51 protein-coding genes and 1 pseudogene are annotated in these 57671 nt (G+C 59.2%); 19 read left to right on the forward strand and 33 right to left on the reverse strand.

What is annotated here, in order from left to right; translation table 11 throughout:
• The 3 genes from F8N21_RS17965 to F8N21_RS17975 form a co-directional block, all read left to right on the forward strand.
• Window positions 1–1136 (forward strand): efflux transporter outer membrane subunit (locus F8N21_RS17965; protein WP_150643394.1); only part of this gene is annotated, 1136 nt, incomplete at its 5' end.
• A gap of 15 nt (window positions 1137–1151) precedes the next feature.
• The gene (locus F8N21_RS17970; protein ID WP_150643395.1) at window positions 1152–2354 is read left to right on the forward strand and encodes an efflux RND transporter periplasmic adaptor subunit; all 1203 of its coding nucleotides are present in this window, start codon (window positions 1152–1154) and stop codon (window positions 2352–2354) included.
• Window positions 2355–2416: 62 nt separating this feature from the next.
• A complete protein-coding gene (locus F8N21_RS17975; RefSeq protein ID WP_150643396.1) occupies window positions 2417–3946 on the forward strand; it encodes a DHA2 family efflux MFS transporter permease subunit in 1530 nt (509 codons plus the stop codon).
• 325 nt (window positions 3947–4271) lie between these two features.
• Here the strand turns inward: F8N21_RS17975 and lpxH are convergent, their stop codons facing one another.
• Window positions 4272–5015 (reverse strand): UDP-2,3-diacylglucosamine diphosphatase, encoded by a 744-nt coding sequence (gene lpxH, locus F8N21_RS17985; protein WP_150643397.1) that lies wholly within the window; start codon window positions 5013–5015, stop codon window positions 4272–4274.
• Window positions 5012–5515 carry a peptidylprolyl isomerase gene (locus F8N21_RS17990; protein ID WP_150643398.1) on the reverse strand — a complete coding sequence of 168 codons (504 nt, stop codon included), beginning with the start codon at window positions 5513–5515 and terminating at the stop codon, window positions 5012–5014. Before F8N21_RS17990 ends, lpxH begins: the two co-directional genes overlap by 4 nt.
• A 264-nt stretch (window positions 5516–5779) precedes the next feature.
• On the opposite strand from F8N21_RS17990, the gene F8N21_RS17995 reads away from it, so the two are divergent.
• Together F8N21_RS17995 and cysS are read left to right on the forward strand one after the other, a co-directional pair.
• Window positions 5780–7477 (forward strand): glutamine--tRNA ligase/YqeY domain fusion protein, encoded by a 1698-nt coding sequence (locus tag F8N21_RS17995; protein WP_150643399.1) that lies wholly within the window; start codon window positions 5780–5782, stop codon window positions 7475–7477.
• A gap of 21 nt (window positions 7478–7498) precedes the next feature.
• The gene (cysS, locus tag F8N21_RS18000) at window positions 7499–8881 is read left to right on the forward strand and encodes a cysteine--tRNA ligase (protein WP_150643400.1); all 1383 of its coding nucleotides are present in this window, start codon (window positions 7499–7501) and stop codon (window positions 8879–8881) included.
• Window positions 8882–9227: 346 nt separating this feature from the next.
• On the opposite strand, the gene F8N21_RS18005 is transcribed toward cysS, so the two are convergent.
• Window positions 9228–11063: a sigma-54-dependent Fis family transcriptional regulator gene (locus F8N21_RS18005; RefSeq protein ID WP_150643401.1), complete on the reverse strand. Its 1836-nt coding sequence runs from the start codon at window positions 11061–11063 to the stop codon at window positions 9228–9230.
• Between the two features lie 467 nt (window positions 11064–11530).
• Here F8N21_RS18005 and F8N21_RS18010 point away from each other — a divergent pair, with 467 nt between their 5' ends.
• The 6 genes from F8N21_RS18010 to F8N21_RS18035 are packed head-to-tail and all read left to right on the forward strand — an operon-like array spanning window position 11531 to window position 17494.
• Window positions 11531–12625: an ABC transporter ATP-binding protein gene (locus F8N21_RS18010; RefSeq protein ID WP_150643402.1), complete on the forward strand. Its 1095-nt coding sequence runs from the start codon at window positions 11531–11533 to the stop codon at window positions 12623–12625.
• Window positions 12625–13740: an ABC transporter ATP-binding protein gene (locus tag F8N21_RS18015; protein ID WP_150643403.1), complete on the forward strand. Its 1116-nt coding sequence runs from the start codon at window positions 12625–12627 to the stop codon at window positions 13738–13740. The genes F8N21_RS18010 and F8N21_RS18015 overlap by 1 nt, the downstream gene beginning before the upstream one ends.
• A complete protein-coding gene (locus tag F8N21_RS18020; RefSeq protein WP_150643404.1) occupies window positions 13737–14603 on the forward strand; it encodes a carbohydrate ABC transporter permease in 867 nt (288 codons plus the stop codon). Before F8N21_RS18015 ends, F8N21_RS18020 begins: the two co-directional genes overlap by 4 nt.
• Before the next feature lie 8 nt (window positions 14604–14611).
• Window positions 14612–15424 carry a carbohydrate ABC transporter permease gene (locus F8N21_RS18025; protein ID WP_150643405.1) on the forward strand — a complete coding sequence of 271 codons (813 nt, stop codon included), beginning with the start codon at window positions 14612–14614 and terminating at the stop codon, window positions 15422–15424.
• Window positions 15425–15434: 10 nt separating this feature from the next.
• Window positions 15435–15707 carry a DUF2160 domain-containing protein gene (locus tag F8N21_RS18030; RefSeq protein ID WP_150643406.1) on the forward strand — a complete coding sequence of 91 codons (273 nt, stop codon included), beginning with the start codon at window positions 15435–15437 and terminating at the stop codon, window positions 15705–15707.
• Window positions 15708–15751: 44 nt separating this feature from the next.
• A complete protein-coding gene (locus tag F8N21_RS18035; protein WP_150643407.1) occupies window positions 15752–17494 on the forward strand; it encodes an ABC transporter substrate-binding protein in 1743 nt (580 codons plus the stop codon).
• Between the two features lie 253 nt (window positions 17495–17747).
• Here the strand turns inward: F8N21_RS18035 and F8N21_RS18040 are convergent, their stop codons facing one another.
• Window positions 17748–17960: a hypothetical protein gene (locus F8N21_RS18040; RefSeq protein ID WP_150643408.1), complete on the reverse strand. Its 213-nt coding sequence runs from the start codon at window positions 17958–17960 to the stop codon at window positions 17748–17750.
• Window positions 17961–18116: 156 nt separating this feature from the next.
• On the opposite strand from F8N21_RS18040, the gene F8N21_RS18045 reads away from it, so the two are divergent.
• The 4 genes from F8N21_RS18045 to F8N21_RS18065 all read left to right on the forward strand — a co-directional run bounded on the left by F8N21_RS18045 (window position 18117) and on the right by F8N21_RS18065 (window position 20823).
• On the forward strand, window positions 18117–18602 hold the full coding sequence (locus F8N21_RS18045; RefSeq protein WP_150643409.1) for a PAAR domain-containing protein: 486 nt from the start codon (window positions 18117–18119) through the stop codon (window positions 18600–18602).
• A gap of 129 nt (window positions 18603–18731) precedes the next feature.
• Window positions 18732–19826 (forward strand): polymorphic toxin type 44 domain-containing protein, encoded by a 1095-nt coding sequence (locus tag F8N21_RS30995; RefSeq protein ID WP_224788250.1) that lies wholly within the window; start codon window positions 18732–18734, stop codon window positions 19824–19826.
• Window positions 19827–19866: 40 nt separating this feature from the next.
• A complete protein-coding gene (locus F8N21_RS18060) occupies window positions 19867–20223 on the forward strand; it encodes a hypothetical protein (protein ID WP_150643410.1) in 357 nt (118 codons plus the stop codon).
• Between the two features lie 192 nt (window positions 20224–20415).
• Window positions 20416–20823 carry a hypothetical protein gene (locus F8N21_RS18065; RefSeq protein ID WP_224788251.1) on the forward strand — a complete coding sequence of 136 codons (408 nt, stop codon included), beginning with the start codon at window positions 20416–20418 and terminating at the stop codon, window positions 20821–20823.
• A gap of 496 nt (window positions 20824–21319) precedes the next feature.
• On the opposite strand, the gene F8N21_RS31000 is transcribed toward F8N21_RS18065, so the two are convergent.
• Both F8N21_RS31000 and F8N21_RS30490 read right to left on the reverse strand, forming a co-directional pair.
• The gene (locus F8N21_RS31000) at window positions 21320–21832 is read right to left on the reverse strand and encodes a hypothetical protein (RefSeq protein ID WP_224788252.1); all 513 of its coding nucleotides are present in this window, start codon (window positions 21830–21832) and stop codon (window positions 21320–21322) included.
• A 427-nt stretch (window positions 21833–22259) separates the two neighbouring features.
• Window positions 22260–22403: a hypothetical protein gene (locus F8N21_RS30490; RefSeq protein WP_191624349.1), complete on the reverse strand. Its 144-nt coding sequence runs from the start codon at window positions 22401–22403 to the stop codon at window positions 22260–22262.
• Here F8N21_RS30490 and F8N21_RS18075 point away from each other — a divergent pair.
• Window positions 22361–22560 (forward strand): annotated as a pseudogene (locus F8N21_RS18075) (carbohydrate ABC transporter substrate-binding protein); the annotation flags it as partial. The gene F8N21_RS30490 and the pseudogene F8N21_RS18075 overlap by 43 nt on opposite strands.
• A gap of 135 nt (window positions 22561–22695) precedes the next feature.
• Here F8N21_RS18075 and nuoN read toward each other — a convergent pair.
• The 22 genes from nuoN to F8N21_RS18185 form a co-directional block, all read right to left on the reverse strand.
• Complete coding sequence (gene nuoN / locus F8N21_RS18080; protein WP_150643411.1) at window positions 22696–24159, reverse strand: NADH-quinone oxidoreductase subunit NuoN; 1464 nt, start codon at window positions 24157–24159, stop codon at window positions 22696–22698.
• Between the two features lie 7 nt (window positions 24160–24166).
• Window positions 24167–25699 (reverse strand): NADH-quinone oxidoreductase subunit M, encoded by a 1533-nt coding sequence (gene nuoM, locus F8N21_RS18085; RefSeq protein WP_150643412.1) that lies wholly within the window; start codon window positions 25697–25699, stop codon window positions 24167–24169.
• A 39-nt stretch (window positions 25700–25738) separates the two neighbouring features.
• Window positions 25739–27592: an NADH-quinone oxidoreductase subunit L gene (gene nuoL, locus F8N21_RS18090; RefSeq protein ID WP_150643413.1), complete on the reverse strand. Its 1854-nt coding sequence runs from the start codon at window positions 27590–27592 to the stop codon at window positions 25739–25741.
• Complete coding sequence (gene nuoK / locus F8N21_RS18095) at window positions 27589–27912, reverse strand: NADH-quinone oxidoreductase subunit NuoK (protein ID WP_150643414.1); 324 nt, start codon at window positions 27910–27912, stop codon at window positions 27589–27591. The genes nuoL and nuoK overlap by 4 nt, the downstream gene beginning before the upstream one ends.
• A gap of 4 nt (window positions 27913–27916) precedes the next feature.
• Window positions 27917–28417 carry an NADH-quinone oxidoreductase subunit J gene (nuoJ, locus tag F8N21_RS18100; protein ID WP_150643415.1) on the reverse strand — a complete coding sequence of 167 codons (501 nt, stop codon included), beginning with the start codon at window positions 28415–28417 and terminating at the stop codon, window positions 27917–27919.
• 9 nt (window positions 28418–28426) lie between these two features.
• Window positions 28427–28975 carry an NADH-quinone oxidoreductase subunit NuoI gene (nuoI, locus tag F8N21_RS18105; protein WP_150643416.1) on the reverse strand — a complete coding sequence of 183 codons (549 nt, stop codon included), beginning with the start codon at window positions 28973–28975 and terminating at the stop codon, window positions 28427–28429.
• Between the two features lie 12 nt (window positions 28976–28987).
• On the reverse strand, window positions 28988–29995 hold the full coding sequence (nuoH, locus tag F8N21_RS18110) for an NADH-quinone oxidoreductase subunit NuoH (protein ID WP_150643417.1): 1008 nt from the start codon (window positions 29993–29995) through the stop codon (window positions 28988–28990).
• On the reverse strand, window positions 29992–32706 hold the full coding sequence (gene nuoG, locus F8N21_RS18115; protein ID WP_150643418.1) for an NADH-quinone oxidoreductase subunit NuoG: 2715 nt from the start codon (window positions 32704–32706) through the stop codon (window positions 29992–29994). The genes nuoH and nuoG overlap by 4 nt, the downstream gene beginning before the upstream one ends.
• 136 nt (window positions 32707–32842) lie before the next feature.
• A complete protein-coding gene (nuoF, locus tag F8N21_RS18120; protein ID WP_150643419.1) occupies window positions 32843–34198 on the reverse strand; it encodes an NADH-quinone oxidoreductase subunit NuoF in 1356 nt (451 codons plus the stop codon).
• Window positions 34195–34692, reverse strand: a complete 498-nt coding sequence (gene nuoE, locus F8N21_RS18125) for an NADH-quinone oxidoreductase subunit NuoE (RefSeq protein WP_150643420.1) — start codon at window positions 34690–34692, stop codon at window positions 34195–34197. The genes nuoF and nuoE overlap by 4 nt, the downstream gene beginning before the upstream one ends.
• 2 nt (window positions 34693–34694) lie before the next feature.
• Window positions 34695–36479, reverse strand: coding sequence for an NADH-quinone oxidoreductase subunit C/D (nuoC, locus tag F8N21_RS18130; protein ID WP_150643421.1), 1785 nt, complete (start codon window positions 36477–36479; stop codon window positions 34695–34697).
• A gap of 73 nt (window positions 36480–36552) precedes the next feature.
• The gene (locus F8N21_RS18135) at window positions 36553–37227 is read right to left on the reverse strand and encodes a NuoB/complex I 20 kDa subunit family protein (RefSeq protein WP_150643422.1); all 675 of its coding nucleotides are present in this window, start codon (window positions 37225–37227) and stop codon (window positions 36553–36555) included.
• Window positions 37228–37237: 10 nt separating this feature from the next.
• A complete protein-coding gene (locus F8N21_RS18140) occupies window positions 37238–37651 on the reverse strand; it encodes an NADH-quinone oxidoreductase subunit A (protein WP_007929187.1) in 414 nt (137 codons plus the stop codon).
• 991 nt (window positions 37652–38642) lie between these two features.
• Complete coding sequence (gene aceA / locus F8N21_RS18145; protein ID WP_150643423.1) at window positions 38643–39968, reverse strand: isocitrate lyase; 1326 nt, start codon at window positions 39966–39968, stop codon at window positions 38643–38645.
• Between the two features lie 496 nt (window positions 39969–40464).
• On the reverse strand, window positions 40465–41235 hold the full coding sequence (locus tag F8N21_RS18150) for a secretin N-terminal domain-containing protein (protein ID WP_150643424.1): 771 nt from the start codon (window positions 41233–41235) through the stop codon (window positions 40465–40467).
• Window positions 41236–41538: 303 nt separating this feature from the next.
• Window positions 41539–41964: a GNAT family N-acetyltransferase gene (locus F8N21_RS18155; protein ID WP_150643425.1), complete on the reverse strand. Its 426-nt coding sequence runs from the start codon at window positions 41962–41964 to the stop codon at window positions 41539–41541.
• Window positions 41957–43123 (reverse strand): cupin domain-containing protein, encoded by a 1167-nt coding sequence (locus F8N21_RS18160; protein ID WP_150643426.1) that lies wholly within the window; start codon window positions 43121–43123, stop codon window positions 41957–41959. Before F8N21_RS18160 ends, F8N21_RS18155 begins: the two co-directional genes overlap by 8 nt.
• Before the next feature lie 83 nt (window positions 43124–43206).
• Entirely contained in the window at window positions 43207–44577 is a 1371-nt protein-coding gene (purB, locus tag F8N21_RS18165; RefSeq protein WP_150643427.1) for an adenylosuccinate lyase, read from the reverse strand.
• A 127-nt stretch (window positions 44578–44704) separates the two neighbouring features.
• Window positions 44705–45328, reverse strand: coding sequence for a high frequency lysogenization protein HflD (hflD, locus tag F8N21_RS18170; protein ID WP_150643428.1), 624 nt, complete (start codon window positions 45326–45328; stop codon window positions 44705–44707).
• Window positions 45325–46458: a tRNA 2-thiouridine(34) synthase MnmA gene (mnmA, locus tag F8N21_RS18175; protein ID WP_150643429.1), complete on the reverse strand. Its 1134-nt coding sequence runs from the start codon at window positions 46456–46458 to the stop codon at window positions 45325–45327. Before mnmA ends, hflD begins: the two co-directional genes overlap by 4 nt.
• A 59-nt stretch (window positions 46459–46517) precedes the next feature.
• Window positions 46518–46964 (reverse strand): NUDIX hydrolase, encoded by a 447-nt coding sequence (locus tag F8N21_RS18180; RefSeq protein ID WP_150643430.1) that lies wholly within the window; start codon window positions 46962–46964, stop codon window positions 46518–46520.
• A gap of 238 nt (window positions 46965–47202) precedes the next feature.
• On the reverse strand, window positions 47203–49446 hold the full coding sequence (locus F8N21_RS18185; RefSeq protein WP_150643431.1) for an NADP-dependent isocitrate dehydrogenase: 2244 nt from the start codon (window positions 49444–49446) through the stop codon (window positions 47203–47205).
• 493 nt (window positions 49447–49939) lie between these two features.
• Between F8N21_RS18185 and icd the strand changes: the two genes are divergently transcribed.
• Window positions 49940–51196: an NADP-dependent isocitrate dehydrogenase gene (icd, locus tag F8N21_RS18190; RefSeq protein WP_150643432.1), complete on the forward strand. Its 1257-nt coding sequence runs from the start codon at window positions 49940–49942 to the stop codon at window positions 51194–51196.
• A gap of 75 nt (window positions 51197–51271) precedes the next feature.
• Here the strand turns inward: icd and cspD are convergent, their stop codons facing one another.
• Complete coding sequence (cspD, locus tag F8N21_RS18195) at window positions 51272–51529, reverse strand: cold shock domain-containing protein CspD (RefSeq protein ID WP_150643433.1); 258 nt, start codon at window positions 51527–51529, stop codon at window positions 51272–51274.
• A gap of 225 nt (window positions 51530–51754) precedes the next feature.
• On the opposite strand from cspD, the gene clpS reads away from it, so the two are divergent.
• Window positions 51755–52117, forward strand: coding sequence for an ATP-dependent Clp protease adapter ClpS (gene clpS, locus F8N21_RS18200; RefSeq protein ID WP_150643434.1), 363 nt, complete (start codon window positions 51755–51757; stop codon window positions 52115–52117).
• 29 nt (window positions 52118–52146) lie between these two features.
• Window positions 52147–54417 carry an ATP-dependent Clp protease ATP-binding subunit ClpA gene (gene clpA, locus F8N21_RS18205; RefSeq protein WP_150643435.1) on the forward strand — a complete coding sequence of 757 codons (2271 nt, stop codon included), beginning with the start codon at window positions 52147–52149 and terminating at the stop codon, window positions 54415–54417.
• A gap of 246 nt (window positions 54418–54663) precedes the next feature.
• Here clpA and infA read toward each other — a convergent pair whose 3' ends face one another.
• The 4 genes from infA to trxB all read right to left on the reverse strand — a co-directional run bounded on the left by infA (window position 54664) and on the right by trxB (window position 57451).
• Window positions 54664–54882, reverse strand: a complete 219-nt coding sequence (gene infA, locus F8N21_RS18210) for a translation initiation factor IF-1 (RefSeq protein WP_002553999.1) — start codon at window positions 54880–54882, stop codon at window positions 54664–54666.
• A gap of 100 nt (window positions 54883–54982) precedes the next feature.
• Window positions 54983–55690 (reverse strand): arginyltransferase, encoded by a 708-nt coding sequence (locus F8N21_RS18215; protein WP_150643436.1) that lies wholly within the window; start codon window positions 55688–55690, stop codon window positions 54983–54985.
• Window positions 55691–55746: 56 nt separating this feature from the next.
• Window positions 55747–56427, reverse strand: a complete 681-nt coding sequence (gene aat, locus F8N21_RS18220; RefSeq protein ID WP_150643437.1) for a leucyl/phenylalanyl-tRNA--protein transferase — start codon at window positions 56425–56427, stop codon at window positions 55747–55749.
• Between the two features lie 64 nt (window positions 56428–56491).
• Window positions 56492–57451: a thioredoxin-disulfide reductase gene (trxB, locus tag F8N21_RS18225; protein WP_150643438.1), complete on the reverse strand. Its 960-nt coding sequence runs from the start codon at window positions 57449–57451 to the stop codon at window positions 56492–56494.
• Window positions 57452–57671: the final 220 nt, after the last annotated feature.

The following is a 57671-nucleotide window of genomic DNA, read 5'->3' on the forward strand; positions in this document are numbered from 1 at the left end:
GTGCCAGCGTCAGTCGCTCGCGACTGGCCCGCGACCAGGACCCGAGCGGGCAGGGCGGCAACTACAGCACCCTGCGCAGCCTCGGCGTGGATTTCAATTACACCTTCGACCTCTGGGGCGGCCAGCGCGCCACCTGGGAAGCCGCGCTGGGCCAGGCCCGTGCAGCCGAGATCGACCGCCAGGCAGCACAGCTGACCCTGGCCGCCGATGTCGCCCGGGCCTACAGCAATCTGGGCCAGGCGCATATCGTCCATGACCTGGCCAGTGACGACCTCAAACGCACCCGGCAAATGCTCGACCTGGGCCAACGCCGGCTCAGCTCCGGGATCGACAGCCAATACCAATACCAGCAAACCGAAAGCCTTGAGGCCAGCTCCCAGGCCGAGCTGATCGACGCCGAGAAGAACCTGCAAAGCGCCCGGATTGCCCTGGCGGTGCTGCTTGGCAAAGGCCCGGATCGCGGCAACGAAATTGCTCGACCGAATGTCTTGCAAGCCAGCGCCGTGGCCTTGCCATCGGTGCTCCCGGCCGAGTTGCTGGGTCGCCGTCCGGACCTGGTCGCCGCCCGCTGGCGGGTCGAGGCGGCGAGCAAGGATATCGTCGCCGGCAAGACCAACTTCTATCCAAACCTCAACCTGAGCGCGGCGGCCGGGACCCAGTCGCTGCTCGGTGATGCGTTGTTTGGTTCGGCCAGTCGCTTCTTCAGCGTCGCGCCAACCGTATCGCTGCCGATTTTCGATGGCGGTCGCCTGCGTGCCGATCTCGATGCTCGTGACGCCGACTACGACCTCGCCGTGGCGCAGTACAACAAGAGTCTGGTGACAGCCCTGGGGGATGTCAGCGACACCCTTTCGCAACTGAGCGACATCGGCCGGCAGATCAAAGCCCAGCAACACGCCACCGATATTGCCCAGGACTCTTACAACACCGTGGTCCAGCGCTTCGGTTCCGGCATCGGCAACTACCTGGACGTACTCAGCATCGAGCAGCAACTGCTGCAGACCCAGCGTCAGCTGGCGAACCTGAATGCCGAGCAGATCGACCTCTCGATTCAATTGATGCAGGCACTGGGCGGCGGGTTTCAAGCCGACACCCTCGCCTCGGCCAACCCCACCCCAGCCACGCGGACTGAATAATTCAAGGTACTTGTCATGGCGACTGAAGACACCCTCAACACTGCCGAAAACTCCCAGGACACGGGCAACCCGCGCAAGCGCAAGCTCATGCTGCTGGTGCTGGCTGTCATCGTCGTCCTCGGGGGCTTGAGCGTCTGGGGCTGGCACGCGTTGTACGGGCGCTGGAATGAAAGCACCGACGATGCCTATGTGAACGGTAACGTCGTGGAAATCACCCCCTTGGTCACCGGCACCGTGGTGAGCATTGGCGCCGATGACGGTGACCGGGTGCATGAGGGCCAGGTGCTGATCAACTTCGACCCCAATGACGCGCAAGTCGGCTTGCAGAGTGCGCAGGCCAATCTGGCCCGTACCGTGCGTCAGGTCCGCGGCCTGTACAGCAACGTCGACGGCATGAAGGCTCAGGTCAATGCGCAGAAAGCCGAAGTGCAAAAAGCCCTGGAAAACTTCAACCGACGCAAGAACCTGGCGGCCGGTGGGGCGATTTCCCAGGAAGAACTGTCCCACGCCCGGGATGACCTGACCTCGGCGCAAAACGCCCTGGCCAACGCCCGGCAGCAACTCAATACCAGCAGTGCCTTGGTCGACGACACCGTGGTCTCGTCCCATCCGGACGTGCAGGCCGCCGCCGCGCAACTGCGTCAGGCCTACCTGACCAATGCCCGCAGCACCTTGATCGCGCCGGTCACCGGGTATGTCGCCAAACGCACCGTGCAACTCGGTCAGCGGGTTCAGCCGGGCACCGCGCTGATGGCGGTGATCCCGCTGGATCAGCTGTGGATCGATGCCAACTTCAAGGAAACCCAGCTGCGGGACATGCGCATCGGCCAGCCGGTGGACATCGAAGCCGACCTCTACGGCAGCGACGTGAAATACAGCGGCACCATCGACAGCCTCGGTGCCGGCACCGGCAGCGCGTTTGCCTTGCTGCCGGCGCAGAACGCGACCGGCAACTGGATCAAGATCGTCCAGCGCGTCCCGGTGCGGATTCATATCAACGCCGAAGAACTTGCCAGGCATCCATTGCGGGTCGGTCTGTCGACTCAGGTTCAGGTCAATCTGCACGACCAGAGCGGCCCGGTGCTGGCGCAACAGCCGGCGCAAAAGGCCTCGTTCAGCACCAGTGTCTACGACCGTCAGTTGGTTGAGGCCGATGCAATGATCACTCGCCTGATCCACGACAACAGCTCTGCGGCGAGCAAAACCGTGCAGCGCTGATTCGCCAATCCCTCAGCTGCGGCCCTGGCGCTCGCAGCCAGCCACGTTTCAAAGGATTCGCGATGAGCAATAACGCCTCCTTCACGCCGCCCAGCCTGGTGTTCGCCACCATCGGCTTGTCCCTGGCGACCTTCATGCAGGTGCTCGATACCACCATCGCCAACGTGGCCTTGCCGACGATTTCCGGCAACCTGGGGGTGAGTTCGGAGCAGGGCACCTGGGTCATCACTTCGTTTGCCGTGAGCAATGCGATTGCGCTGCCGTTGACCGGCTGGCTCAGTCGGCGCTTCGGTGAGGTGAAGCTGTTTCTCTGGTCGACCATCCTGTTTGTGCTGGCGTCGTTCCTGTGCGGTATCTCCACCTCCATGCCAGAGTTGGTTGGTTTTCGGGTGCTGCAAGGCCTGGTGGCAGGGCCGCTGTATCCGATGACCCAGACCCTGCTGATCGCAGTCTATCCGCCCGCCAAACGGGGGATGGCATTGGCATTGCTGGCAATGGTCACGGTGGTTGCACCGATTGCCGGGCCGATACTGGGTGGCTGGATTACCGATAGCTACAGCTGGCCGTGGATCTTCTTTATCAACGTGCCCATTGGTGTGTTCGCGGTCATGGTGGTCAAGCAACAACTCAAGGCCCGGCCGGTGGTGATCAGTCGCCAGCCGATGGATTATGTGGGCTTGCTGACCCTGATCATTGGCGTCGGTGCGCTGCAGGTCATCCTCGACAAGGGCAACGACCTGGACTGGTTCGAGTCGAATTTCATCATCATCGGCGCGGCCATTTCGGCGATAGCCCTGGCGGTGTTCGTGATCTGGGAAATGACCGATAAGCACCCGGTGGTCAATCTGCGGTTGTTCGCCCATCGCAACTTCCGCATTGGCACCATTGTGTTGGTATGCGGTTATGCCGGGTTCTTCGGCATCAACCTGATTCTGCCGCAATGGCTGCAGACACAGATGGGCTATACGGCGACCTGGGCCGGGCTGGCGGTAGCGCCGATCGGGATTCTGCCGGTACTGATGTCGCCGTTTGTCGGCAAGTACGCGCACAAGTTCGACTTGCGGCTGCTGGCCGGGCTGGCGTTTCTGGCGATTGGCCTGAGCTGTTTCATGCGCGCCGGGTTTACCCATGAAGTGGACTTCCAGCACATCGCCCTGGTGCAACTGTTCATGGGCATCGGCGTGGCGCTGTTCTTCATGCCGACCCTGAGCATTCTGATGTCGGATCTGCCGCCGCATCAGATCGCCGACGGTGCCGGCCTGGCCACTTTCCTGCGGACTTTGGGCGGCAGTTTTGCGGCATCCCTGACCACCTGGATCTGGATCCGTCGCGCCGATCAGCATCATGCCTATCTGAGCGAAAGCATCAGCACCTATGAGCCTGCGACCCGGGATGCCTTGAACAGTCTGGGCGGGGCGGGCAATCCGGCCTATGCACAGCTGGATCATGTGCTGACCAGCCAGGCCTATATGCTCTCGACCGTGGATTATTTCACGTTGCTGGGGTGGGCTTTTATGGGCTTGATCCTGCTGGTATGGCTGGCCAGACCGCCGTTTGCGGCGAAGGCCGGGCCGGCGACTGCGGGGCATTGATGTAGGGTCCCGCCGTAGCAGCTGCCGAGCTCTGCGAGGCTGCGTTCGGCTGCGAAGCAGTCGTAAAACCTGTGATCGCGATTTAACAGAACAACCGCATGCACTGGACTACGACCGCTTCGCGGCCGAACGCAGCCTCGCGGGCTCGGCAGCTGCTACGGCCGGCCAGACCGCCGTTTGCGGCGAAGGCGGGGCCGGCGATGAGCGGCCATTAAGCGGAATACAGTCAATGTGGGAGCGAGCTTGCTCGCGATGACGGATTCACATTCAGCATCTCTGTTGACTGTCACGCCTCTATCGCGAGCAAGCTCGTTCCAAAAGGATCTCATTCAACTGTCAGGCGCGGATTCCCAAAATCAAAATGCGCAAGCGCAAACCCGTGCTCATCCACCTGCAACGCCCAGCCCTGGCGATCCCAGTCCCCCAGCACAATGCGCCTGGCCGCTTGCTCGCCAATCTGCAACTTATGGATGGCAGGGCGGTGGGTGTGGCCGTGGACCAGGGTGCGGACCCCGTATTCCTGCATGATTCGCGGAATTTCCTCGGGGGTCACGTCGACGATGTCGTTGGCTTTCATGCGGGTCTGGGTGCGGCTTTCGCTGCGCAGTTTGCGCGCCAGCTTGTGCCGGGTGCGCAACGGTAGATGTCGCAGGACCCACAAAGTCACTGGATTACGCAGGTAACGACGCATGCGCATATAGGCTTCGTCGCGGGTGCAGAGACTGTCGCCATGCATCAGCAGCACCGGCTCGCCGTTCAACTCAACGACGCTCGGGTCTTTGAGCAGGGTGCACCCGGCGGCCTTGCAGAAGGCCTTGCCAAGCATGAAATCGCGATTGCCATGCATCAGGAACACCTGCGTACCGCTGTCGCTGAGTTCCCGTACTGCCTGGCAAATGGAAAGCTGGTAGGGGGTCATGGCATCGTCGCCGATCCATGCCTCGAAAAAATCTCCCAAAATGTACAACGCTTGCGCCGAGCGGGCACGCCCGCTCAGTAAATCCAGAAACGCCCGGGTTATGTCCGGGCGCTCCTCTTCCAGATGCAAGTCTGAAATCAGCAGTATCACTCAATGATCTCGGCTTTCTCGATGATCACGTCTTCTGCTGGCACGTCTTGATGACCGGACTTCATGGTGGTGGCGACACCTTTGATCTTGTCGACGACCTCGGTGCCTTCGACCACTTTACCGAACACTGCATAACCCCAGCCTTGCGCGGTTTTGGCGCTGTGGTTGAGGAAGCTGTTGTCGGCAACGTTGATGAAGAACTGCGCGGAAGCCGAATGCGGCTCCATGGTGCGGGCCATGGCAACGGTGTACTTGTCGTTGGAAAGGCCGTTGTCGGCTTCGTTCTGGATGCTTGGGCGTTTGTCTTTCTTTTCCTTCATGCCTGGTTCGAAACCGCCGCCCTGGACCATGAAGTTACCGATTACACGGTGGAATACGGTGTTTTCGTAGTGACCGGCCTTAACGTACTCGACGAAGTTGGCCACGGTGATCGGGGCTTTTTCGGCGTTCAGTTCCAGGACGATGTCGCCCTTGTTGGTCGTCAGTTTGACTTTAGTCATGATCGTTATCGCTCTTTCAAGAAATTCGTGGGTTTCGGGGCGCTCACGCTGCCTGCGGGCCCGAACCGGTCTGGCAAAAAAAACGCCAGGTTGCGCAGTTTAGCGTGCCGGGCGCGAATTTCGAGGCTGTTTTTCAAAACAGGTGCATTAAACGCAGCTGTTTTCGGGCCTCCTCTGTCAGCTGCTTGACAGCATCGGCTATGATAGCGGCTTTGTTTTGTCAGGCCCGTATTTCGGCCGCGCACTTGTAAGTCCAAGGATCCTATGAGCAAGCCCACTGTCGACCCTACCTCGAATTCCAAGACCGGACCTGCCGTTCCAGTCAATTTCCTGCGCCCGATCATCCAGGCGGACCTGGACTCGGGTAAGCACACGCAGATCGTCACCCGTTTCCCGCCAGAGCCCAACGGCTACCTGCACATCGGCCACGCCAAGTCGATCTGTGTGAACTTCGGCCTGGCCGAGGAATTCGGTGGCGTCACGCACCTGCGTTTTGACGATACCAACCCGGCCAAGGAAGACCAGGAATACATCGACGCCATTGAAAGCGACATCAAATGGCTGGGTTTCCAATGGTCCGGCGAAGTGCGCTATGCCTCGCAGTATTTCGACCAGCTGCACGACTGGGCGGTGGAACTGATCAAGGCTGGCAAGGCCTACGTTTGCGACCTGACCCCCGAGCAAGCCAGGGAATACCGTGGCAACCTGACCGAGCCGGGCAAGAACAGCCCGTTCCGTGAGCGCAGCGTCGAAGAGAACCTCGACTGGTTCGCCCGCATGAAGGCCGGCGAATTCAAGGATGGCGAGCGCGTCCTGCGAGCCAAAATCGACATGGCTTCGCCGAACATGAACCTGCGCGACCCGATCATGTATCGCATCCGCCACGAGCACCACCACCAGACCGGTGACAAATGGTGCATCTACCCGAACTACGACTTCACCCACGGTCAGTCGGACGCCATCGAAGGCATCACCCACTCGATCTGCACCCTGGAGTTCGAAGGCCACCGTCCGCTGTACGACTGGTTCCTCGACAACCTGCCAGTCCCGGCGCACCCGCGTCAGTACGAGTTCTCGCGGCTGAACCTGAACTACACCATCACCAGCAAGCGCAAGCTCAAGCAGTTGGTCGACGAGAAACACGTTCACGGCTGGGATGACCCGCGCATGTCCACGCTGTCGGGTTTCCGCCGCCGTGGTTATACCCCGAAATCGATTCGCAACTTCTGCGACATGGTCGGCACCAACCGTTCCGAAGGCGTGGTCGATTTTGGCATGCTGGAGTTCAGCATCCGCGACGACCTCGACCACAGCGCCCCGCGTGCCATGTGCGTGCTGCGTCCGCTGAAAGTCGTGATCACCAATTACCCGGAAGGCCAGGTCGAGAACCTCGAACTGGCGTGCCACCCGAAAGAAGACATGGGCGTGCGCCAACTGCCGTTCGCCCGTGAGATCTACATCGACCGTGAAGACTTCATGGAAGAGCCGCCAAAAGGCTACAAACGCCTGGAGCCGAATGGCGAAGTGCGTCTGCGCGGCAGCTACGTGATCCGTGCCGACGAAGCGATCAAGGACGCCGATGGCAACATCATCGAACTGCGTTGCTCCTACGATCCTGAAACTCTCGGCAAGAACCCTGAAGGCCGCAAGGTCAAAGGCGTGGTGCATTGGGTCCCGGCCGCGGCCAGCGTCGAGTGCGAAGTGCGTCTGTACGATCGCCTGTTCCGTTCGCCGAACCCGGAGAAGGCTGAAGACAGCGAAGGTTTCCTGGACAACATCAACCCTGATTCACTGAAGGTGCTCACCGGTTGTCGTGCTGAACCCTCGTTGGGCAATGCACAGCCGGAAGACCGTTTCCAGTTCGAGCGCGAAGGTTACTTCTGCGCGGATATCAAGGACTCGAAACCAGGTCATCCGGTGTTCAACCGTACCGTGACCCTGCGCGATTCGTGGGGCCAGTGATCAAGCGTTAAGGATACCGTCGTGCTTACCATCTACAACACGCTCACCAAGAGCAAAGAAGTCTTCAAGCCGCTGGATGGCAACAAGGTGCGCATGTACGTCTGCGGGATGACCGTATACGACTACTGCCACCTGGGCCATGGCCGCAGCATGGTCGCCTTTGACCTGGTGACCCGCTGGCTGCGCTTCAGCGGTTATGACCTGACCTATGTGCGCAATATCACCGACATCGACGACAAGATCATCAACCGCGCCCGGGAAAACGGCGAGGCGTTCGAAGCGCTGACCGAGCGCATGATCGCGGCGATGCACGAGGACGAAGCGCGGCTGAACATCAAGAAGCCAGACATGGAACCGCGGGCCACCGATCATATCGCCGGCATGCACGCGATGATCCAGACCCTGATTGACAAGGGCTACGCCTACGCGCCAGGTAATGGCGACGTGTACTACCGCGTTGGCAAGTTCATGGGTTACGGCAAGCTGTCGCGCAAGAAGATCGAAGACCTGCGCATCGGCGCGCGGATCGAGGTCGACGAGTCGAAACAGGACCCGCTGGACTTTGTCCTGTGGAAAGCCGCCAAGCCGGGCGAGCCGAGCTGGGAATCGCCGTGGGGCACCGGGCGTCCGGGCTGGCACATCGAATGCTCGGTGATGTCGACCTGCTGCCTGGGCGAGACCTTCGACATTCATGGCGGCGGCAGTGACCTGGAGTTTCCGCACCACGAAAACGAAATCGCCCAGAGCGAAGCCGCGACCGGCAAGCCCTACGCCAATGCGTGGATGCACTGCGGGATGATTCGCATCAATGGCGAGAAGATGTCCAAGTCCTTGAACAACTTCTTCACCATTCGCGACGTGCTCGACAAGTACCACCCGGAAGTCGTGCGTTACTTGCTGGTGTCGAGCCATTACCGCAGCGCGATCAACTACTCGGAAGACAACCTCAAGGACGCCAAGGGTGCTCTGGAGCGGTTCTACCATGCGTTGAAAGGCCTGCCGAATGTTCCGCCAGCCGGTGGCGAAGCCTTCGTCGAGCGTTTCACCCAGGTGATGAACGACGACTTCGGTACGCCGGAAGCCTGCGCGGTGCTGTTCGAGATGGTCCGCGAGATCAACCGCCTGCGCGACAGCGATGTGCAAGCGGCGGCCGGTCTGGCGGCACGCTTGAAAGAGCTGGCCAGCGTACTGGGTGTGCTGCAACTGGAAGCCGAAGACTTCCTGCAGGCCGGCGCTGAAGGCCGGGTCGATGGGGCCGAGGTCGATGCGCTGATCCAGGCGCGTCTGGCCGCTCGTGCCAACAAGGACTGGGCCGAATCCGACCGCATCCGCGACCAGCTCACCGCCATGGGCGTGGTGCTGGAAGACGGCAAGGGCGGGACCACCTGGCGTTTGGCTGACTGAAGCCTGCGTTTTGCTGCAAAACAAAACCCGCCTTTGTGCGGGTTTTTGTTTATTAAAGATCAAAAGATCGCAGCCTGCGGCAGCTCCTACAGGATTGTGGTTATCTGCGATGGCAAGGTTGTACGCTACCTGTGTAGGAGCTGCCGCAGGCTGCGATCTTTTGATCTTGGGGCAGTTTGCCGGTTATCTAAATCAATTCTGCTGTGTCGGCAAGGGCGCTATCGTCGGATCGCCGCCCGGAGCAAGCTCGCTCCCACATTGGTCCATGGTGAATTTCAATTTTTGTGAGCGACACAAGTCCCTTGCTCGCGATGGTCTCAAGCCGAACACCACAGGTTCAGCCGCCTTAGTTCTCCTGTTGCCGCAATCGCTTGTAAAGGGTATTCCGGCTAACTCCCAACCTACGGGCCAAGTGCGAAATATTCCCTCCAGCTGCCTGCAACTGCCGATTCAAATCCTCGGCATCATTCAAATCAACCGCCAACGGCTCAGCCACCTCAACCGGCTCCATCTCCAGATCCACAAAAAAATCATCCGGCAAATGCTCCGGCCGCACCGGTTGTTCCTCGGCCATGGCCAGCGCTACCTGCATTACACTACTGACCTGCCGCAGGTTCCCCGGCCATGGATGGCGGGAGAACAGCTCCATGACTTCACGACTCAACCCAGCCCATTGCGTCGGCTCCCGATGCTGCTCCCACAAGCGCTTGAACAGCGCCTGCTTGTCACTGCGCTCACGTAAGGGCGGCAACTCCAAAGTCAAACCGCCGATCCGGTAGTAAAGGTCTTCCCGAAAACGTCCGGCTTTAACCTGGTCACGCAGGGCGCGGTTGGTGGCCGAGATGATGCGGATGTCGACAGGGAACAGTTCGCTGCTGCCCACCGGCTGCACGCAACGCTCCTGCAGTACCCGCAGCAAGCGGGCCTGGGTCGGCAGTGGCATATCACCGATTTCGTCGAGGAATAGCGTGCCTTTGTCGGCCTTGCGGATCAGCCCGATGCTGCCTTTCTGGCTGGCACCGGTAAAGGCGCCTTTTTCATAACCGAACAGCTCGGACTCCACCAATTCGGCCGGGATCGCCGCACAGTTGACGGCAATGAATGGTTGTTTACTCCTGGAGCTGGCCTGATGCAGGGCTTTGACGAACACTTCCTTACCCACACCCGTTTCGCCATGGATCAGCAGGGGAATGTCTTTCTCCAGCAAACGCTCGGCCTGGCGCACGGCTTTCTCGACGCGACTGTCACCAAAGTGCAAGGTGCTGAGACTGATCGCCGTCGGGACAGGGCTGACTGGCTCGGCCAACACCCGGGCCTGAATGGGCGCCTGCTTGGGGTGCTTCAACAAGCACTGAAATCGGTTGCGCCCCGAAGCCTGCAGCGCGAAGGGTAAACCTTCCGGCTGGTTGAGCAGGTCCCGCAACGAGACCTTGAACAGGCTTTCGACGCTGACCCGCGACAGGCTGACGCCCAGCAGAGTGTCGGCGCGGCGGTTGGCCGACAGCACCTGGCCATTTTCATCGAAGATCAGCAGACCGGCCCATTGGCTGTCGAGGTTGTTCAGGCCGGTGTTGAAGGTCAGCTGGAAATGCCGGCCCTGGAACAGGTTGAGGATCAGCCGGTTCTCCACCGTCTGACTCATCATTTTCACCATGCCCAAGGTGTGGGACGGCGGCAGGTAGCTGTCGCTGGAGACGTCGAGTACCGCGATCACCTGGCGCTCGGCGTCGAAGATCGGTGCCGCGGAGCCGGTCATGAAGCGGTTGGCCTTGAGGAAGTGTTCATCGTGCTCGATATGCACGCACTGCGAGCAGGCCAGGGCGGTGCCAATGGCGTTGGTTCCGCTGCAGCGTTCCATCCAGCTGGCGCCGGCCTTGAACCCCCGGGCCAGGCTCGGCTCGATAAAGCGCTGGGTGCCCCAGGACGTCAGCACCTGGCCTTGATTGTCGGCGAGCATGATCAGGCAGTTGGAGTTGCTGAGGATGTTTTCGTAATACGGCAGGACTTCCTGGTGGGTGGTTTGCACCAGGGAGCGCTGGCTCTCGAGCAATTGCGCAATGCCCTCGGCGGGCAGCTGGTCGAACGCCGGGGCGCTCTGATGGCTGAGCCCGAAGGCCCGGCAGCGGCGCCAGGAGTCCTGGATGATGGCGTCATGGGACAACAGCGGGGCAGGTGCGGCCATGGCAGTCGATCTCTGAGAATGCTTTGTTATTTTTGTTATGGGCCTTGAGCGCAACACACTCCGTAGCAGCTGGCGAAGCCTGCGTCCGGCTGCGCAGCAGTCGTAAATCCTGCTTGCACAATTAACCTGGAAAAATGCGTTGTCTGGTTTACGACCGCTACGCGGCCGGACGCAGCCTTCGGCAGCTGCTACGGGGGCCGGCTTACGCGCAAAAGCAGCCTTCGGCAGCTGCTACGGGGGTACGGCTTACGCGCAAAAGCATCCGTTGAGTGTTGTCCACTATTGTTCATTGTCAAACCCAGGACTGTTCAATTGTTCAGTCGCAGCTGTTCATTTCTGTTCAGCAACGAATGCCGCTCTCCCTTCATTTTCAACAAAACACAACCGGATCAATCGCTTGGAGTTTTTGGCACGATTGTCGCTCTGGTGCTCAGGTCGCTTGACTCCAATAATAAAAAGGCCGGGCCATGTCATTAACGCTGGAGCACGTCAGTCGCACCGTCGAGGGCCAGATCTGGATCGACAATGCGAATCTGCGCTTCGAACCCGGATCCTTCAACGTCTTGCTCGGCCGTACGCTCTCCGGCAAGACCAGTCTGATGCGGCTGATGGCGGGCTTGGACAAGCCCGACAGCGGACGCATCCTGATGAACGGCGTCGACGTCACCCAGCGCCCGGTGCGGCTGCGCAATGTGTCGATGGTCTATCAGCAGTTCATCAACTACCCGACCATGACCGTCTTCGAAAATATCGCCTCGCCGCTGCGTCAGGCCGGAGTCTCGGCCCAGCTGATCCAGAGCAAAGTGCTGGAAACCGCGCAAATGCTGCGCATCGAAAAGTTTCTCCAGCGTTATCCCCTCGAACTCTCCGGCGGTCAGCAGCAGCGCACCGCCATGGCCCGGGCGCTGGTCAAGGACGCCGAGCTGATCCTGTTCGACGAGCCGCTGGTCAACCTCGACTACAAGCTGCGCGAAGAGCTGCGCCAGGAAATGCGCGAGCTGTTCCAGACCCACCACACCATCGCCATCTACGCCACCACCGAGCCCAACGAAGCGTTGGCCCTGGGCGGCACCACGACTATTGTGCATGAAGGCCGGGTGGTTCAGAGCGGCAAGACAGCCGAGGTCTATCACCAGCCGCAGACCGTGCTGGCTGCCGAGCTGTTCTCCGAGCCGCCAATCAACCTCATGCCGGGGCGCATCGCCGGCAATGAAGTGAGCTTCGCCAATTTCGTGCATTTTCCGCTGAACGTGGATTTGCGCCCGGTCGGCGAGGGCGAGTTTCGCTTCGGCGTGCGGCCGAGCCATATCTCCCTGGTGCCGAGCAACGACGACGACCTCGAGCTGGCGGTGACCGTCGAGGTGGCGGAGATCAGCGGTTCGGAAACCTTCCTGCATGTGCGCAACGAGCATTTCCTGCTGGTCCTGCACTTGCCCGGGGTGCATGAGTACGACGTCGACGCGCCAATCCGCATCTATATCCCGACGCATAAACTCTTTGTCTTCGATGCGCAGGGGCGTCTGGTCCAGGCGCCCGGTCGGCGTGTCGCGAGGGTTGCCTGATGGCCGAAATCCGTTTGCAGAACCTCGCCCACAGCTACAGCCGCACGCCTGCCGGGCCTGAGGACTATGCGATTCGCGAGATGAACCATGTCTGGGAGCAGGGCGGTGCTTATGCCTTGCTCGGGCCATCCGGCTGCGGCAAGTCAACCTTGCTCAATATCATTTCCGGGCTGCTCAGCCCGTCCGAAGGCCAGGTGCTGTTCGACAGCAGAGTGGTCAATGAGCTGACGCCCGAGCGGCGCAATATCGCCCAGGTTTTCCAGTTCCCGGTGGTCTACGACACCATGACGGTGTTCGACAACCTGGCCTTCCCGCTACGCAATCAGGGCATGGCCGAGGCGAAGATTCACAGCAAGGTGCTGGAAATCGCCGAAGTCCTCGATTTGCAGGCGCTGCTGTACAAGAAGGCCCGCAACCTGACGGCCGATGAAAAGCAAAAGGTCTCCATGGGCCGTGGCCTGGTGCGCGATGACGTGTCAGCGATTCTGTTCGACGAGCCGCTGACGGTGATCGATCCGCACCTGAAATGGAAACTGCGGCGCAAGCTCAAGCAGATCCATGAGCAGTTCAATATCACCATGGTCTACGTGACCCACGATCAGCTCGAGGCTTCGACCTTTGCCGACAAGATCGCGGTGATGTACGGCGGGCAGATCGTGCAGTTCGGTACGCCGCGGGAATTGTTCGAGCGGCCGAGCCACACCTTTGTCGGCTATTTCATTGGCAGCCCGGGGATGAATCTGATCGAGGTCAAGCCCCAGGCCGGAGGCGTCGGTTTCGCCGGGACCCATCTGGACTTGTCCGAGGCCTTGCAGCGACGGATTGCCGAGAGCCAGTGGAAGACCCTGAAGGTCGGTATTCGTCCGGAGTTCATCCACGTCTGGGACGAGCCCTACGACGACGCGCTGCACGCTGAGGTGGTGCACGTCGAAGACCTGGGCACCTACAAGATCATGACCCTCGATCTGGATGGCGCGCCGCTGAAAGTACGCCTGGCCGAAGACAAGCCGGTGCCCGAGGGCAAGGCCTGGATCAGCTTCCCGGCGCAGTGGTTGATGGTCTACGCCGATGATTACCTGCTGGAGGCGCAACCCATGAACGAGGCGCAGCCATGAACAAGGTGCAGAACAACAAGGCCTGGTGGCTGGTGTTGCCGGTGTTCCTGCTGGTGGCCTTCAGCGCCGTGATCCCGATGATGACGGTGGTCAATTACTCGGTGCAGGACATTTTCGATCAGTCGAGCCGCTATTTCGTCGGTGCCGACTGGTATCGCCAGGTGCTGCTCGATCCACGCCTGCACGATTCGCTGCTGCGGCAATTCATCTACTCCGCCTGCGTCTTGCTGATCGAGATTCCGCTGGGCATCGCCATCGCCCTGACCATGCCGACCAAGGGCCGCTGGTCATCGCTGGTGTTGATCTTGATGGCGATCCCACTGCTGATTCCGTGGAACGTGGTGGGCACCATCTGGCAGATCTTCGGCCGCGCCGACATTGGCTTGCTTGGCTATTCATTGAACGCCATGGGCATCAGTTACAACTATGCGGCCAACACCATGGATGCCTGGGTCACGGTGTTGGTGATGGACGTCTGGCACTGGACCTCGCTGGTGGCACTCCTGTGTTTCTCCGGCCTGCGGGCCATCCCGGATGCGTACTACCAGGCGGCGCGAATCGATCGGGCCTCGAGCTGGGCGGTGTTCCGCTACATCCAGTTGCCGAAGCTCAAGAGTGTGCTGCTGATCGCGGTGATGCTGCGCTTCATGGACAGCTTCATGATCTACACCGAGCCGTTCGTCCTGACCGGCGGCGGGCCGGGCAATGCCACCACCTTCCTCAGCCAGACCCTGACCCAGATGGCGATCGGGCAATTCGACCTGGGGCCGGCGGCGGCATTCTCGCTGGTGTACTTCCTGATCATCCTGTTGGTGTCCTGGCTGTTCTACACCGCCATGACTCACTCTGACGCCAACCGCTGAGGTCTGCCATGAGCAAACGTCTCACCCCTGCTAAAACAGTGCCCTTGCTGATCTACATCCTGTTCCTGCTGGTGCCGATCTACTGGCTGCTGAACATGTCGTTCAAGAGCAACACCGAGATCCTCGGCGGCCTGACGCTGTTTCCCCAGGACTTCACCGTCAACAACTACAAGGTGATCTTCACCGATCCGAGCTGGTACACCGGTTACCTCAACTCGTTGTACTACGTGAGCCTGAATACGCTGATCTCCCTGAGTGTGGCCTTGCCGGCGGCCTATGCGTTCTCGCGTTACCGGTTCCTCGGCGACAAGCACCTGTTCTTCTGGCTGCTGACCAACCGCATGGCGCCACCGGCGGTGTTCCTGTTGCCATTCTTCCAGCTGTATTCGTCCATCGGTCTGTTCGACACCCACATCGCGGTCGCGCTGGCTCACTGCCTGTTCAACGTGCCGCTGGCGGTGTGGATTCTCGAAGGCTTCATGTCCGGCGTGCCGAAGGAAATCGACGAAACCGCCTACATTGATGGCTACAGTTTTCCCAAGTTCTTCGTGAAGATTTTCATCCCGCTGATCGGTTCGGGCATCGGCGTGACAGCGTTCTTCTGCTTCATGTTCTCCTGGGTCGAACTGCTGCTGGCGCGCACCCTGACCTCGGTCAACGCCAAGCCGATCGCGGCGGTGATGACCCGCACCGTGTCGGCCTCGGGGATCGACTGGGGGGTGCTGGCAGCGGCCGGGGTGCTGACCATCCTGCCGGGCATGCTGGTGATCTGGTTCGTTCGTAATCACGTGGCCAAGGGCTTTGCCCTCGGCCGGGTTTGAGGGGCTGCTGATGGAATGGATGAACTGGACCCCGCCGACCGCGGCGTTCTTCGGTGCCATCGCCCTGTTGCTGGCGGGCATGACCACCTGGGAACTGCGTTCGCCGAGCATCCCTCGGCGCGGCTTTCTACCGATCAGCACCACCCGTGGTGATCGGCTGTTTATCGGTCTTCTGGGAAGCGCCTACCTGCATTTGCTGGTGATTGGCGTGACCGGCTGGAGCATCTGGGTGGCGTCCGCGCTGTCTCTGGTGTGGCTGTTGGCTGTGATGCGCTGGGGCTAGCCGAAATCCGGCAGTCATGCTCCGAAACCCAAACAGGAGGTCTTATGTTCGACAAAAACAATAAGCTGCGACATAGCGTTTCATTGGCAACCCTGCTGACACTCAGCGGGTTGAGCGCTGCGGCCTGGGCGGATGCCTATGAAGACGCCGCGAAAAAATGGATTGGCAGCGAATTCAAACCGTCCACCCTCACCGCTGCTCAGCAGCTTGAGGAACTGAAGTGGTTTATCAAGGCCTCCGAGCCGTTTCGCGGAATGAAGATCAACGTGGTCTCGGAAACCATCGCCACCCACGAGTACGAGTCCAAGGTGCTGGCCAAGGCCTTTACCGAGATCACCGGGATCAAGCTGACCCACGACTTGCTGCAGGAGGGCGACGTGGTGGAAAAGCTGCAGACCCAGATGCAATCGGACAAGAATATCTATGACGGCTGGGTCAACGACTCGGACCTGATCGGTACGCACTTTCGTTATGGCAAGACCGAGTCGATCACCGATCTGATGGCCAACGAAGGCAAGGCCTACACCTCGCCGACCCTGGATATCAAAGACTTCATCGGCATCTCCTTCACCACCGCGCCGGACGGCAAGATCTATCAGCTGCCTGACCAACAGTTCGCCAACCTCTACTGGTTCCGCGCCGACTGGTTCGAACGTGCGGACCTCAAAGCAAAGTTCAAGGAAAAGTACGGCTACGAGCTGGGCGTGCCGGTGAACTGGTCGGCCTATGAAGACATCGCCAAATTCTTCAGCGAAGACGTCAAGGAAATCGACGGCAAGCGCGTCTACGGTCACATGGATTACGGCAAGAAAGACCCGTCCCTTGGATGGCGCTTCACCGATGCCTGGTTCTCCATGGCCGGTGCCGGCGACAAAGGCATACCCAACGGCCTGCCGGTGGACGAGTGGGGCATCCGCGTCGAGGATTGCCATCCGGTCGGTTCCAGCGTGACCCGCGGTGGCGACACCAATGGGCCGGCGGCGGTGTATGCGACCACCAAGTACGTTGACTGGATGAAAAAATACGCGCCACCGGAAGCGGCGGGCATGACCTTCTCCGAATCCGGCCCGGTACCGTCCCAAGGCAACATCGCCCAACAGATCTTCTGGTACACCGCTTTCACTGCCGACATGACCAAACCTGGCCTGCCGGTGATGAATGCCGATGGCACGCCGAAATGGCGCATGGCACCGTCGCCGAAAGGTCCGTACTGGGAGAAGGGCATGAAACTCGGTTATCAGGACGCCGGTTCCTGGACCTTCCTCAAATCCACCCCGGAGAAACAACGGTTGGCGGCCTGGCTCTACGCGCAGTTCGTGACCTCGAAAACCGTGTCACTGAAGAAAACCATCGTCGGCCTGACACCTATCCGCGAATCGGACATCAACTCCCAAGCCATGACCGACCTGGCGCCGAAACTCGGTGGCCTGGTGGAGTTCTATCGCAGCCCGGCCCGCGTGCAATGGACCCCGACCGGGACCAACGTGCCGGACTATCCACGTTTGGCGCAACTGTGGTGGAGCCACATCGCCGAAGCCGCCAGCGGCGAGAAAACCCCGCAACAAGCGCTGGATGGCCTGGCCAAGGACCAGGACGCAATCCTGACCCGCCTGGAACGCTCGAAAGCCCAAGCGGTCTGCGCCCCGAAAATGAACCCGGAGCGCGATGCGCAATACTGGCTCGACCAGCCGGGCGCTCCGAAACCCAAGCTGGCCAACGAGAAGCCTAAAGGCGAAACCGTGAGCTATGCCGAACTGCTGAAATCTTGGGAGGCGGCGCGTAAGTAAACAGGTTTACCGTGCAATGCGAAACGGCACCGCAAGGTGCCGTTTTTTTTGGGAGGCATGGGTATCTACACATCTCTAAAGGCTAGAACTCCCGTAGCAGCTGTCGAGTAGAACGAGGCAGCGTCCGAGGACGGAGTCCTCGTAAAACCTGTACTCGAGGTTTACCTGAAACACCGAGGTGCAGGGCTTTACGGCTGCTTCGCAGCCGAACGCTGCCTCGCTCTACTCGACAGCTGCTACGCCCTGCCAAGCATCAAAAAATGAGATTGTTCCGATGCTCTGCGTAACTGGCTGCATTCCTTTGCTGCGCCTGGGACCGATCAAAGGTGATCGGTTTATTTTTCAAGAAACTGGCAAGCCGGGAATTAATCCGTCGCCCTTTTCCCACTTTTTCCAAGACAGCTTGTAGTTTCGGCCGGCTGACCGGATTGCTGTGTAGGAAATTGGATTGTTTTTCTTGCGACATTTCCTATTTGCTCCGGATGCCCCTGCCATCGGGGTTGCGGCCTGTTAGCGTCGCACTGTCTTATTTATACGCACCCCGATATTCGCCCGGCTCAGTGCTCTTGCCGAGGAGAAAGACGGAAAGCAGCCCAAGTTTCCAAGGAAAAGGATCCTGGAAATGAATGCACCCTTGCACCCGCTGTATACCAATGAAGTCTCCCCTGAATTTCTCCGCCGCCTGGACGACTCGCCCTTTACAGAGCAGCAACTTGCGGGATTCAACGAACAAGCCCTGGCGATTATTCGTCAACGGCAGGCTTACGCTAAAACGCATCCCCCTCTCGCCATTTACCGGTGGGCAACCGAGGGTAGCCAAACCCGTAAGGGCGGGGTGATCCAACAAGCGACAGCGCCGGTGGAATTCACATTGGATAACGGTCAACAAGTGCGCGCAGCGCAGAAAGGCGATTACGTCGTGTATGCCGATGGCCGTACGGCGCAGATCGTCACCGCCTCGGGACAAGACAATAGCCATCTAGCGCTGGTCGGCAGCCGTCTCAGCAATGGCGACGAGATCATCAATACGCCACAAGGCAGTGGCTTGATCATGGCGCGTGAGGGTGTGCCGATGGCAGAGGACTTTCTGCCCTCTATCGAGGGCTGAGCTATGAGGCGTGGCGCTGTTTGATTGTGTCTCAGTGTCGCGCTCTCACAAATATTCTCAAAACTCACGGTCGCAACCCACGGTCGGGAACACCCTGGACTCGGTCGGATGAAATGGAGAGGAAAATCAATGAATAAAGGATATTTCATTGGCCTGGATGACAAAACCACCTGTGGTGGCAAAGTCCTGGATGGTGACACTCGAGTCATGTTGTACGGTCTCGCTCATGCTCGTGAAGGGGATCGAGTCACTTGTGGAAAGGACGGGGAGACTTATCAGATTGTCGGGGGCGTTTCGCACATGATCAGTCATGGCAAGCCCGTGGCCGGCACACTGGATAGTTTCAGCAATTGCCCCTGCAAAGCCCAACTGATCCCTTCGGTATTCACGGCCAGCTATCAGAATGAGGCAAGCCCTGCACCGCATGCTACGAGAGCCGCAGCCCCACCGAGGACCCACCCTGATAACAGGTTTACAACGAACTCCCAGGTGGCTGATCCGAAGCCTGCAGCGCAAGCCACTGCCCCACTCGGCGACCTCGGTGCAACTGCAGCCTGTAACTGTACAGACCAAATGGAGGAGCTTGCTACCTACATCGCCGGAGAGATGAATCGAAACATCAAGCATACAGCCGTGCTGAAAATGAAAGAACTGATCAACTACGACAGCAGCGCGGCGGCCAGGAAATTTTTGGAGCTACCCTGGTACGCCAGGCTGGCCGGACCACCGAATGTCAACGCTATCGCATTGGCGAAGAAGCTTGAGGCGATGGCGATCTGGACTAAACAAGTGGGTCAAAATATGGAGTGGGACCACAAGCCGAAGCTACGAACGATGTACAACAATGAGGTCCGGCACAAGCAAGGTAAGTACGACTACTACTACGATATTTGGTCGAACATCCATTATGGCTACGTCGGTGTTGCAGGAGGGCTTTCAGAAAGCGTACTGTTGGATGGGGCGGGAGTTGAACAAATTGGTTCGGACACAAAAAGGTGGTTTGAGGACAGTAAGAAGAACCCCGGCCCGCATCTAACGGCGAGCCTGTTTGATGGGCTGCGGGCATTTGACGATATAACCGATAGAGTGGCGATAAGTATTGGTGTGAAACTCGTCAAGCAATATTCAAGTGGTGGGGTAACAGCTGAAATCATTATGGACGAAGTGCTGGCAGTCGCCCCCGAAAATTGGGGGGATGGAATCCGTGACCACGCCTGCACGTAAAACACGTCCAAGGTATAGATGGTGGTTATGGATTCCAATTGTGTATCTGGTTATCAGCCATTGGGATATCGCACTACCGACCGTAACCATTCACTACTCCGAAAACGGAAAGGAGGAACTTAGGTACATCTGGAATGTCCAGGACCGGGTATACAAGGGCGGGATGCAACCCGGCGGAGGCGCAGTTGATAACGGCTTCCTGTTTCCTGATGAGAATTTTTTTATGGAAATCTCCTGGTGGAGCAAAAACGTTCGTGCCCACTGCGTCAACATAACCCCGAAATGGCCTAATACGGACATCTACCTTGATGCCAACGGCGACATTGATCATAGCGAAGGCAGCGGCACGGATTCGGATCGCTTGAAACAGTGCATCACGGATACCGCGAGCCCTTGAAAGATGCAAAGGCCTGAACAATAGACTTCAAACTTTATAAAACGATCAGCATAGGCATGAAGCTTGCTAAGCAGCACCCCAATGGCGGGATTACCGCGAAGATGATCATGAATGAAGTACTGGCAATTGCTCCAGAAAGCTGGGGGGATGGAGTCTGTGTCCACGTCTGCGTGTAAACCCCGAACACGGTACATGCGGTGGCTATGGATTCCGTTATTACCGCTACTGCTGGCGCTGCTGGCGCTGCTGCCGTTTGTCCTCTGGAATATTTTTGTACTACCTACTGCAACCGTCCATTACTCCAAGGATGCTGTGCAAGAAATGCGGTACACGTGGAACGTCCAAGACCGGATATACAGAGGACGGATGTCCCCCGGAGGGGTCGCCATCGACCATGGATTTCTATCTCCGGATGCCAAGTTCTTCATGGAGTTTTCTTGGGCTGCCGAGAATGAGCGTTGGCACTGCATCAGCATCACACCGAAGTGGCCCAATATGCATATTTACCTCGACGCCGACGGCAACATTGATATGCGGGAAGGGAGCGGCACTGACGTAGATCGGTTGAAAGAGTGTCAGTGGGATCAGGTGAATCCCTAACATGCGCCAAAGGATAGAGTGACGATCCGTATTGGCGTGAAACTCGCCAAGTAATACCCAAACGGCGGGATAACAGAAAAAATGATCATGAATGAAGTGCTGGCAGTCGCCCCGAAAATTGGGGGATGTGAATCCGTGACCGCGCCTGCACGTAAAACACGTCCAAGGGCGGTTGCAGGAGCTGAGTGCAACCGCCAATCTATTTTGTAAATTCTAGTCAATTATTCTGAAGAACTTTGCGCAGAGAAAGAACACGCAAAAGCCAACGACTGAATAGGCGAGCATCCGATTGGGAATATTGACTAATCGTCGCAGGGATAAGGGAAAGCGAGCGATATCATCCATTGCATATGGATCACTTTTCGACAAGAAATCATCGTCCAACAAAAGCATGGTCGAAATGTGGGACAAGCGACAGTAGCGGCCATACAAGCTGTTTCCCATCACTCGACGGTTGCGAGCGACGAAGTAGGAGTCCTTCAGAAAAGACTCAAGCTCATCCAGTTTGAAAAAAACTGATGCATACCCGTACGAGCACAGCCAGCAGGGACAAGACAAAACACGTTATCAATATGGCAATGGAGAGCATTTTCAGGTCGCTTATCGGTTTGGATACGGTCGTGCATAGCCACTCGAAACCGAGCCAAAGCACGAGTAGACCTGCACCAACCAGAGCGATCCGCATGATGTATCCCGGTACCTTCACCCATTTTTTCAGGTATTCCGGAAAAATTTCGGCCTCCATGAATGCGTACGGGTCCAGCATTTGGGAAAGTGTAAAACGGCCTGTTAATGCTCCTATCAGCTTTACCCTTTTCATCCGTCCCAATGGGGCATTTCCCACTATTTTTCGATTGATGCTCACAAGATGCGAAGCAATGAAGTGATCTTCCATCTGATCAAGCCGAAAATAGGCAGCAAACAACAGTATTGCCTCGCTGAGGAAAACAAGTAGAAGTACAACTGCCCAAGATATGCGGTAGACGAGATCAAGATGGGATGCGATCACAGGTAATCCTTAACATTTATCTAAACCAAAATGCCAAAGCCCCAGATGGGCGGACTCACGTAACTTTGTTCAATATAGCTATTGCTCTACGGCGAGAAACCCACTAGCCACTAACATGCAAGCAATGCCTCCTGCACCGACCGTACCGACGCCAATGGCTACATTGGCCACGGCTGGAACAACGAGACACGCTCATGCTTCCCCGCAACGTTGTCTGTTTCGTGAAACGAGAGACTTTGGCGAGCAGCCTCAAGTTTGAATGCCGGGTGAGTCCGGTTTAGGTGTAGGGGAAATCCGATTTGTCAGCGCGCCACAGTGGGGTGTTAAAGGCAGGGGTACAAAAAAGGCGCCTCGAAAGAGCCCAGGAGGACGCAAAAAGGTTTATCTCTTACCAATGTAGCAAGGAGAATTTGCACAAACAGTGAAGTCAGAGAATGGCCACCGGATTGTCGCGCTCCCAGTGCTTCTGGACGGTCAGCGGGTTGCCGTCGGCATCGCGGCGCATGTGCACCGTATTGAACTTGGAGTTGGAGCCACATCGCCGAAGCTGCCAGCGGCGAGAAAACCCCACAACAGGCGCTGGACGGCCTGGCCAAGGATCAGGACGAAATCATGAGCCGCCTGGAGCGCTCGAAAGCGCAAACCACCTGCGCACCGAAAATGAACCCGGAGCGCGATGCGCAGTGCTGGTTCGATCAGTCGGGCGCGCACCGAAGCCGAAACTGGCGCTTGCTCAGTGAGGTTCAAGCCGGTATCTACCAGGCTCGGGCCGCGTTCGGACGATCTTTTGATGTGAAAACCCCAAACGCAAAAACGGCACCCGAAGGTGCCGTTCTGTTTTTCTACTGCGTATAACTAAATGATCAACCCGCCAATCCCGACTGTTGCACCAACGCCAGCAGCGGCTGTGGATACACACCAAGGAAGAACGCCAGAACCGCGATGGCCAGCAGCATCACGCCGCCGGTACGTTGTTCCCAGTGTAGTTGAGCATCGTGGCGACGCAGGTTCGGTTCGATCAGGTACAGGGTGACCATGACCCGCAGGTAGTAGAACACGCCAATGGCGCTGCCCAATACCAGGGAGCCGACCAGCCACCATTCATGGGATTCGACACCGGTAGCGATGATGTAGAACTTGCCGATGAAGCCGGCGGTCAATGGGATACCGGCCAGCGACAGCATCATCACGGTCAGTACCGCGGTCAGGTACGGACGACGCCAGAACAGGCCGCGGTACTCGTACAGTGCGTCGGCGTCACGGCCGTTGTACGGCGAGGACATCAGGGTGATCACGCCGAACGCGCCGAGGCTGGTGATCACGTAGGTGACCAGGTATACGCCGATGGCTTCCATCGCCAGACCCTTGCTCGCCACCAGGGCGATCAGCAGGTAACCGAAGTGCGCGATGGAGGAGTAACCCAGCAGACGCTTGAGGTTGCTCTGGGTCAGTGCCAGCAGGTTGCCGAACAGGATCGACGCGATGGCGATGATGGTCAGCACGTTGCTCAGCACACCGCTGTTGGCCACTGGCGAGATCTGGAACAGACGCACCATCACTGCGAACACCGCGACTTTCGAAGCCGTCGCGAGGAACGCCGCCACCGGCGCCGGAGCACCTTCGTAGACGTCCGGAGTCCAGAGGTGGAACGGAACCAGCGACAGCTTGAACGCCAGGCCGATCAGCATCATCGCCAGGCCCAGTTGCGCGATCGGGCTTGGCAGACCGGTCGCGGCCAGTGCCTGGCCGATGCCGCTGAAGCTCAGGCTGCCGGCTTCTGCGTACAGCAGCGCCATGCCGAACAACAGGAACGCCGAACCTGCTGCCGACAGCACCATGTACTTGATGCCGGCTTCCAGGGAACGCTTGTTGAAGAAGGCATAGGCCACCAGGCCGTAGACCGGTACCGAAAGCAGTTCCAGGCCGACGAACAAGCCGGCCAGGTGCTGCGCGCTGACCAGTACCAGGCCACCGGCCGCAGCCATCAGGATCAGCAGGTACAGCTCTTCGCGGTTGCCCGGGTAACCCGAACCGCCATCGCCGAGGTAGGCGTGGGCCAGGGTTACGCAAGCCAGCGTGGCGACCAGGATCAGCGCCATGTAGAGACAGGCGAAGCTATCGATCTGCAGCAGTGGAGTCACGGCCAGAGGCGCGACTTTCAAGGCCGGGAGGATCGACAGCAGGGCCAGGTTGAGACCCGCCACCGACAGCAGGAAGGTCTGTGAATGGTTGCGACGCCAGGCGATGGCCAGCATCACCACGATGATCGTGGCGCTGGTGATCAACAACGGCGCAAGCGCGATAAAGTGTTGAGTCGTAAAGTCCATAGCGCTCTTACCGTGCCGAAGCGAGTTGAGTGAAGGCGGTACCGAACCATTGCTGCACACCACTCATCGTAGCGGCAGAGGTATCGAGGAACGGTTGCGGGAACACGCCGAGGTAAATCAGCAGCCCCGCCAGCCCAACCACCATGATCAGTTCGCGAGCATCCATGCCGTGCAGTACTTCGTCCGACTTGGACGGACCGAAGAAAGCGCGGTGGATCATGATCAGCGAGTACACCGAACCGAACACCAGGCCCGAGGTGGCAATCACGGTGATCCATGGCGAGCTGGCAAAGTTGCCCAGCAGGATCAGGAATTCACCGACGAAGTTACCGGTACCCGGCAAGCCCAAGGACGCGGCTGCGAAGAACAGGCTGACCGCTGGCAGATAGGCGATGCGTGACCACAGGCCACCCATCTCGCGCATGTCGCGAGTGTGCATGCGCTCGTACAGCTGGCCGCTGAGGATAAAGAGTGCGGCTGCCGAAACACCGTGCGCCAGCATCTGCATCACCGCGCCTTGCAGCGCCAACTGGCTGCCGGAGTAGATCCCGATCAGCACGAAACCCATGTGCGAAACGCTGGAGAAGGCGATCAGGCGCTTGATGTCGGTTTGGGCGAAGGCCAGGAACGCACCGTAGAAGATCCCGACCAGACCCAGGGTCATGGCGATCGGCGCGAACTCGGCCGAGGCATTCGGGAACAGCGGCAGGGCGAAACGCAGCAGACCGTAAGCCGCAGTCTTCAACAAGATACCGGCCAGGTCGACGGAACCGGCGGTCGGTGCCTGGGCGTGCGCATCCGGCAGCCAGGAGTGGAACGGCACCACCGGCAGCTTCACCGCGAAGGCGATGAAGAAGCCCAGCATCAGGATGTACTCGGTGGTCATCGACATCTTGGTTTTCAGCAACAGGGCGTAATCGAAGGTGATCACTCCGGTGTCGTTGAAATTGACCAGTACCAGACCCAGGATCGCCACCAACATGATCAGGCCGGAAGCCTGAGTGAAGATGAAGAACTTGGTCGCCGCATAGATCCGGGTCTTCTTGCCGTCCGATGAACTATGACCCCAGAGCGCGATGAGGAAGTACATCGGCACCAGCATCATTTCCCAGAAGAAGAAGAACATGAACAGGTCGAGGGCGAGGAACACGCCGACCACGCCACCGAGGATCCACATCAGGTTCAGGTGGAAGAAGCCAACGTGACGCTGGATCTCTTTCCACGAGCAGAGTACCGAGAGGACGCCCAGCAGACCGGTCAGCAGGATCATCAACAACGACAGGCCGTCGAGGGCCAGGTGCACGTTGATGCCGAAGCGTTCGATCCAGACGTGTTTGAACTCGATCACCCAGGTCGGATCGGCGCCAGGCGCCGGGGCAAATGAATAGTCACCCTGGCCCCACAGCCAGAGGCCGAGAGCGAGTTCCAGGGACATGGTCAGCAACGCAATCCAGCGTGGCAGGGTAGCGCCGAAGCGCTCCCCCATCCAGCACAGCAGGCCGCCGATAAAGGGGATCAGGATTAGCCAAGGCAGAATCATGACGGGCTCAATTCCTTTCGCAATTTCGCAAGGTTCATATCAGACCGCTACCAACACGATGGCGCCCATTACCAGCACGGCACCAGCAGCCATGGAAGCCGCATACCAACGCAACTGACCGGTCTCGGTACGGCTAAGGGAGTTGTGACCCCCTTTGGCCATACGCGGGATCAGGCCGATGGTCTGGTCGAGCGGGTCTTTGCGCAGTACATGGCTGATCATCAGGTACGGCTTGACGAACAGCTTGTCGTAGATCCAGTCGAAGCCCCAGGCAGCGAACCACCAGGCCGAAAGGAAACGCCCGATACCGCTGTTGGCGACGGCAGTGACGAAGCGCCGCTTGCCGAGGAACAGCATGGCCGCCAGCAGGATACCGGCCAGGGCGATGGCGCCCGAGGCGATTTCCAGACTGTGCTTGGCTTCGCCGCCGGCATGGCCGACGCTTTCCGGCAGCACGCCGTGCAGCGGTGGAACAATCATCGCGCCGACGAACGTCGACAGCACGATCAGCACCGACAGTGGCAGCCAGTGAGCAATGCCGTGACCCGCATGGGCTTCAGTCTTGGCTTCACCGTGGAACGCGATGAAGATCAGGCGGAAGGTGTACAGCGAAGTCATGAAGGCACCGACCAGGCCGGCGTATAGCAGACCGTGGTTGCCGCTGGCGAACGCTTCCCAGAGGATTTCGTCTTTCGAGTAGAAGCCCGCGGTCACCAGAGGCAGGGCCGACAGCGCGGCACCACCGACGATGAAGCTGGCGTAGGCCAATGGCAGTTTCTTCCACAGGCCGCCCATCTTGAAAATGTTCTGCTCGTGGTGGCAGGCAACGATCACCGCACCGGAAGCAAGGAACAGCAGCGCCTTGAAGAAGGCGTGGGTCATCAGGTGGAAGATCGCGCCGTCAAAGGCACCCACGCCCAGGGCCAGGAACATGTAGCCGATCTGGCTCATGGTCGAGTAGGCGAGGATCCGCTTGATGTCGGTTTGCACCAGCGCGGCGAAACCGGCCAGGACCAGGGTCACGCCACCGACGATGCCGACCAGTTGCAGGATGTCCGGCGCCAGGGCGAACAGGCCGTGAGTACGGGCGATCAGGTAGACACCGGCGGTCACCATGGTTGCGGCGTGGATCAGTGCCGAAACCGGGGTAGGGCCGGCCATCGCGTCCGCCAGCCAGGTTTGCAGCGGCAGTTGCGCGGATTTACCGACCGCACCACCCAACAGCATCAGGGTCGCCAGAACGATCCAGAAGTCGCCGACCTTGAAGTGCTCAGGCGCCTTGACCAGCAGCTCCTGGATATTCAGCGTGCCCAACTGTTGGAACAGGATGAACAGGCCGATGGCCATGAACACGTCGCCGACCCGGGTGACGATAAAGGCTTTGAGTGCGGCGTTACCGTTGTTGCGGTTGCTGTAGTAGAAACCGATCAACAGGTAGCTGCACAGGCCCACGCCTTCCCAGCCGAAGTACAGGAACAACAGGTTATCGCCCAGCACCAGGAACAGCATGCTGGCGATAAACAGGTTGGTGTAGGCGAAGAAACGCGAGTAACCGGCTTCACCGCGCATGTACCAGGAGGCGAACAGGTGGATCAGGAAGCCGACGCCGACCACCACACCGAGCATGGTCAGGGACAGACCATCCAGGTACAGGGCGAAGTTCGGCTTGAAGCCTTCCACCGCCATCCATTGCCACAGGACCTGGGTGTAGTGACCACCTTCGGGTGGGGCAACGTTGAACTGCCAGATGATATAGGCAGTGACGATCGCCGAGAGGCCGACGGAGCCGACACCGATCAGCGCCGAGAGGTTTTCCGAGAGGCGTCCCCGAGAGAACGCCAGCAGCACATAACCGATCAGAGGGAACAGGAAAGTCAGATAGAGAAGGTTCATCCGCGCATCTCGCTGGCAGCGTCGATATCGAGAGTGTGGAAGCGGCGATACAGCTGCAACAGAATCGCCAGGCCGATACTGGCCTCGGCGGCTGCCAGGCTGATCACCAGGATGAACATGATCTGTCCATCCGGCTGCGCCCAGCGGCTACCGGCAACGATGAAGGCCAGTGCTGCGGCATTCATCATGATCTCCAGGCTCATCAGCACGAAGAGAATGTTGCGGCGGACCATCAGGCCGACCAGACCGAGGCAGAACAGCACGCCGGCGACAGCCAGGCCATGCTCCATCGGGATAGAACCGAAAGGGATATCAGGCATAGTGTTACTCCTTCGCCTCGTTGCGGCCCAGGTGGAACGCCGTGACAGCTGCAGCGAGCAGCAGCATCGAGGCGAGTTCGACCACCAGCAGATAAGGACCGAACAGGCTGATGCCCACGGCCTTGGAGTCTACGGTGGTGTGGCCGATACCGCCGGCGCTCGGGTTGGCGAACAGCACATACAGCAGTTCCGCCAGCAGCAGCGCGGCGAGAATCACCGGACCCAGCCAGATGCCGGGCTTGAGCCAGACGCGCTCTTGCTGAACCGAGGCCGGGCCGAGGTTCAGCATCATCACCACGAACACGAACAGCACCATGATGGCGCCAGCGTAGGCGATCACTTCCAGTGCGCCGGCGAATGGAGCACCGAGGCTGAAAAAGGTCATCGCCACGGCAAGCAGCGAAATGATCAGGTAGAGCAGGGCGTGCACAGGGTTGGTGTTAGTGATCACGCGCAGCGTGGACACAACGGCAACTCCTGATGCGAAATAGAAAGCGAATTCCATCTTTCTTCCTTAAGGCAGCAAGCTCTTCACGTTGATCGGCTCGGCTTCATTCTGCGCGGAGCCTTTTGGCTTACCGGCAATGGCCATACCTGCAACACGATAGAAGTTGTAATCAGGGTTTTTACCGGGACCGGAGATCAACAGATCTTCTTTCTCGTAAACCAGGTCCTGACGTTTGAACTCGGCCATTTCGAAATCCGGTGTCAGCTGGATCGCGGTGGTCGGGCAGGCTTCCTCGCAGAGGCCGCAGAAAATGCAGCGCGAGAAGTTGATACGGAAGAACTCCGGGTACCAGCGACCGTCTTCGGTTTCAGCCTTCTGCAGCGAGATGCAACCCACCGGGCACGCCACGGCGCACAGGTTGCAGGCTACACAACGCTCTTCGCCGTCGGGGTCGCGGGTCAGCACGATACGCCCACGGAAGCGTGGCGGCAGGTACACCGCCTCTTCCGGATACTGCAGCGTGTCGCGCTTGCGGAAGGCATGACCGAAAATCATCACCAGGCTGCGAAGCTGGGTGTAGGTGCCATGCAATATGTCAAACAAGTACTTGAACATGGGTCTCTATCCTCACTGAACCGCGCCAGCGGGCGTGTTCATCAACACGATCGCAGCGGTCACCAGCAGATTGATCAGGGTCAGCGGCAGGCAGAATTTCCAGCTGAAATCCATCACCTGGTCATACCGTGGGCGCGGAATCGATGCGCGCAGCAGGATGAAGATCATGATGAAAAACGCGGTCTTCATCGCGAACCAGATGAACGGGATCTGCGGCAGAATGCCGAAAGGTCCGTGCCAGCCACCGAAAAACAGAGTCACCAGCAGCGCCGAGATCAACACGATGCCGATGTACTCACCGACGAAGAACATGCCCCATTTCATGCCGGCGTATTCGATGTGGTAACCGTCGGCCAGTTCCTGTTCCGCTTCCGGCTGGTCGAAGGGGTGACGGTGAGTCACGGCCACGCCAGCGATGAAGAAGGTACAGAAACCGAGGAACTGCGGAATGATGAACCACAGGTTCTGCGCTTGATATTCGACGATGTCGCGCATGTTGAACGAACCAACCTGCGCCACCACGCCCATCAGCGCCAGGCCCATGAACACTTCATAGGACACGGTCTGGGCCGAGGCACGCAAGCTGCCCAGCAGGGCGAACTTGTTGTTGCTCGACCAGCCGGCGAACAGCACCGCATAGACCGACAGACCGGCCATGGCGAAGAAGAACAGCAGGCCGATGTTCAGGTCCGCGACACCCCAGGTCGGGGTGATCGGGATGATCGCAAAAGCAATCAGCAAGGCGCTCATGGCCACTACCGGTGCCAGGGTGAAGATCACCTTGTCGGCAAACGGCGGCGTCCAGTCTTCCTTGAAAAACATCTTGATCATGTCGGCGGCGATCTGGAACGCACCGAACGGGCCAACCCGGTTCGGACCGTAACGATCCTGCCAGAGGGCCAGCAAGCGGCGCTCGACCCAGCTCAGCAGCGCGCCGCAAACCACCACGGCGAGCATGATCACGATGGCCTTGACCACCGCGATGATCACGTCGATCACTTCAGGGGTGAACCAGGTCATTGCGCTGCCTCCTGCAGACCGTCAACGGATTTACCAAAGATCGCCGGTGGAATACCGGCCAGACCGGCAGGCAACGCGACCAGGCCAGCACCCAACTCATCATTGATCCGCAGCGGCAGACGCAGGGTCTGGCCGCCAACGTTCAGGCTGAGCAGGGCACCGTCGTTGACGCCCAGGCGATCCGCTTCGGATTTGGCCAGCGATACGTAGGCGGCCGGTATGCGTTCCTGGACCGGATCGGCTTTGGAAGAGTTCTCTTCGCTGCCGAACAGGTGATAGAACGGCACCGCCTGCCAGGTACCTTGAGCCGGGTTGAATGCGCGCGGAACAGTGGTGAACCAGTTCAGCGAGTCACCCTGGCTTTCGATCAGGCGAGTGCCCGGATCGCCAGCGCGGATGTGACCACCGACTTCGTCCTGGAACTTGTTCCAGGCTTGCGGCGAGTTCCAGCCCGGAGCCCAGGCGAACGGCACTTGCTGGCGCGGCTCGACGGAGCCCGAGTAGCCTTCCATGGAGAACGAGAACGCAGTGTCGTTGTCCTGGGAGGTACGCGGTTCATGCACGCTGATGTCGGCACGCATGGCGGTCCGGCCACTGTAACGCAGCGGTTCGCGGGCCAGTTTCAGGCCTTTGATGCGGAACGCGGCGGACGGTGCGGCGCTGACGATGCCGGCCAGTTGCGGGTTGCTGGCGGCGCAGGCAGCGGTGACATGGTCCAGTTGGGTCCAGTCCAGCGGCTGGCTCAGCAAGGTCGCGCGCAGGGCATGCAGCCAGCGCCAGCCTTCGTGAACCATGATGCTCGCGTCCAGGTACGTCGGGTCGAAGACCTGGAAGAAGCGCTGGGCGCGACCTTCCTGGCTGACCAGGGTACCGTCGCCTTCAGCGAAGCTGGCGGCTGGCAGAACCAGGTGCGCGCGATCGCTGGTGGCGGTCTTCTGATGATCGGCGACGATCAGCACTTTTGCGGCGCTCAGGGCAGCATCGACCTTGGCCTTGTCGGTACGGGTGTACAGATCGTTTTCCAGCACGACGATGGCGTCGGCCTGGCCATCGATCACCGCTTGCAGGGCGGCGTCGAGCGATTCGCCACCGAGCATGGCCAGGCCGAGGCTGTTGGCCTCTGGCACGATCAGGCTGATGGAACCGTTCTTCTCGCGCAGCTTCAAGGCTTTGGCGATGTTCGCCGCGGCTTCGATCAGTGCTTTCGAACCCAGGGACGTACCGGCGATGATCAGCGGACGCTTGGCTGCGAGCAGGGCGTTGGCAATGCGCTGGGCCAGTTCGAGCGCTTCGCTGTCCAGGCCTTCAACGGCTGGAGCGCTGGCGTCGAGGGCGTGGGCCACGGCGAAACCGATGCGAGCCAGGTCGTCGGGAGCGGCGTGAACGCACTCTTCGGCGATATCGTCGAGCTTGGTTTCAGCCAGGCTGGCGATAAACAGCGGGTTCAGTGCGTTCTGGCCGATGTTCTTCACCGCGGCGTCGAGCCACGGTTGAACGCGCATGGCGTCGGCCATGTCTTCGGCCTTGCCCTTGACCGACTGACGCAGGGCCAGGGCCATGCGGGCAGCGGTCTGGGTCAGGTCTTCACCGAGGACGAAGATCGCGTCGTGGTCTTCGATGTCGCGCATGTTCGGGATCGGCAGCGGGCTGCTTTTCAGCACTTGCACGACTAGGCGGATGCGTTCCAGCTCAGAGGCTTCGATACCCGAGTAGAAGTGCTCGGCACCCACCAGTTCGCGCAGGGCGTAGTTGCTTTCCAGGCTGGCGCGCGGCGAACCGATACCAACGATGTTGCGACCGCGCAGCAGCTCGGCGGCTTTATCCAGGGCTTCGTCGAGGGTCAGCTTGGCGCCGTTGGCCAGCAGTGGCTGACGTGGGCGATCCTTGCGGTTGACGTAGCCATAACCGAAACGGCCACGGTCGCAGAGGAAGTACTGGTTCACCGAACCGTTGAAGCGGTTTTCGATGCGCCGCAGTTCACCATAGCGCTCGCCCGGGCTGATGTTGCAACCGCTGGAGCAGCCATGGCAGATGCTCGGCGAGAACTGCATGTCCCACTTGCGGTTGTAGCGCTCGGAGTGTGTCTTGTCGGTAAACACACCGGTCGGGCAGACCTCGGTGAGGTTGCCGGAGAACTCGCTTTCCAGGGTGCCGTCTTCAACGCGACCGAAGTACACGTTGTCGTGGGCGCCGAATACACCGAGGTCGGTGCCGCCGGCGTAGTCCTTATAGAAGCGTACGCAGCGGTAGCAGGCGATGCAGCGGTTCATCTCGTGGGAAATGAACGGGCCCAGTTGCTGGTTCTGGTGGGTACGCTTGGTGAAGCGATAACGGCGCTCGTTGTGGCCGGTCATCACCGTCATGTCTTGCAGGTGGCAGTGACCGCCTTCCTCGCAGACCGGGCAGTCGTGCGGGTGGTTGGTCATCAGCCATTCGACGACGCTGGCGCGAAACACCTTGGCTTCTTCGTCGTCGATGGAAATCCAGCTGCCGTCGGTGGCAGGGGTCATGCAGGACATGACGATACGACCACGCTTGTCGTTTTCGTCGGTGTACTGCTTGACCGCACACTGGCGACAGGCGCCAACGCTGCCGAGGGCGGGGTGCCAGCAGAAATAGGGGATGTCGAGGCCTAGCGACAGACACGCCTGTAACAGGTTGTCTGCCCCATCGACTTCGAGCGCTTTGCCGTCTACGTGGATAGTGGCCATGGTTCAAAGATCTTCGTTGGCCCGGTGTCAGCGGGCGTGGCTAATGGAATCTTGTTTGCGTGCGAATCAACACAGCCGTTAACGGCGTCATCGCACGAAAGGCGAAGGGCACGGACCCTTCGCCTTCTTTAAAGCGTTAAGCGCCGACTACGATCGGCCTTGCCAGGGGCGGGACGGTGGCGCTGGTGGACGCGATACCGGCTTCGAACTCTGGACGGAAATATTTGATTGCGCTGCCCAATGGCTCCACGGCACCCGGTGCGTGAGCACAGAAAGTCTTGCCAGGGCCGAGGAAACCGACCAGACCCAACAGGGTCTCGATATCGCCGGCTTGCCCTTCGCCATGCTCGAGCGCCATCAGGAGCTTGACGCTCCATGGCAGACCGTCACGGCACGGAGTGCAGAAGCCACAGGATTCGCGGGAGAAGAACTGTTCCATGTTGCGCAGCAGGGAGACCATGTTGACGCTGTCGTCCACGGCCATCGCCAGGCCGGTACCCATACGGGTGCCGACCTTGGCGATGCCACCGGCGTACATTTGTGCGTCCAGGTGCTCGGGCAGCAGGAACCCGGTACCGGCGCCGCCTGGCTGCCAGCACTTGAGCTTGAAGCCGTCGCGCATGCCACCGGCGTAGTCTTCGAACAGCTCGCGACCGGTGATGCCGAACGGCAGTTCCCAGAGGCCAGGGTTCTTCACTTTGCCGGAGAAGCCCATCAGCTTGGTGCCGTGGTCTTCGCTGCCTTCGCGAGCGAGGGCTTTGTACCAGTCAACGCCGTCGGCAATGATCGCCGGCACGTTGCACAGGGTCTCGACGTTGTTCACGCAGGTCGGCTTGCCCCACACGCCAACGGCGGCCGGGAAGGGCGGCTTGGAGCGCGGGTTGGCGCGGCGGCCTTCGAGGGAGTTGATCAGTGCGGTTTCTTCACCGCAGATGTAACGCCCGGCGCCGGTGTGCACGAACAGTTCGAAGTCGAAACCGCTGCCCAGGATGTTCTTGCCCAGCAGGCCGGCGGCCTTGGCTTCTTCCACGGCACGGTTCAGGTGCTTGGCGGCGGTGGTGTATTCGCCACGCAGGAAGATGTAGCCACGGTAGGTTTTCAGCGCGCGAGCACTGATCAGCATGCCTTCGATCAGCAGATGGGGCAGTTGCTCCATCAGCATCCGGTCTTTCCAGGTGTTGGGCTCCATTTCATCCGCGTTGCACAGCAGGTAGCGGATGTTGATGGATTCGTCCTTGGGCATCAGGCCCCACTTCACCCCCGTGGGGAAGCCCGCGCCGCCGCGACCCTTGAGACCGGCGTCCTTGACGGTCTGGACGATATCGTCCTGAGACATATCGGCGAATGCCTTGCGCGCAGCGGCGTAGCCATTCTTGGCCTGGTACTCGTCGAGCCACACGGCTTCGCCGTCGTCACGCAGACGCCAGGTCAGCGGATGGGTTTCTGCGTTGCGCGCGATGCGGTTGGCAGGGCCGAATGAAGTCAGGGTCATACGTAGCCCTCCAGCAGTTTGGCAACGCCGGCAGGCTGTACGTCACCGAAAGTGTCGTCGTCGATCATCAACGCCGGCGCCTTGTCGCAATTGCCGAGGCAGCAGACCGGCAGCAAGGTGAATCGACCGTCGGCGGTGGTCTGGCCCAGGCCGATGCCGATGTTGTCCTGCAGCTCGCTGACCACCGACTCGTGGCCGCCGATGTAGCAGACCATGCTGTCGCAGACGCGAATGATGTGACGGCCCACCGGCTGACGGAAGATCTGGCTGTAGAAGGTCGCCACGCCTTCAACGTCGCTGGCCGGGATGCCGAGGATCTCGCCGATGGCGTAGAGCGCGCCATCCGGCACCCAGCCACGTTCCTTCTGGACGATCTTCAGGGCCTCGATCGACGCCGCGCGCGGGTCTTCGTAGTGATGCAGCTCGTGCTCGATGGCCGAGCGCTCGGTTTCGCTCAGGGCGAAACGGTCTGTCTGGATAAGCGTGCTATTCATGCTTAGCGGTCCACGTCGGCCATAACGAAATCGATACTACCCAGGTACGCAATCAAGTCCGCGACCATGCTGCCTTTGATCACCGAAGGGATCTGCTGCAGGTGCGGGAAGCTTGGGGTACGAATCCGGGTGCGGTAGCTCATGGTGCCGCCATCGCTCGTCAGGTAATAACTGTTGATACCCTTGGTCGCTTCAATCATCTGGAAGGATTCGTTGGCCGGCATCACCGGGCCCCACGAAACTTGCAGGAAGTGCGTGATCAGGGTTTCGATGTGCTGCAGCGTGCGCTCTTTCGGTGGCGGCGTGGTCAGCGGGTGATCCGCCTTGTACGCGCCTGCCGGCATATTGCGCATGCACTGGTCGATGATCTTGATGCTCTGGCGCATTTCTTCGACACGGACGATGCAGCGATCGTAGGCATCGCCATTGACCGCCAGCGGTACTTCGAACTCGAAGTTCTCGTAGCCGGAGTAAGGGCGGGCCTTGCGCAGGTCGAAATCACAGCCAGTGGAACGCAGGCCGGCACCGGTGACGCCCCATTCCAGGGCCTCTTTGGTGTTGTAGGCGGCGACGCCAATGGTCCGGCCACGCAGGATACTGTTGTCGAGGGCCGCTTTCTGGTATTCGTCGAGGCGTTTTGGCAGCCATTCGACGAAGTCTTTCACCAGCTTTTCCCAGCCGCGCGGCAGGTCGTGGGCGACGCCACCGATGCGGTACCAGGCCGGGTGCAGACGGAAACCGGTGATGGCTTCGATCACCGTGTAGGCTTTCTGCCGGTCGGTGAAGGTGAAGAACACCGGGGTCATGGCGCCGACGTCCTGGATATAGGTACCCAGGAACAGCAGGTGGCTGGTGATCCGGAAGAACTCGGCCATCATGATGCGGATGGTGTCGACCTTGTCCGGAACCTTGATGCCCGCCAGCTTTTCGACCGCAAGCACGTACGGCAGGTTGTTCATCACCCCGCCGAGGTAATCGATCCGGTCGGTGTACGGGATGAAACTGTGCCAGGACTGGCGCTCGGCCATTTTTTCGGCGCCACGGTGGTGGTAACCGACGTCCGGCACGCAGTCGACGATCTCTTCACCGTCCAGTTGCAGAATGATACGGAACGCACCGTGAGCCGAAGGGTGGTTCGGGCCCAGGTTGAGGAACATGTAGTCCTCGTTGGCACCGGAGCGCTTCATGCCCCAGTCTTCCGGTTTGAAACGCGCCGATTCTTCTTCCAGCTGTTGCTTGGCCAGGGTCAGGCTGAACGGATCGAACTCGGTGGCACGGGCCGGGAAGTCCTTGCGCAGCGGGTGACCTTCCCAGGTCGGCGGCATCATGATCCGGGTCAGGTGCGGGTGGCCGGCAAAGTCGATGCCGTACATGTCCCACACTTCACGCTCGTACCAGTTGGCGTTCGGCCAGATTCCGGTCACGGTCGGTACGCTGAGGTCGCTCTCGGACAAGGCGACCTTGATCATTACGTCACTATTACGTTCGATCGACATCAAGTGATAGAACACAGTGAAGTCGGCGCCGCTCGGCAGCCCGTTGCGCTTGGTGCGCAGACGCTCGTCCACGCCATGCAGGTCATAGAGCATGACGTACGGCTTGGGCAGTTTGCGCAGGAAGGTCAGGACTTCGACGAGTTTGGCACGGGTAACCCAAAGCACCGGCATGCCGGTGCGGGTGGCCTGGGCGGAAAACGCCTCAGGGCCAAAACGATTGTTCAGTTCGACGACCACATCTTGGTCGTCTGCCTTATAAGGCGGGATGTACAGAGCACTGCCTGTAGTCATGGTTTTTTATCGCTTTCGGTCAACGTAAAGAATGAAGCCAGTTTCTCGTTTCTTTGTAAGAACCAGAGCTGGATCAGACTTCGTCGGGGCTGCGCAGGTTGGTTACCTGAATACGCTGTTCGCGGCGCTGTTCCTTTTGCGACGGCATCTCGGCGCGGTACACGCCTTGATCACCAACGACCCAGGAAAGTGGGCGACGCTCCTGGCCAATCGATTCCTGCAACAGCATCAAGCCTTGCAGGAATGCTTCAGGGCGGGGCGGGCAGCCAGGCACGTAGACGTCCACGGGCAGGAACTTGTCCACCCCTTGAACGACGGAGTAGATGTCGTACATGCCACCGGAGTTGGCGCACGAACCCATGGAGATAACCCATTTCGGTTCGAGCATTTGCTCGTAGAGACGCTGAATGATCGGCGCCATCTTGATGAAGCAGGTTCCGGCAATAACCATGAAATCCGCCTGACGCGGCGATGCCCGGATAACCTCGGCGCCAAAGCGTGCGATGTCATGGGGCGCCGTGAAGGCGGTAGTCATTTCCACGTAGCAGCACGAAAGGCCGAAGTTGTACGGCCACAGGGAGTTTTTACGTCCCCAGTTGACCGTGCTGTTCAGCACGTCTTCGAGCTTGCCCATGAAAATGTTTTTGTGGACTTGATCTTCTAACGGATCGGAAACGGTTTCCCGTTCGCCGATCGGGTACTGCTCGTTAGGAGCATCCGGGTCGATCCTGGTGAGATTGTATTGCATCGCCAAAGCCTCATTGTTTCAGCTTCGCTTGCCGCTTACGACGACCTTCCGGAGCCCAATCAAGTGCCCCCACTCGCCAAAGGTAGACAAGACCTGCCAACAGAATTGCTATGAAAACGAGAGCTTCGACAAATCCGGTCCAGCCGCTTTCGCGGACGGACACAGACCAGGCAAAGAGAAAGAGGGCTTCGATATCGAAGATCACGAACAGCATCGCGACCAGATAGAATTTGGCTGAGAGCCGCAAGCGGGCGCCACCGGTAGGCAGCATGCCGGACTCGAACGGTTCGTTTTTACTGCGGCCCCAGGCTTTTGAGCCGAGCAGGCTGGAAACACCGAGCATGAAGGCACAAAGGCCGCCGACACCCAGAAGGAAAATGGCAAAGCCCCAGTTGTGGGCCATGAGTCCTGTCGCTTCGGGCATGCTGGTAATCCTTAACAGAGAGCAAAGGTCTCTGAGCTTGAAAAGAAATAAAGCAGTGACGATATGTCGCAGCGCAATCAATCTCGCTGATTTTATGGCTAAACACCGTGCAAGTAAATTTTCTAAAGCGAAATTATTTAGCGGAATAAGGACATCAGGTGCCTCCGAGCCCACGCAGCCCATACGTTGCGGGCATTAGGCGGGGTTTTGTTAATTATGTTTTGTGAGCGATGTAACGAACAGCATCAGCGTAAATGATAATCAATATTGTTTGTCGTGGCTTTTAAACTGTTATTCGCGATGAGGGCCAGGAAGTTGCCGTTACATACCCTTTAGCGCAAGTTGTGAGCCTAGCCTTTTTAACCTTTTTTTTCGGACCGGATACTGCGTTTGGTCAATTTTTTGTGGTGCTGGGTGACAGCCTGGCAGGTGCGCAGGCGCTTGTGTGAGGGGTAAGCCTGATACAAGTCTCGGCGCAGGGGAATCCGACTTTGGATGTAATGTTCTACTCCGAATGCCACCACTCACCCCAACCCTCGCCCCTTTGGGGTATAGGTATCCACACATCTTTTAAGGCTGCCGAATACTGTGGCGAGGGGGCTTGCTCCCGTTCGGCTGCGCAGCAGTCGTAAAACCGGCGGATGCGTTCTACCTGGAAAACCGCGATAGCCGGTTTTAGGGCCGCTTCGCGACCCGGCGGGGGCAAGCCCCCTCGCCACAGGTAAGGTGTTCGACCAGCGAGATGTGTAGATACCTATGCCCTTTGGGGAGAGGGTTGGGGTGAGAGGTGGTTCTTGAGTCAGGCGCACAACCCGAAGCGATCCTTGTGAGCAATGAGCTCAATCTGGAGCACATAGGTTAGAGAAACCATGCCGAGCCCTGAATCCCAGGCAAAAAAACGCCCCGAACCAGTCGGGGCGTTAGATAGGCGGCATTGCAGTTAGCTTTCTACTCGGTCCGCAATGGCCGTTTGCTCATGCTGCGAAGTCGATCAGTGGAACTGTTCTTCTTCGGTGGAGCCGGTCAGCGCGGTAACCGAAGACGAGCCACCTTGAATCACGGTGGTCATGTCGTCGAAGTAGCCGGTGCCCACTTCCTGCTGGTGAGCCACGAAGGTGTAACCCTTGGCAGCGTCAGCGAACTCTTGCTCTTGCAGCTTCACGTAGGCAGTCATGTCGTTGCGGGCGTAGTCGTGCGCCAGGTTGAACATGCTGTGCCACATGTTGTGAATGCCGGCCAGGGTGATGAACTGGTGCTTGTAACCCATGGCGGACAGTTCGCGCTGGAACTTGGCGATGGTCGCGTCGTCCAGGTTTTTCTTCCAGTTGAAGGAAGGCGAGCAGTTGTACGACAGCAGTTGGTCCGGGTATTCCTTTTTGATCGCTTCGGCGAAGCGACGAGCTTCGGCCAGATCCGGCTTGGCGGTTTCGCACCAGATCAGGTCGGCGTACGGAGCGTAAGCCAGGCCGCGCGAGATAGCCTGGTCGAGACCGGCGCGCACTTTGTAGAAACCTTCCTGGGTACGTTCGCCAGTGACGAACTCTTTGTCGTACGGGTCGCAATCGGAGGTCAGCAGGTCAGCTGCGTTGGCGTCGGTACGGGCCAGGATGATGGTCGGTGTACCGGCAACGTCAGCTGCCAGACGGGCAGCGGTCAGCTTCTGTACAGCTTCCTGGGTAGGAACCAGTACCTTGCCGCCCATGTGGCCGCATTTTTTCACGGAAGCCAGCTGGTCTTCGAAGTGAACGCCTGCGGCGCCTGCTTCGATCATGCTTTTCATCAGCTCGTAGGCGTTCAGTACGCCGCCGAAACCGGCTTCGGCGTCAGCCACGATTGGCGCGAAGTAGTCGATGTAGCCTTCGTCGCCCGGGTTCTTGCCGGCTTTCCACTGGATCTGGTCAGCACGACGGAACGAGTTGTTGATGCGCTTGACCACGGTTGGAACCGAATCCACCGGGTACAGCGATTGGTCCGGGTACATCGATTCTGCAGAGTTGTTGTCTGCAGCAACTTGCCAGCCCGACAGGTAGATGGCCTGGATGCCGGCTTTGACTTGTTGTACAGCCTGGCCGCCGGTCAGGGCGCCCATGCAGTTGACGAAATCTTTCTCGGGACGGAAGGACGGTTTGGCGCCTTGGGTGACCAGGTTCCAGAGTTTCTCGGCGCCCATACGTGCCAGGGTGTGCTCAGGTTGAACCGAGCCACGCAGGCGGACGACGTCAGCAGCGGAGTAAGCGCGAGTCACGCCTTTCCAGCGTGGGTTTTCAGCCCAATCTTTTTCGAGGGCTGCAATTTGCTGTTCGCGTGTCAGTGCCATGGAGATAAACCTCGTCGCGTCTTTTATAAAAAGTCGTTCTTGGGTGGAAAATTCGTACTGCCAGATACGCATGTTTGGAGGGTTGCGTAAAGGGCTGCTCGCTGACCAGAAGCTTAGGTCAAGTCAGGCTTGGCGGGGAAGGCGACAGGCGAACGATGGGCTCGAGAATGGAAGTGAGCAGGTAAGGGCGAGCTGCCGGGCACATTCGGGCATCGTGGGCCTTCATGTGATCAAACAGTGTGGAGCCGATCTACCTAATTACGCTTCCGTCCCTCGGGACAACTTCGTTCCAGTCGCAACCTCGTCAAACTGCCTTGTGGGCGGTACAGACACAAATCGGCTCAGGTGGGTAAGTCAGAGCGGCGATTCGAAGGCCCTTGCCAGGGCCCCTGATTAGCGGGAGCGGGGCCATCATGCCCTTGGTTTTGTGACCCGTCAAATGTTTTGTAGTGGTTTATTCGAGCCACTACATCTTTGGTCTAATACGACTAATCAGTCAGTTTTTGGTGCTTTGGTCCAGAGTTTCGACTTTCACGCGCAAGGTCATGTCATCCCGGCCTTGTGTCCCATAGCTGCGGGCTAGAGCCTTTTGGTCGGCCTGAGTCTGGCGATTGACCCCGGCCAGGGTGATCCATTCGCCAAGGCGGCCGCTGACGGTGCTGTCGGTGCTCTGCACGTTCACTACATCGGGACGTTCCTGGCTCATTCGATCACGATTGGTGCTGATACTCAGATGAACGATATCGCCAGTGACGCTGGCGGTGACGTAGAACCCTTGGGTGACGTTGCGGTACTGGGTCTGGTTTTGCAGGCGACCGTAGGGGTCGGTCTGGGTGCTGGTCAGCGGCACGCTCTGGCCGATCTGAATCAGCGCCGGAGCACCTTCGCTGGCCTGGATCTGCTGGATGCCGCCGTCTCGGCTGGTGGTGTTGCGGCTGATGATGCGGGTGTTGGCGCCGCCATTCACCGAGTAGCCCTGTTGGTCCTGGGTGTTGTTTTCATTGGTGTCGACGGTGATCAGCAGGCGCTTGGGTGCGGTGTCCAATTGTTCGAGAAAGGCCCGCAATTCGGCGATTTTCTCGGGTTCAGCGTTAACGATCAGTTGATTGCCGTAGGCGCTGACCTTGCCGTCCTGGCCGAGGAAGTTCTGCGCTACCGGCAGCAGATCGGCGCTGGTGCGGTAGTTGAGCGGCACAATCTCGGTGGCGGCGAGCACCGAGAAACCGCAGGTCAGCAGCAGCGTGGTGAGCAGGGTGCGTAGGGACATGTCCGTTGATCTCCGCAATTAAACGTATGCGCTGGCGCAGGCTGCGATCTTTTGATTTTGCCTGCAACCCTTCGCACCATATCAAAACGCCCCGCCATTGGGGATGGCGGGGCGTTTTGAGGTGTTCTCTGTGGCGAGGGAGCTTGCTGTGGCGAGGGGGCTTGCTGTGGCGAGGGGGCTTGCCCCCGTTGGGCTGCGCAGCAGCCCCAATATGCCCACCGAGATGCGTCTGGTAAAACGCGGTGGCAGGTTTTAGGACCGCTTCGCTCTCCAGCGGGGGCAAGCCCCCTCGCCACAAGGTCTTCAGTCAGTCCCGCGCACCATGTCGACATGCGGAATCCCTGCTTCGAGGAATTCGCCGCTGACGATGGTAAAGCCCATGCGCTCATAGAAAGCCGTCGCCTGGACCTGCGCGCTGAGACTCAGATGCTTCAGTCCGCGCTTCTCGGCTTCGCCTGTCACGGCCTGTATCAGTGCAACACCGACCTTCAGCCCGCGCCAGTCCCTGAGGACCGACACCCGGCCGATATGGCCGTCGGGCAGCAGGCGGGCGGTGCCAATCGGGAAGTCACCCTCGAAGGCCAGAAAATGCACGGCGCTGACGTCGTCGGCATCCCATTCAAGCTCTGGCGGAACGGACTGCTCGGCGACGAACACCGCTTCACGAATGCGCCGGATCTCGGCGTTATCCTTTTGCCAGTCTGCGACACGTACGTGAATCTTACTCATCGGCAAACCCCAGGCTTCCTTGCTTGACCAGTTCACAGAGCAGGTTGCGCCCATCTTCATCCGCCAGCCATGGGCCGAGGTTGTCGCTGTGCAGCGCATCCGCGGCGCAGACCATCTTCAACAGCTCGCGCAGCTTGCCCGGCAACAGGCGGCTCTGGCCGCTGGCGAACAGCAGCAGGTCGTCATCGACTTCCGACCAGGCCAGGCGGGCGCTCGGGTTGCGAATCAGCACGGCGCCTTGCTCAAGACTGCTCAGCAGGTCTTCTTCTTCCAGTTCCGGGCCGACCACCAGTTCCGGGTAGCGTGGCTCGGTCATGAACTGACCGAACCAGGTCAACAGCAGGCGCTCGTCGCTCATGTGCTCGGCCAGCAGGCTTTTCAAGCGGTCGAGTGCGTCGTGCTGGATCTGGTGCGGATCACTGACAGGCTGCGCATCGGCATCGGTGTAGCGCTCTTCGTCCGGCAGGAACTGGGCGAGGAAGTCGGTGAAGTGGGTCAGCACTTCGGCAGCGCTCGGGGCGCGGAAGCCTACCGAGTAGGTCATGCAGTCGTCGATCGCGACACCGCAGTGGGCCAGGCGTGGCGGCAGGTAGAGCATGTCGCCCGGTTCCAGCACCCATTCGGCGGTTTCTTCGAAGTCGGCGAGGATGCGCAGGTCGGCATGGGGCAGCAGCGGACTCTCGGAGTCGCACATCTGGCCGATTTTCCAATTGCGCTTGCCGTGGCCTTGCAGCAGGAACACGTCGTAGTTATCGAAGTGCGGACCGACGCTGCCGCCTGGCGCGGCGAAGCTGATCATCACGTCGTCGATGCGCCAGCTTGGCAGGAAGCGGAAGTGCTCCAGCAGCTCGCCGACTTCCGGCACGAACTGATCTACCGCTTGTACCAGCAGGGTCCACTCGCGCTCCGGCAGCTTGCTGAATTCGTCTTCGGCGAACGGACCGCGACGCAATTCCCATGGGCGCTCGCCGTGCTCGATGACCAGGCGCGATTCGACTTCTTCTTCGAGTGCCAGGCCGGCCAATTCGTCGGCGTCGATCGGGCTTTCGAAGTCAGGAATCGCCTGGCGGATCAGCAGCGGTTTTTTCTGCCAGTAGTCGCGTAGGAATTCCCGCGCAGTGATACCGCCCAGAAGTTGAAGAGGAATATCAGGATTCATGTGTAACCTATTGAAAAAAAGCACTTTTCAGACGGGAATAAAAACGCCCGGCGCTGCCGGGCGTTCAAATCTGTTGCGATCGGTCAGATGCGTTTGGCTTGTGCCACGGCGTTACCGATGTAATTGGCCGGGGTGAGCTTTTTCAGCTCGGCCTTCGCTTCGGCGGGCATTTCCAGACCGTCGATGAAAGTTTGCAACGCTTCAGGGCTGATGCCCTTGCCACGGGTCAACTCTTTGAGCTTTTCGTACGGGTTTTCGATGTTATACCGACGCATGACCGTCTGGATCGGTTCGGCCAGGACTTCCCAGCACGCATCCAGGTCCGCAGCAATCTTCTGAGCATTGAGCTCCAGCTTGCTGATTCCCTTGAGGCTTGCTTCGTAAGCGATAACGCTGTGAGCAAAGCCGACGCCGAGGTTGCGCAGAACGGTGGAGTCGGTCAAGTCACGCTGCCAGCGCGAGATCGGCAGCTTGCTCGCCAAATGCTGGAACAGTGCGTTGGCGATCCCCAGGTTGCCTTCGGAGTTTTCGAAGTCGATCGGGTTGACCTTGTGCGGCATGGTCGAGGAACCGATTTCGCCAGCGATGGTGCGCTGTTTGAAATAGCCCAGGGAGATGTAGCCCCAGATATCGCGATCGAAGTCGATCAGGATGGTGTTGAAGCGGGCCATGGCGTCGAACAGCTCGGCGATGTAGTCGTGGGGTTCGATCTGCGTGGTGTAGGGGTTGAAGCCCAGGCCCAGCTCGTCTTCGATGAAGGCGCGAGCGTTCTCTTCCCAGTCGATTTGCGGGTAGGCCGAGAGGTGTGCGTTGTAGTTGCCGACAGCGCCGTTGATCTTGCCCAGCAGCGGAACGGCAGCGACCTGGGCGATCTGGCGCTCAAGACGGTAAACCACGTTGGCCAGTTCTTTGCCCAGGGTGGTCGGCGAAGCCGGTTGGCCGTGGGTGCGCGACAGCATTGGCACGTCGGCGAAACGCACGGCCAGTTCACGGATGGCTTCAGCAGTCTGGCGCATCAGTGGCAGCATTACGTCATCACGGCCTTCGCGCAGCATCAGGGCGTGGGACAGGTTGTTGATGTCCTCGCTGGTGCAGGCAAAGTGGATGAATTCGCTGACCTTGGCCAGTTCCGGCAGCTTGGCCGCCTGCTCTTTGAGCAGGTACTCGATGGCTTTGACGTCGTGGTTGGTGGTGCGCTCGATCTCTTTGACGCGCTCGGCGTGCTCCAGAGCGAAGTTTTCCGCCAGGGTGTTCAACACCGCGTTGGCTTCGGCGGAAAACGCCGGAACTTCGCTGATGGCCGGGTGTGCGGCCAGGCGCTGGAGCCAGCGCACTTCAACCAGGACGCGGGCACGGATCAGACCGTATTCGCTGAAAATCGGGCGCAGGGCCTGGGTTCTGCCGGCGTAGCGGCCGTCAACAGGGGAAACCGCAGTGAGCGAAGAAAGCTGCATGGGGTGTTCTCGGACAGTCGGGCAACGAAATGGGGCGCGTATCATACATGAAAAAAAACCGCGGGTCCGTTGCCAACTGACCAGCGTCTTACGCGTACAGACTACAAAATGCTGTTGCGGGCGCGGTTCAGCTGCTGCGCATCAGCGGGTAAAGCTCTTTGAGCAGTTTGCGGCGGCTGACCACCAGCTGCCAGCGATGGCCGCCCAGTTGGCGCCACAGCCGTGCCGAGCGAATGCCGGCCAGCAGCAGCGCACGGATCTTCGAAGCATTGTTCGGTTGCTGCAGGTTGCGCATGTCGCCGTGCACCTGGATACGCTGGCGCAGGGTGCTCAAGGTGTCCTGGTACAGCGCGCCACAGGCCGCCACCACGTTTTCGTGGGCTGGACCGAAGTGTTCGACCTGGGACTGGATTTGCGGCAGACGCTTGCCGATGGTTTCCAGCAGGTCGTCGCGCTTGGCCAGTTGTCGCTCCAGCCCGAGCATCGACAGCGCATAACGCAGCGGTTCGCGTTGCAGGGTGTTCGGGTCGCGTTCCAGGGCGCCGACCAATGCGCGATAACCTTCGCGCAGATTGAGATCGTCGCCACCGTAGACTTCCAGGGTGTCCTTCGGGTCGCGGATCAGCAGGCTGCCGAGCATGCAACCGAGGCCGGCTTCGGTGACCTGGCCGGTCTTGGCAATTTTGTCGACCAGCACTGCGGCGAGAAACACACCGCCCAGGGCGATCAGTTGCTCCTGAGTCGGATTCATGGGCGCTGGTCCTTGCTGCTCCAGGGTTCGGCTATTTCGATGACGCCGCCACCGAGACAGATTTCGCCGTCGTAGAACACCACTGACTGGCCTGGAGTGACTGCGCGCTGCGGGTCGTCGAAGATCGCCCGATAACCGTCGGCGGTCTTTTCCAGGGTGCAGGGCTGGTCGCTCTGGCGATAGCGGACTTTCGCCGTGAGCCGGCGTGGTGCGCTCAGGTCGACCGGGTTGACCCAGTAGATGTCCGAGGCGAGCAGGGCGCGGGAGAACAGCCACGGGTGGTCATTGCCCTGGCCAACAATCAACTCGTTGTGTTCCAGGTCCTTGATCAGCACGTACCACGGCTCTTCACCGGCGTCTTTCAGGCCGCCGATGCCCAGGCCCTGGCGCTGGCCGATGGTGTGGTACATCAGGCCGTGGTGCCGGCCGATCACTTCACCTTCGGTGGTTTTGATCTCGCCTGGCTGGGCTGGCAGGTATTGCTTGAGGAAGTCGCTGAAGCGGCGCTCGCCGATAAAGCAGATCCCGGTGGAATCCTTTTTCTTCGCGGTGGCCAGCTGGTGTTTCTCGGCAATCGCGCGAACCGCAGGTTTTTCCAGCTCGCCGACCGGAAACAGGGTCTTGGCGATCTGCTCGCCGCCGACGGCGTGCAGGAAATAGCTCTGGTCCTTGTTCGGGTCCAGGCCTTTGAGCAGTTCGGTGCGGCCATCGATGTCGCGGCGGCGCACGTAGTGGCCAGTGGCGATCAGGTCGGCACCGAGCACCATGGCGTAGTCGAGGAACGCCTTGAACTTGATTTCACGGTTGCAGAGGATGTCCGGGTTCGGCGTGCGTCCGGCCTTGTATTCGGCCAGGAAGTGTTCGAACACGTTGTCCCAGTACTCGGCGGCGAAGTTGGCGGTGTGCAGCTTGATACCGATCCTGTCGCACACGGCCTGGGCGTCCGCCAGGTCGTCCATGGCGGTGCAGTATTCCGTTCCATCGTCTTCTTCCCAGTTCTTCATGAACAGGCCTTCCACCTCATAACCCTGCTCGATCAGCAGGAGAGCGGAAACGGAAGAGTCCACGCCGCCGGACATACCGACAATGACGCGCTTCTTTTGTGTGTCAGAAGGGGCTGGATCACGCATAGGGATTCAATGAGTGTCTTGAAAAAGGACGCGATTCTAGCAGGCCGCAGCCCACAAGGCTAAAGAGAAGGGCGGATCAGTTCGAGACTGTGCATCTTACCGCTCAGATAATCATCGATGCACTGGATGATCAGCTCGCTGCGCCAGTGCGCGCGATGCTCGAGCAACTCGTCACGGGTCAGCCAGCGTGGACGGATAATACCCTCATCGAGCTGATAGTCGCGATGGTGTCGCAGCGGTTTGCCGGCGAAGCACACACGCTGGTAGGTCACGCCATTGCTCGGAGCGGTGTACAGGTAAATGCCGATCACGCCGGTCAGTTCGATGTCCCAGCCGGTTTCCTCGAGGGTTTCGCGGATGGCGGCGTCGATCAGGCTTTCGTCTGGATCCAGGTGCCCGGCGGGCTGATTGAGTACCGCTCGTCCGCCGGCGAGTTCTTCGACCATCAGGAAACGGCCGTTATCTTCGACGATAGTGGCGACGGTGATGTGGGGTTGCCAAGTCATGGTGTGTTCCGCTTAAAGAGTAATGGCGAATTATCGTAGCAGCTGGCGAAGCCTGCGTTCGGCTGCGCAGCAGTCGTAAAATCAGGCACTGCGGTATCCCAGGCAAACCGTGGAAGCAGGTTTTACGACCGCTTCGCGGCCGAACGCAGCCTCGCAGGCTCGGCAGCTGCTACGGGTGGCGCCATAAACAGAAACCCCGACGCGAGGCCGGGGTTTCTGGTGTTACAGCACGGTGCTATCAGGCAGCCAGGCTATCGGAAACCAGCGCCGCGATCGCCGCGTTGAAGGTTTCGCTTGGGCGCATGGCTTTGCTGATCAGCGCTGGAGTGGCGTGGTAGTAACCGCCGATCTCCAGTGGCTTGCCCTGAACGGCATTGAGTTCGGCGACGATGGTCGCTTCGTTCTCGGTCAGGGTTTTCGCCAGCTGGCCGAATTGCGCCTGCAGGGCAACATCTTCGGTCTGGGCGGCCAGGGCCTGGGCCCAGTACAGCGCCAGGTAGAAGTGGCTGCCGCGGTTGTCGATGTTGCCGACCTTGCGCGCCGGCGACTTGTTGTTGTCCAGGAACTGGCCGGTAGCCTGATCGAGGGTCTTGGCCAGTACCTGGGCCTTGGAGTTGGCGTAGGTGCTGCCAAGGTGCTCGAGGGACGCTGCCAGGGCGAGGAACTCACCCAGCGAGTCCCAGCGCAGGAAGTTCTCTTCGAGCAGTTGCTGGACGTGTTTTGGTGCCGAGCCGCCGGCGCCGGTTTCGAACAGGCCGCCACCGTTCATCAGCGGGACAATCGACAGCATCTTGGCGCTGGTGCCCAGTTCCATGATCGGGAACAGGTCGGTCAGGTAGTCGCGCAATACGTTGCCAGTGACCGAAATGGTGTCTTTGCCTTCGCGGATGCGCGTCAGCGTAAAGGCCATGGCGTTGACCGGTGACATGATGCGGATGTCCAGGCCGGAGGTGTCGTGATCCTTCAGGTAAGCCTGAACTTTCTCGATCACTACGCCGTCATGGGCGCGCATCGGGTCCAGCCAGAAGATGGCCGGGGTGTCGCTGGCGCGAGCACGGTTGACGGCCAGTTTGACCCAGTCCTGGATCGGCGCGTCCTTGGTCTGGCACATGCGGAAGATGTCGCCGGCTTCCACGTTCTGTTCCAGCAGCAGGCGGCCAGCGCTGTCGCTGATCCGGACCACGCCATCGGCCTTGATCTGGAAGGTTTTGTCATGGGAGCCGTACTCTTCGGCTTTTTTCGCCATCAGGCCAACGTTTGGCACGCTGCCCATGGTGGTCGGATCGAAGGCGCCGTGTTGCTTGCAGTCTTCGATAACCGCCTGGTAGATGGTCGCGTAGCAGCGATCCGGGATCACCGCCTTGGTGTCGTGCAGCTGACCGTCGGTGCCCCACATCTTGCCGGAGTCGCGGATCATCGCCGGCATCGAGGCGTCGACGATGACGTCGCTCGGCACGTGCAGGTTGGTGATGCCTTTGTCGGAGTTGACCATCGCCAGGGATGGGCGAGCGGCGTACACCGCCTGGATGTCGGCTTCGATCTGCGCTTGCTGCTGCGCCGGCAACGCCTTGATGCGGGCGTACAGATCGCCGATGCCGTTGTTCAGGTTGAAGCCGATCTGACGCAGCACGTCAGCGTGCTTGCTCAGGGCGTCCTGGTAGAACTCGGCAACGATCTGGCCGAACATGATCGGGTCGGAAACCTTCATCATGGTCGCTTTGAGGTGAACCGACAGCAGCACGCCTTGCTGGCGCGCTTCTTCGATTTGCGCGGCGATAAAGCTGCGCAGGGCTTTTTTGCTCATGACGGCGCAATCGATGATCTCGCCGGCTTGCACGGCGGTTTTTTCTTTCAGGACGGTGGTGCTGCCATCCCGAGCGATCAGTTCGATTTTAACGCTGTCCTTGGCATCGATCAGGGCGGCTTTTTCGCTGCCGTAGAAGTCGCCGCTGGTCATGTGCGCTACGTGGGACTTGGATTCTGCGCTCCAGGCGCCCATTTTATGCGGATGCTTGCGAGCGTAGTTCTTGACCGACAGCGGAGCACGGCGGTCGGAGTTGCCTTCGCGCAGAACCGGGTTCACGGCGCTGCCTTTGATTTTGTCGTAACGGGAGCGAATGTCTTTCTCGGTCTCGCTGGTCGGCGCTTCCGGGTAGTCCGGCAGCTCGAAGCCCTTGGCCTGGAGCTCTTTGATCGCGTCCTTGAGCTGCGGCACCGATGCACTGATGTTGGGCAGCTTGATGATGTTAGCCTGCGGGGTGATGGCCAGGTCGCCCAGTTCGGCGAGGTGGTCCGGCACGTTGCCAGCGCTCAGCAGCTCCGAGAAGCTGGCAAGAATACGTCCTGCAAGAGAGATGTCGCGGGTTTCCACGGCGATATCAGCGGGGGCCGTGAAGGCTTCGATGATGGGCAGCAGCGAGTAGGTGGCGAGTGCGGGGGCTTCGTCGGTGAAGGTATAGATGATCTTCGAACGGGTGGGCATATTCGGATTAACTCTCTTCTTTGCTAGGCGTGCTCGGAAACTCGGGGTGCGCGGGGTATGCGCTTTCGTTCAAGTCGTCCATGAGCCGAAAGTCGAGGTTTCTTCGCGGTGATGTTGGGTGCATCAGTCGAGCGTCAGATGGCCGGGTCGAGGTAACAACTCAGCCTTTACAGGCTTGAAAGTCTCATTTCAGACAGATCGGCCCGCAGTGACTCGCTGGTCACCGGGCCATTATACATAGGTCTTTAGTAGTAGGACGATGGGTGAAGTGCAACGAATTTGCTCCTTTGGTCTAAAGGACCGCGATCGGGGCGCGCCGTACACTGGTCGACCTAGTGCTGAGCTTTGGCGGTTTTCCCTTTGCTTTAAGGCTTGTAGCCAGCGAAGAGCGCAGGTTCGGCCCTAGATGTATGGAACATAAGGTTCCCGTCCAGATTCAACTGGGTTACGCTCCTGCGCAGCCAGATGTTCAATCCACACAACGGAGTTCAGCATGGGATACAAGAAGATTCAGGTTCCAGCCGTCGGCGACAAAATCACCGTCAATGCAGACCATTCTCTCAATGTTCCTAACAACCCGATCATCCCTTTTATCGAAGGTGATGGTATTGGCGTCGATATCAGCCCGGTCATGATCAAGGTTGTCGATGCTGCTGTTAAGAAAGCTTACGGCGGCGAGCGCAAAATCTCCTGGATGGAAGTCTACGCCGGCGAGAAGGCCACCCAGGTATACGACCAGGACACCTGGTTGCCTCAGGAAACCCTGGACGCGGTCAAAGACTACGTCGTTTCCATCAAAGGCCCGCTGACCACTCCGGTCGGCGGCGGCATCCGTTCCCTGAACGTTGCCCTGCGTCAGCAGCTGGACCTTTACGTTTGCCTGCGTCCAGTGCGCTGGTTCGAAGGCGTGCCTAGCCCGGTCAAGAAGCCAGGCGACGTCGACATGACCATCTTCCGTGAAAACTCGGAAGACATTTATGCCGGTATCGAGTGGAAAGCCGGTTCGCCGGAAGCGACCAAGGTCATCAAGTTCCTGAAAGACGAAATGGGCGTTACCAAAATCCGTTTCGACCAGAACTGCGGCATCGGCATCAAGCCGGTTTCCCTGGAAGGCACCAAGCGTCTGGCACGCAAGGCTCTGCAGTACGTTGTCGACAATGACCGCGACTCGCTGACCATCGTGCATAAAGGCAACATCATGAAGTTCACCGAAGGTGCCTTCAAAGAGTGGGCCTACGAAGTGGCTGCCGAAGAGTTCGGCGCTACCTTGCTCGACGGCGGCCCGTGGATGCAGTTCAAGAACCCTAAAACCGGCAAGAACGTCATCGTCAAGGATGCCATCGCCGACGCCATGCTCCAGCAGATCCTGCTGCGCCCGGCCGAATACGATGTGATCGCGACCCTGAACCTCAATGGCGACTACCTCTCCGACGCCCTGGCGGCCGAAGTGGGCGGTATCGGTATCGCGCCAGGTGCCAACCTGTCCGACACCATCGCCATGTTCGAAGCCACCCACGGTACGGCGCCCAAGTACGCTGGCAAAGACCAGGTGAACCCGGGTTCGCTGATCCTGTCTGCTGAAATGATGCTGCGCCACATGGGCTGGACCGAAGCGGCCGACCTGATCATCAAGGGCACCAATGGCGCTATCTCGGCCAAAACCGTGACCTATGACTTCGAACGTCTGATGGATGGCGCTAAATTGCTGTCTTCTTCCGCGTTCGGCGATGCCCTGATCTCTCACATGTGAGCTGATCCGCGCTAAGCAAAAAACCGGCCGACTCAGATAATTGAGTCGGCCGGTTTTTTTATGCCTGGGAGTTTTTTAGCTGGATACCGTCGCGTGGGGAGCAGGCGTGGCAGGCTCGGCGATCGGGACTTTGAGCGCGCCGATTTTCACGGCATGCAAGCCCTTGGGACCCTGGATGATCTCAAAACTCACGGCCTGGCCTGCTTTCAGGGTTTTATAGCCGTCCATCTCAATGGCCGAGTAATGGGCAAACAGATCTTCGTCCTTGCCGTCCTCGTTGATGAATCCATACCCTTTGGCATTGTTGAACCACTTGACCTTGCCATTCGCCATGCTCATATCCCTCTGCAACAGACCCCATCACTGGAGTATCATCCAGTTCATCTGCACTCAAACCAGGAATTCCGGTTGACTGTGCGGACCTTTATTACCCAATGTGGGCTCTATTGGTTGTAACACCGTTTTGCCGATAGTCAAGGTGACCGGGCGGTCCAGAGTTGAAATCGTCCATAGCCGCCCCCACCACTGTATTTGCACAACTGACGAACCTTTCTTTCCATGCATGCAATCAGCCAGATTCGACTAACATTCAATCAGGATCGCCCGGATTCACACGACGACGATTCAGCTGGCCTGGCTGTACAGGAAGCTAAGCCGGCCTTACAGGCGCCACCGATGTACAAGGTGGTTTTGTTCAACGATGACTACACACCGATGGATTTCGTCGTCGAAGTGCTCGAGGTGTTTTTCAACCTGAATCGAGAGTTGGCGACCAAGGTAATGCTGGCCGTTCATACAGAAGGACGGGCAGTATGTGGAGTGTTTACCCGCGACATCGCCGAGACGAAGGCCATGCAGGTCAACCAGTACGCCAGGGAAAGCCAGCATCCGCTACTCTGTGAAATCGAGAAGGACGGTTAACGCCGACCACTTGGGTATGAGGTGAAGCTATGTTAAACCGCGAGCTCGAAGTCACCCTCAATCTCGCCTTCAAGGAGGCGCGCTCGAAACGTCATGAATTCATGACCGTCGAGCACCTCCTGTTGGCACTATTGGATAATGAGGCAGCCGCCACCGTTTTGCGTGCCTGCGGCGCAAACCTCGAAAAACTCAAGCATGACCTGCAGGAGTTCATCGACTCCACCACGCCATTGATCCCTCTGCATGACGAGGATCGTGAAACCCAGCCAACCCTGGGCTTCCAGCGTGTACTGCAACGTGCTGTCTTTCACGTACAGAGCTCGGGCAAACGCGAGGTGACTGGTGCCAACGTACTGGTCGCAATCTTCAGTGAGCAAGAGAGTCAGGCAGTGTTTCTGCTGAAACAGCAGAGCGTTGCGCGCATCGATGTCGTCAACTACATCGCCCATGGCATCTCGAAAGTGCCAGGGCATGGCGATCACTCTGAAGGTGAGCAAGATATGCAGGACGACGAGGGCGGTGAGTCTTCTTCTTCGGGCAATCCTCTGGATGCTTATGCCAGCAACCTCAACGAACTCGCACGCCAGGGTCGTATCGATCCGCTGGTCGGGCGTGAACTGGAAGTCGAACGGGTCGCGCAAATCCTGGCGCGCCGGCGCAAGAACAATCCGTTGCTGGTGGGTGAGGCGGGCGTGGGCAAAACCGCGATCGCCGAAGGTCTGGCCAAACGCATCGTCGACAATCAGGTACCTGATCTGTTGGCCAATAGCGTGGTCTACTCCCTCGATCTGGGGGCGTTGCTGGCCGGCACCAAATACCGCGGCGACTTCGAGAAACGCTTCAAGGCGTTGCTCAACGAGCTGAAAAAGCGCCCGCAGGCCATCCTGTTCATCGATGAAATCCACACCATCATCGGTGCCGGCGCGGCTTCCGGTGGCGTCATGGATGCTTCGAACCTGCTCAAACCGTTGCTGTCTTCGGGTGATATCCGCTGCATCGGCTCGACCACCTTCCAGGAATTCCGTGGAATCTTCGAGAAGGATCGGGCCCTGGCTCGACGCTTCCAGAAGGTCGATGTGTCCGAACCCTCGGTAGAAGACACCATCGGCATCCTCAGAGGCCTCAAGGGGCGCTTCGAGGCGCATCACGGTATCGAATACAGTGATGAGGCGTTGCGTGCCGCAGCTGAGCTGGCATCGCGCTACATCAATGATCGGCACATGCCGGACAAGGCCATCGACGTCATCGACGAGGCAGGGGCCTACCAGCGCCTGCAGCCCATCGAAAAGCGCGTGAAACGCATCGAAGTGGCGCAGGTCGAGGACATCGTCGCGAAGATCGCGCGGATTCCGCCAAAGCACGTCACCACCTCCGACAAAGAGCTGCTGCGTAACCTTGAGCGTGATCTGAAACTGACGGTGTTTGGCCAGGATGCGGCGATCGACTCCTTGTCCACGGCAATCAAGCTGTCTCGTGCCGGCCTCAAGTCGCCCGACAAGCCTGTGGGCTCGTTCCTTTTCGCCGGCCCTACGGGTGTCGGTAAAACCGAGGCCGCACGGCAACTGGCCAAGGCGCTGGGGATCGAACTGGTTCGCTTCGACATGTCCGAGTACATGGAGCGGCACACCGTTTCCCGCTTGATCGGTGCACCTCCAGGCTACGTGGGCTTCGATCAGGGCGGTTTGCTGACCGAGGCGATCACCAAGCAGCCTCACTGCGTGCTGTTGCTCGATGAGATCGAGAAGGCGCATCCGGAAGTCTTCAACCTGCTGTTGCAGGTCATGGACCACGGTACGCTGACCGATAACAACGGGCGCAAGGCGGACTTCCGTAACGTGATCGTCATCATGACGACCAACGCCGGTGCCGAAACCGCAGCGCGGGCCTCGATCGGCTTTACGTATCAGGATCACTCGTCCGATGCCATGGAAGCGATCAAGAAGAGCTTCACGCCGGAATTCCGTAACCGTCTGGACACCATTATCCAGTTTGGTCGCCTCAGCCATGAGGTCATCAAAAGCGTGGTGGACAAGTTCCTTACCGAACTTCAGGCGCAACTGGAAGACAAGCGTGTCCTGCTCGAAGTGACCGATGCCGCACGCGGCTGGTTGGCGGAGGGTGGCTACGACGTGCAGATGGGTGCGCGACCAATGGCTCGCTTGATCCAGGACAAGATCAAGCGTCCGCTGGCCGAGGAGATTCTCTTTGGCGAACTGGCCGAACATGGCGGTGTGGTACACATCGACCTCAAGGACGGCGAGTTGACCTTCGAGTTCGAGACCACTGCCGAAATGGCCTGATGTAACGAGTAACAAAGCAAAAGGCGCCGAAGGGCGCCTTTTTGCTGTCTTGAAGAAGCACGCCAATCCCCTGTAGGAGCTGCCGAAGGCTGCGATCTTTTGATTTTGCTTTTACCGGTCATAAGCAAAATCAAGATCAAAAGATCGCAGCCTTCGGCAGCTCCTACGCAAGCAGATTCGGGTGGTCATTAAATCGCAGACAAACAAAAACGCCCGGCAGAAGCCGGGCGTTTTGTATTGACTTGTTTATCGAGCGCGGTAAGTGATGCGCCCTTTGCTCAAGTCATAGGGCGTCAGCTCGACGCGCACTTTGTCACCGGTAAGAATACGAATGTAGTTCTTGCGCATCTTGCCGGAGATATGCGCGGTTACGACGTGCCCATTTTCCAACTCCACACGAAACATGGTGTTGGGCAGGGTGTCGACGACAGTGCCTTCCATTTCGAAGCTGTCTTCTTTCGACATGCAGTAAAGCCCTCGGTATCCAATGAATGGCCCGGTGCAACTGCGCCAGGCAAAAGCGGCGTGCATTGTGCCCGAAAAATAGGGTTTAAGCCAAGGGCTTCTAGCTCAAGGTGACCCATCGTTGGTTAATCAGTAGCTCAATGGGCCGATATTGGGTCTTGTAGCTCATCTTTTTGCAGTTTTTGATCCAGTAGCCGAGGTAAACCGCGTCCAAGTCCCGCCGCCGGGCCTCGCCAATCTGCCAGAGAATCGCAAAACGACCCAGGCTGCGGCGCTCTTCTTCCGGTTCGTAGAAGGTGTAGACCGCCGACAGGCCATTGGGCAGCAGGTCGGTGACGGCGACCGCCAGCAAGCGTCCCTCGAGACGAAACTCATAGAATCGGGAAAACGGCAGGTCGCGGACCAGGAATGTCGAAAACTGATCGCGACTCGGTGGATACATATCGCCATCAGAGTGGCGCTGTTCGATGTAGCGCTGGTAAAGATCGAAATACTCTTCGCTGAAACCGGGCCTCGCCGGATGCACCTGTAGATCGGCATTGCGCTTGAGAATGCGTTTCTGCTGGCGATTGGGTGAAAACTGCGCCACAGGAATGCGCGCCGGAACACAGGCATTGCAGTTCTGGCAATGCGGCCGGTAAAGGTGGTCGCCGCTGCGGCGAAAGCCCATTTCCGACAGATCCGCGTAGACATGCACATCCATGGGCTGGCTAGGGTCGAGGAACAGCGTGGTGGCCTGCTCTTCGGGCAGATAGCTGCAAGAGTGGGGCTGAGTGGCATAAAACTTCAGGCGCGCCAACTCGGTCATGATCAACCCTCTGGGAATGCTTTGGATTAAGTGTAAGCCAGGCTGGGAAAAGTCGCCTAGGAAACCCAGGTGGCCGTATTGGGTAGATCGAGATGCTGGCGCAGGTAGCCGGCAAAACTGCTGCGCGGTATGGTCCGGGCGCCGAGGCTGTGCAGATGATCGGTAGGCATCTGGCAATCGATCAGCACGAAGCCCGATTGCTTGAGGTGTTTGACCAGGGTCGCGAAGCCGAACTTCGAGGCGTTGTCGGCACGACTGAACATCGACTCGCCGAAAAACAGTTGGCCCATTGCCAGGCCGTAGAGCCCGCCGACCAGCTCACCTTGATCCCAGACCTCGACCGAATGCGCATGCCCGCGCTTATGCAATTGCAGATAGGCATCCTGCATCGCTTCGGTGATCCAGGTGCCGTCGGCATGCTCGCGCGGAGCAGCACAGGCGCGGATTACCGAGGCGAAATCGCGGTCGAAGGTCACCTCGTAACGTTGCTGGCGCAGCAGCTTGTTCAGGCTGCGCGAGACATGCAATTCATCGGGAAACAATACGGTGCGCGGATCGGGCGACCACCAGAGAATCGGCTGGCCTTCCGAGAACCACGGAAAGCAGCCATGGCGATAGGCCTGAACCAGGCGATCGGCGGACAGATCGCCGCCGGCCGCGAGCAAGCCATTGGGGTCGCGCATGGCTTTTTCCAGCGGCGGAAAGGTCAGGGTGTTGCGTTGTAACCAGGTCAGCATGGCATTCAGGCTTGCAGAAGGGGAGGGCGATGACGGGCTGGAGGGCCCGCCTTGAAGTGAGCTGTCAAACGGTGGGAACGTCGTCGAGGTATTTCTCGGCGTCCAGCGCTGCCATGCAGCCGGCCCCGGCGGACGTCACCGCCTGGCGGTAAACGTGATCGGCAACGTCGCCGGCGGCGAACACGCCTTCGATTTCGGTGGCGGTGGCATCGCCTTCGCTGCCGCCCTTGACCAGCAGATAGCCATTACGCATCTCCAGCTGGCCTTGGAACAGGTCAGTGTTGGGCTTGTGGCCGATGGCGATGAATACGCCAGTCAGCGGTAACTCACTGGTTGCGCCAGTCTGACTGTCCCGCAGCCGGGCACCGGTCACGCCGCTGGCATCACCCAGCACTTCGTCCAGATGTTGATTCCAGTGCAGGCGGATATTACCGGTGGCGGCCTTTTCGAACAGTTTGTCTTGAAGAATCTTCTCGGAACGCAGTTTGTCGCGTCGGTGAATCAGGTGGACTTCCTTGGCAATGTTCGACAGGTACAGCGCTTCTTCAACTGCCGTGTTGCCGCCGCCGATTACCGCGACCACCTGATTGCGGTAGAAGAAACCATCGCAGGTAGCGCAGGCGGAAACCCCTTTGCCGGCAAATGCCTCTTCCGATGGCAGCCCCAGGTATTGCGCCGAAGCGCCGGTGGCGATAATCAGGGCGTCGCAGGTATAAGTGCCGCTGTCGCCGGTGAGCTCAAAGGGGCGCTGTTGCAACTTGGCGGTATGGATGTGGTCGAAAACTATCTGTGTATCAAAGCGTTCGGCGTGTTTCTGCATGCGTTCCATCAGCACCGGACCGGTCAGGCCTTCGACGTCGCCAGGCCAGTTGTCGACTTCGACGGTGGTGGTCAGTTGGCCGCCAGCCTGCAGACCCGTGATGACGGTCGGCTTGAGGTTGGCGCGGGCGGCATAAACAGCTGCGCTGTAACCGGCAGGGCCGGAACCGAGGATGATCAGGCGTGAATGCTTCGCTTCGCTCATAAAAACACCTCATAAGCCTTTGTCACAAAAGAGAATGCATGCTCAAATTGAACCGCGCGCAAAGTGCTGTTGGCTATGCTACACCGAAGCCGCTGGCGTGGCATCGGGTGGACAAATCCGTACAATGCCGCTTTGTATCCATATGTTGGATAATCGTTGGCATTTAAAGGATCGCAGCCTGCGGCAGCTCCTATGGGGTTTTGGAATGCAGGGCCAGAGT

Source organism: Pseudomonas fluorescens, from assembly GCF_902497895.1.
Taxonomy (GTDB): Bacteria; Pseudomonadota; Gammaproteobacteria; order Pseudomonadales; family Pseudomonadaceae; genus Aquipseudomonas; species Aquipseudomonas fluorescens_BP.

Bases quoted from the DNA above. Each gene is read 5' to 3' on its own strand.
- F8N21_RS17970 (WP_150643395.1), top strand. From the start codon at position 1,152: ATGGCGACTGAAGACACCCTCAACACTGCCGAAAACTCCCAGGACACG.
- F8N21_RS17975 (WP_150643396.1), top strand. From the start codon at position 2,417: ATGAGCAATAACGCCTCCTTCACGCCGCCCAGCCTGGTGTTCGCCACC.
- F8N21_RS17990 (WP_150643398.1), bottom strand. From the start codon at position 5,515: ATGACTAAAGTCAAACTGACGACCAACAAGGGCGACATCGTCCTGGAA.
- F8N21_RS17995 (WP_150643399.1), top strand. From the start codon at position 5,780: ATGAGCAAGCCCACTGTCGACCCTACCTCGAATTCCAAGACCGGACCT.
- F8N21_RS18005 (WP_150643401.1), bottom strand. From the start codon at position 11,063: ATGGCCGCACCTGCCCCGCTGTTGTCCCATGACGCCATCATCCAGGAC.
- F8N21_RS18010 (WP_150643402.1), top strand. From the start codon at position 11,531: ATGTCATTAACGCTGGAGCACGTCAGTCGCACCGTCGAGGGCCAGATC.
- F8N21_RS18015 (WP_150643403.1), top strand. From the start codon at position 12,625: ATGGCCGAAATCCGTTTGCAGAACCTCGCCCACAGCTACAGCCGCACG.
- F8N21_RS18020 (WP_150643404.1), top strand. From the start codon at position 13,737: ATGAACAAGGTGCAGAACAACAAGGCCTGGTGGCTGGTGTTGCCGGTG.
- F8N21_RS18025 (WP_150643405.1), top strand. From the start codon at position 14,612: ATGAGCAAACGTCTCACCCCTGCTAAAACAGTGCCCTTGCTGATCTAC.
- F8N21_RS18030 (WP_150643406.1), top strand. From the start codon at position 15,435: ATGGAATGGATGAACTGGACCCCGCCGACCGCGGCGTTCTTCGGTGCC.
- F8N21_RS18035 (WP_150643407.1), top strand. From the start codon at position 15,752: ATGTTCGACAAAAACAATAAGCTGCGACATAGCGTTTCATTGGCAACC.
- F8N21_RS18040 (WP_150643408.1), bottom strand. From the start codon at position 17,960: ATGTCGCAAGAAAAACAATCCAATTTCCTACACAGCAATCCGGTCAGC.
- F8N21_RS18045 (WP_150643409.1), top strand. From the start codon at position 18,117: ATGAATGCACCCTTGCACCCGCTGTATACCAATGAAGTCTCCCCTGAA.
- F8N21_RS30995 (WP_224788250.1), top strand. From the start codon at position 18,732: ATGAATAAAGGATATTTCATTGGCCTGGATGACAAAACCACCTGTGGT.
- F8N21_RS18065 (WP_224788251.1), top strand. From the start codon at position 20,416: ATGCGGTGGCTATGGATTCCGTTATTACCGCTACTGCTGGCGCTGCTG.
- nuoN (WP_150643411.1), bottom strand. From the start codon at position 24,159: ATGGACTTTACGACTCAACACTTTATCGCGCTTGCGCCGTTGTTGATC.
- nuoM (WP_150643412.1), bottom strand. From the start codon at position 25,699: ATGATTCTGCCTTGGCTAATCCTGATCCCCTTTATCGGCGGCCTGCTG.
- nuoL (WP_150643413.1), bottom strand. From the start codon at position 27,592: ATGAACCTTCTCTATCTGACTTTCCTGTTCCCTCTGATCGGTTATGTG.
- nuoK (WP_150643414.1), bottom strand. From the start codon at position 27,912: ATGCCTGATATCCCTTTCGGTTCTATCCCGATGGAGCATGGCCTGGCT.
- nuoJ (WP_150643415.1), bottom strand. From the start codon at position 28,417: ATGGAATTCGCTTTCTATTTCGCATCAGGAGTTGCCGTTGTGTCCACG.
- nuoI (WP_150643416.1), bottom strand. From the start codon at position 28,975: ATGTTCAAGTACTTGTTTGACATATTGCATGGCACCTACACCCAGCTT.
- nuoH (WP_150643417.1), bottom strand. From the start codon at position 29,995: ATGACCTGGTTCACCCCTGAAGTGATCGACGTGATCATCGCGGTGGTC.
- nuoG (WP_150643418.1), bottom strand. From the start codon at position 32,706: ATGGCCACTATCCACGTAGACGGCAAAGCGCTCGAAGTCGATGGGGCA.
- nuoF (WP_150643419.1), bottom strand. From the start codon at position 34,198: ATGACCCTGACTTCATTCGGCCCTGCCAACCGCATCGCGCGCAACGCA.
- nuoE (WP_150643420.1), bottom strand. From the start codon at position 34,692: ATGAATAGCACGCTTATCCAGACAGACCGTTTCGCCCTGAGCGAAACC.
- nuoC (WP_150643421.1), bottom strand. From the start codon at position 36,479: ATGACTACAGGCAGTGCTCTGTACATCCCGCCTTATAAGGCAGACGAC.
- F8N21_RS18135 (WP_150643422.1), bottom strand. From the start codon at position 37,227: ATGCAATACAATCTCACCAGGATCGACCCGGATGCTCCTAACGAGCAG.
- F8N21_RS18140 (WP_007929187.1), bottom strand. From the start codon at position 37,651: ATGCCCGAAGCGACAGGACTCATGGCCCACAACTGGGGCTTTGCCATT.
- aceA (WP_150643423.1), bottom strand. From the start codon at position 39,968: ATGGCACTGACACGCGAACAGCAAATTGCAGCCCTCGAAAAAGATTGG.
- F8N21_RS18150 (WP_150643424.1), bottom strand. From the start codon at position 41,235: ATGTCCCTACGCACCCTGCTCACCACGCTGCTGCTGACCTGCGGTTTC.
- F8N21_RS18155 (WP_150643425.1), bottom strand. From the start codon at position 41,964: ATGAGTAAGATTCACGTACGTGTCGCAGACTGGCAAAAGGATAACGCC.
- F8N21_RS18160 (WP_150643426.1), bottom strand. From the start codon at position 43,123: ATGAATCCTGATATTCCTCTTCAACTTCTGGGCGGTATCACTGCGCGG.
- purB (WP_150643427.1), bottom strand. From the start codon at position 44,577: ATGCAGCTTTCTTCGCTCACTGCGGTTTCCCCTGTTGACGGCCGCTAC.
- hflD (WP_150643428.1), bottom strand. From the start codon at position 45,328: ATGAATCCGACTCAGGAGCAACTGATCGCCCTGGGCGGTGTGTTTCTC.
- mnmA (WP_150643429.1), bottom strand. From the start codon at position 46,458: ATGCGTGATCCAGCCCCTTCTGACACACAAAAGAAGCGCGTCATTGTC.
- F8N21_RS18180 (WP_150643430.1), bottom strand. From the start codon at position 46,964: ATGACTTGGCAACCCCACATCACCGTCGCCACTATCGTCGAAGATAAC.
- F8N21_RS18185 (WP_150643431.1), bottom strand. From the start codon at position 49,446: ATGCCCACCCGTTCGAAGATCATCTATACCTTCACCGACGAAGCCCCC.
- icd (WP_150643432.1), top strand. From the start codon at position 49,940: ATGGGATACAAGAAGATTCAGGTTCCAGCCGTCGGCGACAAAATCACC.
- cspD (WP_150643433.1), bottom strand. From the start codon at position 51,529: ATGGCGAATGGCAAGGTCAAGTGGTTCAACAATGCCAAAGGGTATGGA.
- clpS (WP_150643434.1), top strand. From the start codon at position 51,755: ATGCATGCAATCAGCCAGATTCGACTAACATTCAATCAGGATCGCCCG.
- clpA (WP_150643435.1), top strand. From the start codon at position 52,147: ATGTTAAACCGCGAGCTCGAAGTCACCCTCAATCTCGCCTTCAAGGAG.
- infA (WP_002553999.1), bottom strand. From the start codon at position 54,882: ATGTCGAAAGAAGACAGCTTCGAAATGGAAGGCACTGTCGTCGACACC.
- F8N21_RS18215 (WP_150643436.1), bottom strand. From the start codon at position 55,690: ATGACCGAGTTGGCGCGCCTGAAGTTTTATGCCACTCAGCCCCACTCT.
- aat (WP_150643437.1), bottom strand. From the start codon at position 56,427: ATGCTGACCTGGTTACAACGCAACACCCTGACCTTTCCGCCGCTGGAA.
- trxB (WP_150643438.1), bottom strand. From the start codon at position 57,451: ATGAGCGAAGCGAAGCATTCACGCCTGATCATCCTCGGTTCCGGCCCT.